At 45.6% G+C, this 54815-nt stretch carries 38 protein-coding genes, 2 tRNA genes and 1 pseudogene; 18 read left to right on the top strand and 23 right to left on the bottom strand.

All coding sequences use genetic code 11. The features are described from left to right. Window positions 1–423: 423 nt before the first annotated feature. A complete protein-coding gene (gene metK, locus ACBR23_RS11990; protein ID WP_341735164.1) occupies window positions 424–1686 on the bottom strand; it encodes a methionine adenosyltransferase in 1263 nt (420 codons plus the stop codon). Window positions 1687–1983: 297 nt separating this feature from the next. Here metK and ACBR23_RS11985 point away from each other — a divergent pair, with 297 nt between their 5' ends. Next, window positions 1984–3699 (top strand): AAA-like domain-containing protein, encoded by a 1716-nt coding sequence (locus tag ACBR23_RS11985; RefSeq protein WP_371119604.1) that lies wholly within the window; start codon window positions 1984–1986, stop codon window positions 3697–3699. 302 nt (window positions 3700–4001) lie between these two features. Here the strand turns inward: ACBR23_RS11985 and ACBR23_RS11980 are convergent, their stop codons facing one another. The 5 genes from ACBR23_RS11980 to ACBR23_RS11960 all read right to left on the bottom strand — a co-directional run bounded on the left by ACBR23_RS11980 (window position 4002) and on the right by ACBR23_RS11960 (window position 11506). Beyond that, a complete protein-coding gene (locus ACBR23_RS11980) occupies window positions 4002–4436 on the bottom strand; it encodes a hypothetical protein (protein ID WP_341735162.1) in 435 nt (144 codons plus the stop codon). 191 nt (window positions 4437–4627) lie between these two features. Then, the gene (locus tag ACBR23_RS11975) at window positions 4628–6409 is read right to left on the bottom strand and encodes an ABC transporter ATP-binding protein (RefSeq protein WP_371119605.1); all 1782 of its coding nucleotides are present in this window, start codon (window positions 6407–6409) and stop codon (window positions 4628–4630) included. A gap of 542 nt (window positions 6410–6951) precedes the next feature. Continuing rightward, window positions 6952–8415, bottom strand: a complete 1464-nt coding sequence (locus ACBR23_RS11970) for an RtcB family protein (RefSeq protein WP_371119606.1) — start codon at window positions 8413–8415, stop codon at window positions 6952–6954. Window positions 8416–8729: 314 nt separating this feature from the next. Beyond that, the gene (locus ACBR23_RS11965; RefSeq protein WP_371117217.1) at window positions 8730–10565 is read right to left on the bottom strand and encodes an APC family permease; all 1836 of its coding nucleotides are present in this window, start codon (window positions 10563–10565) and stop codon (window positions 8730–8732) included. An 89-nt stretch (window positions 10566–10654) separates the two neighbouring features. Then, window positions 10655–11506: a prephenate/arogenate dehydrogenase gene (locus tag ACBR23_RS11960; protein WP_371119607.1), complete on the bottom strand. Its 852-nt coding sequence runs from the start codon at window positions 11504–11506 to the stop codon at window positions 10655–10657. A 553-nt stretch (window positions 11507–12059) separates the two neighbouring features. Here ACBR23_RS11960 and ACBR23_RS11955 point away from each other — a divergent pair. The 4 genes from ACBR23_RS11955 (at window position 12060) to ACBR23_RS11940 (ending at window position 18416) form a co-directional block, all read left to right on the top strand. Beyond that, window positions 12060–13625 carry a pentapeptide repeat-containing protein gene (locus ACBR23_RS11955; RefSeq protein WP_341735157.1) on the top strand — a complete coding sequence of 522 codons (1566 nt, stop codon included), beginning with the start codon at window positions 12060–12062 and terminating at the stop codon, window positions 13623–13625. Window positions 13626–13702: 77 nt separating this feature from the next. Beyond that, window positions 13703–15265 carry a pentapeptide repeat-containing protein gene (locus ACBR23_RS11950; RefSeq protein WP_341735156.1) on the top strand — a complete coding sequence of 521 codons (1563 nt, stop codon included), beginning with the start codon at window positions 13703–13705 and terminating at the stop codon, window positions 15263–15265. Window positions 15266–15343: 78 nt separating this feature from the next. Continuing rightward, the gene (locus tag ACBR23_RS11945; protein WP_371119608.1) at window positions 15344–16870 is read left to right on the top strand and encodes a pentapeptide repeat-containing protein; all 1527 of its coding nucleotides are present in this window, start codon (window positions 15344–15346) and stop codon (window positions 16868–16870) included. Window positions 16871–16892: 22 nt separating this feature from the next. Beyond that, window positions 16893–18416, top strand: a complete 1524-nt coding sequence (locus tag ACBR23_RS11940) for a helicase C-terminal domain-containing protein (protein ID WP_371119609.1) — start codon at window positions 16893–16895, stop codon at window positions 18414–18416. 194 nt (window positions 18417–18610) lie between these two features. Here ACBR23_RS11940 and ACBR23_RS11935 read toward each other — a convergent pair whose 3' ends face one another. Further along, window positions 18611–19624, bottom strand: coding sequence for a PRC-barrel domain-containing protein (locus ACBR23_RS11935; RefSeq protein WP_371117214.1), 1014 nt, complete (start codon window positions 19622–19624; stop codon window positions 18611–18613). Between the two features lie 162 nt (window positions 19625–19786). After that, the gene (gene smc, locus ACBR23_RS11930; RefSeq protein WP_371119610.1) at window positions 19787–23500 is read right to left on the bottom strand and encodes a chromosome segregation protein SMC; all 3714 of its coding nucleotides are present in this window, start codon (window positions 23498–23500) and stop codon (window positions 19787–19789) included. Window positions 23501–23921: 421 nt separating this feature from the next. On the opposite strand from smc, the gene murA reads away from it, so the two are divergent. From murA to ACBR23_RS11905, 5 genes and pseudogenes are all read left to right on the top strand, one after another. After that, complete coding sequence (gene murA, locus ACBR23_RS11925) at window positions 23922–25271, top strand: UDP-N-acetylglucosamine 1-carboxyvinyltransferase (RefSeq protein WP_371117212.1); 1350 nt, start codon at window positions 23922–23924, stop codon at window positions 25269–25271. Window positions 25272–25490: 219 nt separating this feature from the next. Further along, a complete protein-coding gene (locus tag ACBR23_RS11920) occupies window positions 25491–26363 on the top strand; it encodes a M48 family metallopeptidase (protein WP_341740048.1) in 873 nt (290 codons plus the stop codon). Beyond that, window positions 26342–26423: transfer RNA gene (locus tag ACBR23_RS11915), tRNA-Leu, on the top strand. The genes ACBR23_RS11920 and ACBR23_RS11915 overlap by 22 nt, the downstream gene beginning before the upstream one ends. A gap of 5 nt (window positions 26424–26428) precedes the next feature. Next, window positions 26429–27415, top strand: a pseudogene (gene iscB, locus ACBR23_RS11910) (RNA-guided endonuclease IscB); the annotation flags it as partial. 190 nt (window positions 27416–27605) lie between these two features. Then, on the top strand, window positions 27606–28451 hold the full coding sequence (locus ACBR23_RS11905) for a Tic22 family protein (RefSeq protein WP_341740047.1): 846 nt from the start codon (window positions 27606–27608) through the stop codon (window positions 28449–28451). 3 nt (window positions 28452–28454) lie between these two features. Here the strand turns inward: ACBR23_RS11905 and ACBR23_RS11900 are convergent, their stop codons facing one another. Further along, entirely contained in the window at window positions 28455–28655 is a 201-nt protein-coding gene (locus ACBR23_RS11900) for a hypothetical protein (protein ID WP_371119611.1), read from the bottom strand. Window positions 28656–28659: 4 nt separating this feature from the next. On the opposite strand from ACBR23_RS11900, the gene prmC reads away from it, so the two are divergent. After that, the gene (gene prmC, locus ACBR23_RS11895; RefSeq protein WP_371119612.1) at window positions 28660–29547 is read left to right on the top strand and encodes a peptide chain release factor N(5)-glutamine methyltransferase; all 888 of its coding nucleotides are present in this window, start codon (window positions 28660–28662) and stop codon (window positions 29545–29547) included. A gap of 164 nt (window positions 29548–29711) precedes the next feature. After that, window positions 29712–29936, top strand: a complete 225-nt coding sequence (locus ACBR23_RS11890; RefSeq protein WP_371120934.1) for a hypothetical protein — start codon at window positions 29712–29714, stop codon at window positions 29934–29936. Here the strand turns inward: ACBR23_RS11890 and recG are convergent, their stop codons facing one another. From recG to rpsB, 4 genes are all read right to left on the bottom strand, one after another. Next, entirely contained in the window at window positions 29937–32438 is a 2502-nt protein-coding gene (gene recG, locus ACBR23_RS11885; protein WP_371117211.1) for an ATP-dependent DNA helicase RecG, read from the bottom strand. It lies immediately after the preceding gene. Window positions 32439–32636: 198 nt separating this feature from the next. Next, window positions 32637–33554, bottom strand: coding sequence for a hypothetical protein (locus tag ACBR23_RS11880; protein WP_341740153.1), 918 nt, complete (start codon window positions 33552–33554; stop codon window positions 32637–32639). A 99-nt stretch (window positions 33555–33653) separates the two neighbouring features. Next, complete coding sequence (tsf, locus tag ACBR23_RS11875) at window positions 33654–34313, bottom strand: translation elongation factor Ts (RefSeq protein WP_341740154.1); 660 nt, start codon at window positions 34311–34313, stop codon at window positions 33654–33656. Window positions 34314–34627: 314 nt separating this feature from the next. Next, a complete protein-coding gene (gene rpsB / locus ACBR23_RS11870) occupies window positions 34628–35458 on the bottom strand; it encodes a 30S ribosomal protein S2 (protein ID WP_341740155.1) in 831 nt (276 codons plus the stop codon). A gap of 421 nt (window positions 35459–35879) precedes the next feature. Between rpsB and ACBR23_RS11865 the strand changes: the two genes are divergently transcribed. The 4 genes from ACBR23_RS11865 (at window position 35880) to ACBR23_RS11850 (ending at window position 40822) form a co-directional block, all read left to right on the top strand. After that, complete coding sequence (locus ACBR23_RS11865; RefSeq protein ID WP_371117210.1) at window positions 35880–38081, top strand: cation:proton antiporter; 2202 nt, start codon at window positions 35880–35882, stop codon at window positions 38079–38081. Window positions 38082–38323: 242 nt separating this feature from the next. After that, window positions 38324–38836, top strand: coding sequence for a hypothetical protein (locus tag ACBR23_RS11860; RefSeq protein ID WP_371117209.1), 513 nt, complete (start codon window positions 38324–38326; stop codon window positions 38834–38836). Window positions 38837–39041: 205 nt separating this feature from the next. Then, window positions 39042–39647, top strand: a complete 606-nt coding sequence (locus ACBR23_RS11855) for a DUF3038 domain-containing protein (protein ID WP_371117208.1) — start codon at window positions 39042–39044, stop codon at window positions 39645–39647. Further along, window positions 39647–40822, top strand: coding sequence for a DUF4335 domain-containing protein (locus ACBR23_RS11850; protein WP_371117207.1), 1176 nt, complete (start codon window positions 39647–39649; stop codon window positions 40820–40822). Before ACBR23_RS11855 ends, ACBR23_RS11850 begins: the two co-directional genes overlap by 1 nt. Before the next feature lie 62 nt (window positions 40823–40884). Here ACBR23_RS11850 and urtE read toward each other — a convergent pair whose 3' ends face one another. The 8 genes from urtE to glmU form a co-directional block, all read right to left on the bottom strand. Then, a complete protein-coding gene (gene urtE, locus ACBR23_RS11845; RefSeq protein WP_340518013.1) occupies window positions 40885–41583 on the bottom strand; it encodes an urea ABC transporter ATP-binding subunit UrtE in 699 nt (232 codons plus the stop codon). Between the two features lie 191 nt (window positions 41584–41774). Beyond that, a complete protein-coding gene (gene urtD, locus ACBR23_RS11840; protein WP_371117206.1) occupies window positions 41775–42521 on the bottom strand; it encodes an urea ABC transporter ATP-binding protein UrtD in 747 nt (248 codons plus the stop codon). A gap of 184 nt (window positions 42522–42705) precedes the next feature. Further along, entirely contained in the window at window positions 42706–43425 is a 720-nt protein-coding gene (locus ACBR23_RS11835) for a TIGR00266 family protein (RefSeq protein WP_371117205.1), read from the bottom strand. A 35-nt stretch (window positions 43426–43460) separates the two neighbouring features. Continuing rightward, on the bottom strand, window positions 43461–44603 hold the full coding sequence (urtC, locus tag ACBR23_RS11830; protein WP_341740168.1) for an urea ABC transporter permease subunit UrtC: 1143 nt from the start codon (window positions 44601–44603) through the stop codon (window positions 43461–43463). A 29-nt stretch (window positions 44604–44632) separates the two neighbouring features. Beyond that, window positions 44633–45787, bottom strand: coding sequence for a branched-chain amino acid ABC transporter permease (locus ACBR23_RS11825; RefSeq protein ID WP_371119613.1), 1155 nt, complete (start codon window positions 45785–45787; stop codon window positions 44633–44635). A gap of 161 nt (window positions 45788–45948) precedes the next feature. After that, window positions 45949–47271 carry an urea ABC transporter substrate-binding protein gene (gene urtA, locus ACBR23_RS11820; RefSeq protein WP_371119614.1) on the bottom strand — a complete coding sequence of 441 codons (1323 nt, stop codon included), beginning with the start codon at window positions 47269–47271 and terminating at the stop codon, window positions 45949–45951. Window positions 47272–47532: 261 nt separating this feature from the next. Further along, window positions 47533–47605: transfer RNA gene (locus ACBR23_RS11815), tRNA-Ala, on the bottom strand. Window positions 47606–47962: 357 nt separating this feature from the next. Continuing rightward, the gene (gene glmU, locus ACBR23_RS11810) at window positions 47963–49342 is read right to left on the bottom strand and encodes a bifunctional UDP-N-acetylglucosamine diphosphorylase/glucosamine-1-phosphate N-acetyltransferase GlmU (protein ID WP_371118145.1); all 1380 of its coding nucleotides are present in this window, start codon (window positions 49340–49342) and stop codon (window positions 47963–47965) included. A gap of 771 nt (window positions 49343–50113) precedes the next feature. Between glmU and ACBR23_RS11805 the strand changes: the two genes are divergently transcribed. Together ACBR23_RS11805 and ACBR23_RS11800 are read left to right on the top strand one after the other, a co-directional pair. Beyond that, entirely contained in the window at window positions 50114–51112 is a 999-nt protein-coding gene (locus ACBR23_RS11805) for a hypothetical protein (protein WP_371119615.1), read from the top strand. 77 nt (window positions 51113–51189) lie between these two features. After that, entirely contained in the window at window positions 51190–52011 is an 822-nt protein-coding gene (locus ACBR23_RS11800) for a sulfurtransferase (protein WP_371118143.1), read from the top strand. 246 nt (window positions 52012–52257) lie between these two features. Here ACBR23_RS11800 and ACBR23_RS11795 read toward each other — a convergent pair whose 3' ends face one another. Continuing rightward, a complete protein-coding gene (locus ACBR23_RS11795; protein ID WP_341740290.1) occupies window positions 52258–53730 on the bottom strand; it encodes an MBOAT family protein in 1473 nt (490 codons plus the stop codon). A 46-nt stretch (window positions 53731–53776) separates the two neighbouring features. Beyond that, window positions 53777–54265 carry a D-glycero-beta-D-manno-heptose 1-phosphate adenylyltransferase gene (rfaE2, locus tag ACBR23_RS11790; RefSeq protein WP_371118146.1) on the bottom strand — a complete coding sequence of 163 codons (489 nt, stop codon included), beginning with the start codon at window positions 54263–54265 and terminating at the stop codon, window positions 53777–53779. Window positions 54266–54815 lie beyond the last annotated feature (550 nt).

Here is a 54815-nt window from a genome sequence, read left to right as displayed (position 1 = left end):
ACGCAGAGCCTGGTAACAAGCAGTATTTAACTGGTTCCCCGGCTCTGCCTGGGAACCGAGATCCAGAGGCTCTGCCTCGCCAGCTTTTGGGAAACTTGGAGGCAGAGCCTCCGGATCTGTGTTACCAGGCAGAGCCTGGTAACAAGCAGTATTAAATTTTGCCTGGGAACCAAGATCCAGAGGCTCCGCCTCGCCAGCCTTTGGGAAACTTGGAGGCAGAGCCTCCGGATCTGTGTTACCACGCAGAGCCTGGTAACAAGCAGTATTTAACTGGTTCCCCGGCTCTGCCTGGGAACCAAGATCCAGAGGCTCTGCCTCGCCAGCCTTTGGGAAACTTGGAGGCAGAGCCTCCGGATCTGTGTTACCACGCAGAGCCTGGTAACAAGCAGTATTAAATTTTAGTAGCTTGCCCCTGAAATTGTACTATCGGGTTACTGCCGACAACTGCTGAACCAAAGCTGATTTCAACAGTTCCACCTTATCAGTTTGCTCCCAAGGCAACTCTAAATCAGTGCGTCCAAAGTGACCGTAAGCAGCCACATCTTGATAGAAACGGCCGCCCCTTTCCGCAGGCAAATTCTGCAAGTTGAATGCTTGAATAATCCCCGCTGGACGCAGTTCAAACAACTGCTTCACTACTTCCAAAAGGCGATCGTCATCGACTTTTCCAGTGCCAAAAGTTTCGATCATCATGCTAACAGGCCGCGCCACGCCGATCGCATAACTCAACTGCACTTCACACTTTTCGGCCAAACCGGCCGCCACGATATTTTTAGCCACGTAGCGACAAGCATAAGCCGCGCTGCGGTCTACCTTTGTGGGGTCTTTTCCAGAAAAAGCACCGCCACCGTGACGGGAATAACCGCCGTAGGTATCCACAATAATTTTGCGCCCAGTCAAACCAGAATCTCCTTGAGGTCCGCCGATCACAAATTTGCCAGTGGGGTTGACAAGGAAGCGAGTTTCTGCATCTGGTTTGATGGCAATATCCGCAAACACCGGTTCGACCACAGCAGTCCAAAGGTCTTCTTTAATTTTGGCTTGAACTGCGGCAGTATCAGTAATATCGCCGATCGCCTCAGTGTGCTGGGTAGAAATTAAGATCGTATCTATGCCCACAGGTTTGCCGTCTTCGTAAACCACGGTAACTTGGCTTTTGCCATCGGGACGTAGATAAGATAACTGACCGGTTTTTCTGACTGCTGCGAGTTGGCGGCAAATCCGGTGGGCTAGGCTAATCGGTAGTGGCATCAATTCCGGCGTTTCGTTGCAAGCAAAGCCGAACATCAAGCCTTGGTCGCCTGCTCCAATGGCGTCCAATTGTTCTTCGCTAGATTGTTCCCGACTTTCCTGGGCTGTATTCACCCCTTGAGCAATATCGGGAGACTGAGCGTCAAGAGCCACCAATACCGAGCAGCTATTGGCGGAAAAACCGTTATCTGCGTGGATGTAGCCAATGTCGGCTATTTTTTTCCGCGCTAATTCTATGTAATTTACCTGGGCTTTGGTGGTAATTTCTCCCGTCAGCAGCATCAAGCCTGTGTTGACAACAACTTCAGCAGCGACGCGACTTTTAGGGTCTTCGGTCAATAAGGCATCTAAAATCGTATCTGAAATTTGATCGCAGATTTTATCGGGATGGCCTTCGGTAACAGATTCAGAGGTGAACAGGTAGCGGCGTGACAATGATTATTTCTCCTTGTGATGTTTTCTAGTTTAGTGGAAGCAGGGTTGGATTTTGAGCAAAGTGACACTACTATAGCAAATTCACACTCCAAGCTCGATCGCCAGATCCAAATCTTTAAAGATTTGCCATTTCTTTTTTATACTATTGAATAATTTTCCCCTCTCAAATCTCAAACCTAAAATCGGCTGACTGGTATATTTTGGAAGACAGCCCAGTAGCGAAACACAGCGCTGGCGTTGATTGGTATGAGCTTACGCATCTAACTATTTATCAGGGTCTCATCTCGCACAACAACTATGGCAGGAATCCCCAAATCACCAAATTTCATCCAGAGGGTTGCAGACTTAGAATTTCCCGGTGGCCCCATACCCCTGGACTCTCGATTTTATATCGATCGAACTCCAGCCGAAGCACGAGCTTGTGCAGAAATTGGCAAACCCGGAAGCCTGATTCGGATTAAAGCCCCCAGAAAAATGGGCAAAAGTTCTCTGATGCTACGCATAATTCAAGCGGCACTAGCGCGGGGATACCGCACTGTCACCGTAGATTTTCAGCAAGCGGATGAAGCTGCTTTTGCTAGCTTAGATAAATTTTTGCGATGGCTTTGTGTGAATGCAGCTAGACAACTCAAACTCCCACCCAACTTGGATGATTTCTGGGATGAAGATATGGGCAGCAAAGTAAGCTGTACTATGTATTTTGAAAACTATTTACTAGAAGAAATTGAAACTCCCATTGTCTTGGTACTCAATGAAGTCAATCGAGTATTTGAACGTACAAATATTGCTCAAGAATTCCTGCCACTCTTGCGTTCCTGGTACGAACAAGCCAGACTAATTGACACTTGGCAAAAACTCCGCTTGGTCGTGATTCACTCAACAGAAATTTATGTGGCTTTGAGTCTCAATCAATCTCCTTTTAATGTAGGATTACCAATTAAATTATTGGAATTCAATGTGGAGCAAGTCCAAGAATTAGCGCGACGACATGGGCTGGAATGGAGCGATAGCTATCCAGTGCAGCAATTAATGAAAATGGTAGGAGGACATCCTTATTTAGTTCATTTGGCTCTTTATAACCTAGTAAATTCCTTACAAGATAACCTGCGGGAATGGTCAGCAGAGGCAGGCAAGTATCCGGCGCAAACCGAATTAGAACAACTGCTCAAATTAGCTCCTACTCAAAGCGGAATTTATAGCGAACATATTCAAAGTCAGTCGATAATATTGCAAAAAAATCCGGCACTATCAGAAGCTTTTCAACAGGTGATAAGTTCTCAAAATAGTATTTACATAGAGCCTTTAATTGCTTATCAGCTAGACAGTATGGGCTTGGTAAAGTTAGAGGGAAATAATTGTCAGGTGTCTTGCGAATTATATCGCTTGTATTTTCAAGAAGAAAAATTGTCCGAGCCTAGGCCAAGGGTTTGTCTGGAAGATTTACAGCAAGAAAATGAAAGGCTACAAGCTTTGGTGAACGTGGACGAACTTACTCAAATTGGGAATAGACGGCATTTTGACAGTTGTTTGCGGGCGGAGTGGAAGCACATGAGTCGTGATGGTTCTCCGATATCTTTAATTTTGTGCGATATAGATTATTTTAAAGTTTATAATGATACCTATGGGCATCAAGCTGGAGATAGTTGTTTGCGATCGGTAGCTCAGGCAATTGCTCGATCGCTCAAACATCCGGCTGATGTGGCGGCTCGTTATGGCGGCGAGGAATTTGCGGTAATTTTGCCTAGCACTGATGCGTCGGCTGCGATGATTGTTGCTGAAACAATTAGAGCTAATATTAAATCTTTGAATTTGGTTTTTAAGCATTCAAAAGTTGCTAATTTGCCAAATCCTGTGGTAACAATTAGTTTGGGAATTGCGAGTGTTGTTCCTGGGCCGGAGAATGATATATCAACGCTGGTATTGGCGGCTGATGAGGCTCTTTATGATTCTAAAAGACAGGGGCGCGATCGGGCTACTCTGAGTACGCTGTTGAATTTTAGGTTTGCATCTTAATCTTAGTCTACGCAATCGATCGCCCCAAACCCCAAAAAATAAACCAGAAACAAAAAAGTTGAGTAACCGATCGCTCGATCGTCAGAAACCGGGTTTTTGCGAAGATACTTCGTTGTTACCAGAGATTCAGTAAAAAACCCGGTTATGAAGGCGGAGTGCGTAATTCATCCCAAAAATTTGATACAGTAAGCGCGATCGCAACCGGAATGAGGCTTAAATACTCCCTTCATTATCTTAGTCCGCGCAGGCGGACTTCGTTCGTGTAGAAGCGATTTCAATCGCCGAGTAATCAAGGAAATAACTTATCCTTTCATATATTCAACCATCTGCTGTTCCAGCTTCGCCAACAGCGTATCCACATCCGTCGCAGCTTCCTCAAAACAAACAGGAGGTTCCGGCTTAGGTTCAAATAGAATCAACTTAATTTGACCTTCTCCGATCGCCAAAATCGCCACTTCCTTCTCAGGCTTATGAGCGTTCAACACCCCTACAACTTCCTGAATATGACTTCTAACTTGACGGTTCAACTCCTCAACCGCCTCTTTTTTACAATACACAAAACGCGCAGTTTCTGCAATATCAATTGCCAAAATCTCCTCGCTTTCCTCACCCCTTTCCAGAAATAGCCCCCAAGCCAAAGCAGCCAATTCATGTTGATGAGCTTTCACAAACTTATCTAATTTGCGACTCCAGCTATTTTCGTTTGGTTTAGACTCAGGGTTATCAAATAGAAACATTTTCTCTTCTTGCTTATAGAAACTAATATCTTACGGTTATTTGTGATTGGTTATTGGCCGTACCCTGAGCGTAGTCGAAGGGTCGAAGGGTTATTGGTTATTGGTTATTAGAAGAGTGTGAATAACTAATTACCAATGCCCAATGCCCAATGCCCAATGCCCAATGCCCAATGCCCAAAACCGCTGCGTTCTTATTTTATACCAGATTGGACGCGCCAGAGCGACGCATAAACTCCATCATTTTCGATCAGTTGTTCGTGCTGCCCCGATTCTACCACTAGCCCCTCATCCATGACAAAAATGCAGTCAGCATTACGCACTGTGGAAAGACGGTGGGCGATCGCAATTGTAGTCCGATTCTTAGTAATTCGTTCGAGCGATCGCTGAATAGCCGCCTCCGTCTCATTATCCACCGCCGAAGTAGCCTCATCCAGAATCAAAATCGGCGGATTCTTCAAAACAGCCCTAGCAATAGCAATCCGCTGTCTTTGTCCCCCCGACAATTTTTGACCCCTTTCCCCCACAATTGTCTCATAACCATCGGGCAATTGCGCGATAAACTCGTGGGCTTCCGCAATTTTTGCAGCATCTATTATATCAGAATTAGTGGCATCAAAACTGCCATAAGCAATATTTTCTGCCACCGTACCATGAAATAAAAATATATCTTGACTCACCAATCCAATCCCTCGGCGCAAATCTTTTAAATTCAGTTGAGTTAATTCAATACCATCCAAAGTGATTTGACCATATTGTACCTCATAAAGCCGCAAAATCAACTTCACCAAGGTACTTTTTCCCGAACCAGTAGGGCCAACAATCGCCGTAGTTTTTCCCGCCATTAGCGTCAAGGAAAAATATTGTAAAATCGGTCTTCTTTGATTGTAAGAAAAAGTCACATTTTTAAATTCCAGCGCCCCCTTAATCGAACTGATGGGCAACCGAATATCTCCCGTGCGAATGGCGATCGGAGTATCCAGCAAATCCATCGCCCGATTAGTAGAAGCCATCGCCCTTTGATACTGATCCAAAGTGTCACCAAGCCTAGTCAGAGGCCACAGCAACCGCTGAGTCAAAAACACCAAAACACTGTAAGTTCCCACCGACAATCTGCCAGCCACCACCTCTAAACCACCCAGAAATAGCGTGGCGATAAAGCCCAAGAAAATGATAATCCGAATCAACGGAATAAAAGCAGCAGAAAGGACGATCGCCCTTCGGTTACTTTGGCGATAAGCTTCGCTTTGGTTGGCGATACGCTGCGTCTCATAATCCTCAGAAGTGAAACTTTTAATAGTAGTAATTCCGCTCAAATTATTCGATAATTGACCGTTCAAAAAGCTCACCTTTTCCCGCACATCCGCATAGAGAGGGGCGAGGCGGTTCTGAAAGGCGATCGAACCCCAAACAATAAACGGAATCGGCAGCATAGACAGCACAGCAACCGTCGGAGATGCTGCAAAAAAAGCCGCGCCAATAATCACTACCGTTGTAATTACCTGAATCACATCATTAGCACCACCGTCTAAAAAACGCTCTAGTTGATTAATATCATCATTCAAAATAGAAATTAAACCACCAGTGCTGCGTTCTTCAAAATAAGCTAATTCTAATTCTTGTAAATGACTGTAAGCTTCCAGCCGCAAATCATGCTGAATATTCTGAGCCAAATTCCGCCATAAGTAATCGTAAGCATATTCAAAAATAGATTCCAATCCCCAAACAATCGCGCTCAAAATAGTAATAATTGCCAGTTGCCAAAAAACATCTTTTATGCCCCACTGAGCAATAATTGAATCTTCATTTTTGACCACAACATCAACCGCAATCCCGATTAATGCCGGTGGCGCTAAGTCGAAGAGTTTATTCAGAAATGAACAGATAGTTGCTAGCCAAGCTTGAAGGCGGTAGCGGCGCCCGTATTTCAGCAACCGCTGTAAAGGATGGGTAGATTTAGGGAGATTTGGTGACAATTGAGGACTGGGGGTAATATCAATTCCGATCGCATCGGAATGATTGTTGACAGTTGACAGTTGACAGTTGACAGTTGACAGTTAACTGTGAAACCATTGCTATTATTACATTTCCCTGATTCCTGATTCCTGATTCTTGATTTCTGACCTCCGCCATCTAGGTTAAATCCGTTGCCGAATAGCCTTCTTCCTTCTGTTATATCTTGCACTACTGTCTTCCACCCGTCGAGTGGTTCCAACCCCCCGTCTAACGGACATCTCCCATAATTATTGTGGAACAGGCAGGATGCCTATTCTTGACTGTCTTTTTAGGAGATGTGTAACAGCAGATATTAGCTTAAAATCGACTAAAAAGCTGAGATCAAAAGCTTTTTACCCATCCTAGCGAAGACTTGCGCTATCAGACAGGAGTTTCCACCTCAGAGTGGTTATGGCAACTGCTACTCCGGCCCATGGTGGGGGCGGGTTTTTGAGTCTTTGCGTATCCTTTCAAGCTAAGGAGTGAACCCGCTCCTACCGATGCTGGTAACTCGTACTTAATCCTACGCTTTAAAGGTTAACACAGGCTTCATTTTAGCGACTACATCAACCATTTGCGCCTCTACTTGAGCGTCAATTATTGGTTGAATAGGCTTGTAAGCTGCCGGTGCTTCTTCTATTCTGCGCTCTTGGCGTAAGGTAATACAATCTATGCCAGTTAAACCCAAAGCCGTGTCACTTTTGTCAACACCTTCGCGACTCATATCGAAGCGCGATCTAGCCCTTCCCGCACCGTGAGAAGCCGATCGCAAAAATCGATCGTTTCCCTTACCAATTAGCAGATAAGACGGCGCACCCATCGAACCAGGTATGATTAATGGCTGTTCGAGATAGGCGGGACAAGCACCTTTGCGAGTCACCCAGCCAGCACCTTCCGCTAAAGTGAGATTGTGTGGTAAATCGTAGACTAAAGGAGCTTCGATATCACCAAAAACTTGTCGCAAACGCAGCCGCAAAAGTTCTGCTAACAACAAACGATTCACAAAACCATAGTTAGCCGCTGTTGCTTCCGCTTGGAGATAGCTGTGGACAAGTTCGGGATTTGCCGAGAGAGAGAGGGGGAAAAGCTCTGATTCCGGGTATTTGAGGTTTTTCGGCCAAGCATCGCGCGATCGATCGCGCCACATTCCACCTATATATTTACCCACATTCCGAGAACCGGAGTGAATCATGAAAGCCATTTGTCCCGATCGCACACCCCAAGTATAAGCCCTAGCTTTATCCACAACTTCATCAACCACTTGAATTTCCACAAAGTGATTGCCGCCGCCGATAGTACCTAAGCCACCATCCCTGACTAAGCCGTCGTTTGGGACTAATTCTGCGGGAGCCCATTGGATATCGCCATTCATGGAACCGCCGAGGAAAGTACGCTCGCATTCTGTCGCTAACTGCTCAGAATCGGAATTTACCACACTACCAGTTGTTTTGTCCAACATAGCATCCAGCCATCCGGGAATCCCGTGTTGGAACATAGCGCGAGCAGTTTTTGCCGTCATGCTGACATCGCGAGTACCAAAAAAGTAATCGCCTTTCATTAATTCTACAAACCGATCGCGTTTTGCTAAGAATTGGGCGATCGACAAATCAGCAACGTGTAACCGCATCCCGCAGTTAATATCCGAACCGACAGCCGCCGGAATCACCATTGCCGCTGTTTCTACAATAGAGCCGATCGCCACCCCCGAATCACCCGGATGAAAATCTGGAGTAGCGCAGGCGCGGCAAACGCAACCACCTTGAGGATGGCGAACATTAGCCAAACTTGCTAACTGTTTCAGCGCCTTTGCTTCCACCGGAAAACCCTCTGGGAGCAACACTTCTGCTGTTGTACAACTGGCATCTTGCCAGGGTTCTTTTACAGAACTATTGACAGAAATGGAGTATACTTTGTTGTCGTAACTAACATCAAGACCTTGCCGAGACAAAGCTCGCAAAAGCCGATTCAGATTTTTTGGCTGCTGCATAAGTATTCTGTTGCGGGCTGCATAGCAACCCCCACAAATTGAAGAGATGTTGTAGGTAATCAAAGACTTTGGTTCAGCAGCCGCAATCTTTTTGGATAAAAGTTGAAGGCAACTTTTATAGTTACTACAATCCTGACACATCATTTTTGATATGTCAATATAGCCTTTCTCAAAAAAGTGAGGTATTGCCCGATGCCCGATGCCCGACAGTTGATAGTTGACAGCAAAAACTCAGATCTGATTTTTACGATCAACTGCCAACTGTCAACTGCCAACTGTCAACTGTCAACTGTCAACTGTCAACTATCAACTGTTTACAGAAAATACCTAACCGTCGTCACCACCCGACTTCTTTTCGCCCGCAAAGCCGCCTTCAAAAAGAAAGCAGTTTGATTATGCAGCAATCCCTCCCACCAATTTCGCGTCACAAAAGCCGGAATAATTAGCGTTAAGAAAACTCCCGGCCGCTGTGCTTCAAACAAAGTCAAAAAGTGAGTCAAAGCCTCGCCCACAGAACGATAAGGAGATTCTAAAATTTCCAAAGGAATATCAGACTGCAAATCTTGCCAAGATGCTTCTAATTTAGCTCTATCTGTCAAACCAATATCAACATGAACTGCGACAACTTCATCAGCAATTAAACGAGCATAATCAAGAGCCTCCAAAGTTCCCCGATGCAACTGTCCTACTAATACCACCGCCGGATGTGTTGCCACCTTAACTGTAGGTCTGGGAGGATAGGACTTCGGTTCTACTCCCTGAATGCTCAAACGAGCAGCTACATACCGATAGTGCCGCCGAACAGCTAAAAATAAACTAACAACGATCGGAATAGTGACTACCACAACCCAAGCCCCCAACAGGAATTTGGTGGCGATAATTACACCCAAAACTAACAATGTTGCCAATGCACCGACACCGTTCATCGCAGCACTAGCTTGCCATCCTTTCCCCCGCTCTTTCAGCCAGTGAATTACCATCCCCGACTGAGAGAGAGTAAAAGAAGTAAAAACTCCCACTGCATAGAGGGGAATCACCGCCGTAGTCTCGCCTCGGAAGATGACAATTAAAAATGCAGCGCAGAGACTCAGCAGGGTAATTCCATTAGAATAAACCAGGCGATCGCCCAAAAGCGACAACTGTCTGGGCAAAAAACCATCTCGCGCCAAAAAATAACAAAGTCGCGGAAAATCTGCATAACTGGTATTCGCCGCCAACAGCAAAATCAACAGAGTTGCCGCCTGCAAATAATAGTAAAATACACCCAATCCAAAAATATTTTTTCCTAACACCGAAAGTAGGGTTTCATGTTCGCTAGGAATTACTTGATAAATATGAGCCAAGTAACTAATTCCCAAAAACATTACTCCCAAAATTACCCCCAAATAGGTCAAAGTCAGTCGTGCATTTTTCCATTCAGGAGGCTTAAAAGCCAACACTCCATCGGAGATAGCTTCCACTCCAGTCAGGGCAGTACAACCAGCAGCAAAGGCGCGGGCGATCAGAAATAATCCTAAAGGTTCAGAGGCGGGAATATTTTCTAATTTTGGCAAAACGTGACCTGTGGCTTGTTGATATAAACCACAGGAAATTAAGATAAAAATGCCTACGATAAACGCATAGGTAGGAACCATAAATATTTTGCCAGATTCCCGCAATCCCCTGAGATTGGCAAACATGATCAGGACAATAAAAAACAAGCACATTTCCACCGTGTAGGATTGCAATCCCGGCACTGCGGAAGTTAAGGCCGCCACCCCAGCCGAAATACTCACAGTTACAGTTAAAATGTAGTCAATCATCAGGGAAGCCGCTGCAATTAAACCTGGATAAATACCCAAGTTTTCTCGCGCTACAATGTATGCACCACCGCCGTTTGGGTAAGCTTTAATCGTCTGTCGATAGGAAAGTGCTACTATCCCCAAGAGTAAAATAATAATTGCAGAGATAGGCAAGGATAAGCTCAAACTGCTGCTGCCTGCTAGTAATAATACCAGCAAAGTTTCTTGAGTAGCGTAGGCAACAGACGAAAGTGCATCGGAAGCAAGAACAGCTAATCCAGTAGCGTTGCTCAACCGTTCGTGAACAGATGCACTGGTAGGTAGAGATTCACCCAGTAAAACTCGCTTGAGTCGAGAATAAGTATACATTGAAAGCCAATATATAGACGTTGACAATCATAATCTAGACTGCGACCTTAGCAAGTAAATTTTTACGTAGGTTTTTAATTTTTAACTTTTTAGTTGGAATTGCTTAACCCGTAACTGCTTCTGGTGTCTTGAGTCAGGTTCAGCTTGTTTTCCAGAGTTGCCCAATCTTCAGCCTCGATATCGCCAATCAATGTATCGAGACAGTCGCGGTAAATCCAGAGCGATCGCAATAATTCCACTCGATTGTACTTGGCTACCATCACTCCCAACTCAGGATTCCCACCACCAACCCTACTGGTGTCTCGAAAGCCTGAACTGGCCAAATGTTGCGCTAGCTTAATAATATCCCGATCGCTCTCGTTGGCGCAGGCCGCCAGCAGTGTCGCGCTCGCCATGATTGGCAAATGAGAAATCCAAGCCACAGCTCGATCGTGTTCTGCGGGCCCACAGCGGTAAATTTTAGCACCTAGCGATCGAGCAATCTCCTCCACCCTTTCCACCGCAGCCACCGGCGTTTGAGCAGTGGGAGTCACGACATAGGGCCGGTCCACAAATAAATCCGACACCGCCGCGTCAATTCCGCTCTCGGCAGTCCCCGCCATTGGGTGTCCCCCCACAAAATTTGGCCACAGAGATGATAGGGACTGGACTATGGGTGTTTTTACCGAACCCACATCAGTTAGAATAGTATCAGGGGAAAGATGAGGTACTAACTGTTGGGCGATCGACTCGATCGACCCCAAGGGCGTGCATATAAAAACCACATCGGCTACTGCCATGTCAGACAGATGGACACTGGCTTTATCCACAACACCGCGGGCGATCGCCCTGTGGCAAGTTTGCTCCCGGCTAGAAACCCCAAAAACCGAAAAACCGCGCGATCGTAAATCCAGCCCGATCGACCCGCCTATCAAACCCAATCCTACAATACCAATATTCATAACTATAAAATGGAGACATTTGTTTGGTGCTCGACGCACTCTTGACTATAAAACCCCGTTGCCTGTCTCTTGTCAAACTCAGGATTTTGGTAAGGCGTAGTTTCTGGGGGGATTTACCTGTAAAACCGCGTTCTTTTTAACGCTAGGGCTAGCAACTTTTGGTCTTTTGTTGATTTTAACAATTATGATTCAAACTGAATCTTCTCAAAAATGAGCGATCGCCACTCCAATTGTATTATAATCATTCAATTACTTTTTAGGCAAAAGTAAATATTTTAAATCCGACTACTTCATCGAGGCTCAAATGCGGCGAAAAACACAGACAGATGGTTGAAGAATAAATTTATTCCAGAAAGGTCAGAAATGGTGAGTTCCACCAAGATTGCCTGTGGAGCGGCTCGACAAGAGTAACAGTAATTCTTAGACCGCGATGAAGCAGGAAGTTAAAACCAAAACTAGCTTGGTCCAGTTAAGTCTAGACTTAAACAGCTTTGGATAAATTTAACAGAACGGTTCTCAGTCTTCCATCTTTTTTCTATAGGGTGCCGTCCCCATGACAGTCGAGGAACTCCTTACAAAATATGCCACCGGAGAGAGAAACTTTGCCGGTATCAACCTGACTGAGGCAAACCTCAGCGGAGTCAACTTGAGCGGAGCCAACCTCAAGGGTGCGAATCTGAGTGTCGCCAACCTCAGCGGAGCCAACCTCAGCAAAACCAACCTCACCGGGGCCAAACTCAACATCGCCAGACTCAGCGGAGCCCATCTCGGTGGAGCCAACCTCACCGACGCCGACCTCAACGTCGCCTACCTAGTGCGAGTTGACCTCAAAAGAGCCATACTCACAGGAGCCAAACTGATCAGAGCCGAACTGATTCGAGCCGAACTCAGTGGTGCCAACCTAAGTGGTGCAAACCTCAGCGGTGCCACCCTCACCGAAGCCACCCTGCGGGGAGCTAACCTCAGCCAAGCCAACCTTCGAGGTGCAAACCTCAGTGGCACATCCTTGACTGGGGCAAACCTGGAACAAGCAAACTTGCAAGGGGCCGACCTCAGCCGAGCCGACCTCAGCGGTGCAGACTTGCGAGGTACAGAACTCCGACAAGCCAACCTGACTCAAGCTATACTCAGCGGGGCCGACCTCAGCGGGGTTAACCTTCGCTGGGCTATCCTCAGCGGCTGCAATCTCCGCTGGGCGGATCTCAGCGAAGCCAAACTCAGCGGTGCTGACTTGAGCCGAGCCGACCTCTGCCACGCTAACTTGCTCAATGCCAGCTTAGTCCACGCCGACCTCTCCAATGCTTATCTGATTCGAGCCGACTGGATTGGGGCAGACTTAACCGGTGCCACTTTAACCGGAGCCAAACTCCACGCTGTTTCCCGGCTCGGTATCAAAACCGAAGGCATGACTTGCAAGTGGGTTGACCTCAGTCCCAACGGCGATCACAGCCAAATTTACTGGCTAAATCCCGGAGGCGGCACCCAGGAGTTTTTTCACTCCTCCTTGCCTACAGTTCGGATTGTGATTGATGCCCCCTTAGACCAAGGCGCTCATTTTGCACTAGCTGCAACTTATTACCAAATTACTCAACAATACCCTGGTTTAAGCGAGCCACCAACCATCGAAGTCAACTCTAGGCGCACCACACTTGCTTTTAAAATGGACAGTGATGATAAGTTATTCGCCACCGCTTACGTCGCCATAATTCCCTTTAACGACGCGGCCATCACTCAAAAAAATCTGATAGCCTTGATGAAAATGATTCAATCCCATGATGCAGGCAATCTCAATGTCAAAGAATCCAAACACGTCCAACATTCCAGCAAAGCCCTCAACCAAGCTATCAGCAAAGTAGATCAAATCAAAATATCTAATTCTTTTCCCAAAATAGGGGCCAGTATCAACTTCTTTCAGATACCTACACAAATGATATTAATTAATTCCCGCGACCAAAGGCTCAGCGTATATCACCACCAAGCTTTTGGCAAGCGCCTGATTAAAAAATATGACCCCAATAACTCAACATCAGGCAAGTTCGTGGAAAGTAGCAAATTATCTCAGACTAATCTCAGTAATGTTTTAGATTTTATCAAAGGCTTCCATAACATTGATGTCTAAGCATATTGCCTCAAATTGCCAAAATTGCTTATTCTAAAGCTTTGCGATCGCTAAAAAAATCTAGGAGATAGATCAGCATGGACGCCGCAGAACTCCAAGCCAAATATGCAGCAGGAGAAAGGGATTTTACTGCCATCCTGCTGTGCGAAGCCAATCTCAGCAGAATCGATCTGAGCGGGGCTAATTTCACCGAAGCAATCTTAAGCCTGACTAACTTGAGCGGAGCTAATCTCGGTGGCACCAATCTCAGAAAAGCCAAGCTCAATGTTGCTAGACTCAGCGGTGCTAATCTCAACAAAGCTAATCTCAGTGGTGCAATCCTCAACGTAGCTAATTTGATTCGAGCTGACCTCCGGGAGGCTCAACTGGTGGAAGCTACACTGATCAGGGCTGAACTGATTCGAGCCGACTTTAGCAATGCCAATCTCAGCGGTGCTAACCTCAGCGAAGCAGATTTGAGAGAAGCAACTCTCCGAGAAGCCAATTTAGAACAAGCAGACCTTAACGGAGCTCATCTCAGAGGTGCTTGTCTCACGGGGGCTAACTTGGAACGGGCAAATTTGCACAGGGCTGACCTCAGCAGGGCTGATCTCAGAGGAGTTAACCTCTGCAATGCCGAACTCAGACAAGCTAATCTGTCTCAGGCTAACCTCAGTGGTGCCGACTTACGAGGTGCTAATCTCCGCTGGACTGACCTCAGTGGGACTAACCTGACTGGCGCGGACCTCGGTGAAGCGAGGTTGAGCGGGGCCAATTTATACGGAGCCAATTTGAGTAATGTCAACCTGTTGAATGCTACTCTGGTACACGCGGATTTGACCCAAGCCAACTTGATTCATGCTGATTGGGTAGGTGCTGATTTGACTGGTGCTGCTTTGACGGGGGCAAAAATTTACGCTGTATCGAGATTTGGTTTGAAAGCAGATGATATTACTTGCGATTGGGTTGACCTCAGTCCCAATGGCGATCGCAGCCATATTCAGCGTTTCACTGCCGAAGAAGCTCAAAAGTATTTTAATGCTACGCCACCTACGGTGCAAATTATTGTCGATCGACCCCTAGACCCCAACGCTAACTTTATCCTGGCAGCCACCTACCGCCAAATTGCCCGCCAATACCCAGGCTTGAGCAATCCTCCTAGTATCGAAGTTAACTCCCGACGCACCATCATATCGTTTAGAATTGACCAGGACGAACAACTCTTTCCCACTGCCTTCGTTGCCATCATTCCCTTTAGCGACGCGGCATTTACTCAGAAAAATATTATCACTCTACTGAGGATGATTCAACCACAAACTGGCAATAACCTTGGGGTCAGAGTTTCCAACTTGGTAGCGCAATTGAGCGTGGCTTTGACCCAAACTATTAGAAAAATAGGAGAGATGAAAATTCAGCCTGTGCGCCTGGATAATGAAACTGTATCGACTTTTTTTCAGTCTCCGACCCAAACTATACTTTCCAATTCCAGTGCCGAAAGTTTGATGGTTCACTATCACCCAGATTTTGGCAGACATTTGATAAATTTACCAGGGGTAAATAAAACGGCAATTAATCCTACCATTAAAGCCCAAAGACTCACAACTCCACCTATAAACACGGTTGTTGAGTTTATTAAAGGCTTTTATCAACTAGGTGATTAGATATCATCAATTCAGTCTCAAGTATTTTTATTTATTTGTATATGCCAAGTAAATTCTAGCATAATTAAGGTAAAGAAAATGGAAATAGCAGCACTTCTGAATAGATTTGAACTGGTGAAAAAATACACAGAAGGCCAGAGAGATTTTACAGAAATTAACCTCAATGAAGCAAATCTGAGTCGGATCAATCTCAGTCAATCAATTTTGAGAAAAGCGACTTTATTTGTCACCAACATCGGCGGTGCTAACTTGAGCGAATGTGACTTGACAGAAGCTAATCTGAATGTGGCAAGACTCAGCAATACCAATCTGACGCGAGCAATCTTAAATGGCGCTACTATTAATGTTGCCAACATTGTGCAAGCTAACTTAACAGAAGCTCAATTAATTGGAGCATCCCTGATTAGAAGTGAATTAATCAGAGCCGAACTCAGCAAAGCTAACTTCACCGGAGCTAACCTGACTCAAGCAGATTTAAGAGAGGTACAAATTACCGGTACTAACCTCAGTGGTGCTAATCTTTCTGGTGCAAACCTCCGAGGTGCCTCTGGTTCATCAGCTAACTTTGAAGAAGCTAACTTACATGGGGCTGATTTGACTAAAGCAGAGCTTAAAGAAGTTAATTTTAGCAATGCGGATATGAGACAAGCTTCTTTACAGGAGGTAGATCTCAGTGGCGCGGATTTAAGCGGAGCCAACCTTACCTGGGCAGATTTGAGCGGTGCTAATCTCAACGGCGCTGATTTGAGCGATGCTCAATTGAGTGGTGCTAACTTGAATTTAGCAGATTTAAGCAATGCTAATTTAGCAAATGCTAGTTTGATTCACGCTGATTTGACCGAAACAAATTTGATGCACGCCGATTGGGTAGGTGCTGATTTGACGGGAGCAAATTTAACAGGGGTAAAAATTTATTTGCTGCCGCGATTTGGGGTGAAAGTAGATGACATTACGTGCGAATGGGTCGATCTCAGCCCTAGGGGCGATCGCACTCAGATTCAAAAATTTAATTCCCCCTCAGAATCGATAAAATTTTTAAATCACAAACCGGCGCTAGTACAAATTGTAGTTGATGCCCTGTTAGACCCGTCAGCAAACACCGCTTTAGCAACAGCTTACTACGAAATAGCTCGGTATTATCCGACAATGAGTTCTTCTCCCAATATTGAAATTGACTATCGTCGGACAACAATCACTTTTAGATTTGAGAGCGATGAGCATTTATTACCCTCAGCTTTTTTAGCAGTTCTTCCTTTTGACGACTCTATAGAAATTCATAAAAATATTGTAGAAATTGGCAAAAAAATTCTCAATCAAGATCTGGGTAAAAAACGGATAGTGCAGTTGTGTAAAGAATTGAATGCTGCTATAAATAATATCAGAGAGGTCAAGAAATTGGTGTTAGCAAAAAAAGCTGAATATGAAACTAAATTTTTTGATTCACCTACCAAAACTATTTTAATCAGTTCGGGAATGCAGAGTTTGATTGTACATCATAACCCGAATTTTGGTAAGCGAGGTCAAAATCATCGCAGCAGTAAGTTCAGTGTGTCTGTGGGTCAACAATTAGTTGATTTTATGGCAAGTTTTGATTATGTTGATTGAGGAATCTTAACTGCAAAATCAATTGATTGAGGTAGACGTCCACAACTCGCTGCTCCGTTTCCTGCGATCGCACTCCGAGCCACACTGGCCACATCATTTAACGATGGCGCGTCTGGTGGCGCGGGCTTTACGTTTGGGGCGCAGCGCTCTGATTCAAACAGGGCTCCCCGCAGGAGCTCACCAACAACGGTATCGAGTCAGTTATTTGATGCCGATTTTGATGTGGCCCGAACCTGTAATTTTAGTCGCTCCGCCACGGGCGATCGAGTATTTGAAAGCAGTGGAAATCCCTCGATTGCAAGAGTGGCTCGAAACCGATCGCCCTATCGCCACTAATGACCAAAATACCGATTTTTCAGGACTCATGCTAGTAGAGCCGCAATCTTGGTTAGCATCGCACTTGGGGAGTGATGCGCAACCACAGAGCCAAATTCCGACAATTATTGACGGTGTAGACGACTTGGAAGTTTGGACGCGCCAGCAATTGACGGTGTGTTTGCATCCGGGAGATTGGAATGACTTAATGTTGGCTGTACCCAGCCAAGCCGATGCTATCCTGCAACGGCGGGTGTTGTTAACACGAGCTTGCTTTCAGCATCCAGCTAAGCCGGATGAGTGCTATTTGCTAGAAATCCCAGAGCAAAATATCTTGGAGGGGCTGTACGAACAGATTAATCAAAGTTCGATCGACTCTTCCACCCACATTCCGGCTGCTTGGAGCAATTTTTGGCATCGGTGGGAAAGCAACGGAAAACTGAGGTGGGCCCAAATCAATCGTGAGGCTGGGTCATTTTCTCTGTACTGCGCGCCGGTGCAGGTGGCGGAGGTTTTGGGCAAAATTTGGCAGGATCGGCCAGTGGTGTTGATTGGTGGGGCGGTGGATTTGGAACCAAAGGCGCCGATTTTTCGGCAAATGCTGGGACTTCCAGAATTGACTAGCGTTAAATTTTCGCCCGATCGACAAAGCGAATTAATTCAACTTTACATTCCCGACGGATTGCCGCTACCAAATACGCCGGAATTTCAGGGAGTTTTAATTCAGGAAATTCGGACTTTGCTATTTATGAGTTTGTCCGTGGCGGGTTTAACGGTGCTGATTGTGGGAGATGTACCGCTGAAGGCTAGAATGGCCACGAGGCTGGCTTCTGAGTTTGGTTCGAGGGTGCGGGTAGAAACCACAGATGTGGGGGAGAATGGGATTTTGGTGACTGGCTGGGAATTTTGGCGGGAAAATCAGGGGGAATTGAGCGCCCCTCATTTACTGGCGATCGCCACTTTACCACTTCCTTCCATGGAAAATCCTGTGGTGATGGCGCGGGTGGCTTATTATAAGGAACGGCGTCAGGATTGGTTTCGGTTGTATTTGTTGCCGGCGGCGTTGAATGAGTTACAAAGGGCGATCGCACCTGTGCGAGAAAGACAGGGCGTAGTGGCGATTTTCGACAACCGAGTGATTTACCGTAGTTATGGACAGCAAATTTTAGCGGCGATGAGTCCCTTTGCGAGGATTGATTATTTGGATACTACTTGGTTAACTCAGGCGTAATAAAGCCTGCCTTAAGATGATTGATATCAATTCCGGTTGTATCGGAATGATTTAACCGCGAAGGCGCTAAGGACGCGAAGGAAGAGAAGAGAGTGTTGAATACGGGACTATGAAGAGAGGATTTTAGGTGATTAGGTAGATACTGTCTTGGCGACAGTATCTACGGGAATTATGGCGATGGATTCACAGAACTTTTAATAACCAGGTTCCTCTTCGTATTCAGGAGTCTTAGTCTTCTCAGGGATATTCACGCGAGGAGCCTTGTAAGGCTTCGGCGCTTCATCATCAGCCCAAGCATCGGCTTCCACATCATCCTCGTACTCGTATTCCACCACCGGTTCTTTTTTGGTGCTATAACTTTCAGGACGATCGTACTTTTTCTCTTCGTACTCTTCCTCATAATCGTCTTCCTCGCCGCCCCAATTATCCTCTTCATAATCATCATAATCATTCACCGGAGGTGGTTGCACCTGACGCAGGGGCTGTCGCACAGCAGGCCGATTCCACTGCGAATCCTCATCCCAAGGAACCTCCTCCACCACAGGGGCTGCTGTCTTCCGGACCATGGACGGGGCTGCTAGGGGTACTCCAGGCCCCAATTGATTTGGCGTTCCCACGGGCTTGGGATAATAGCCTTGTTCGTCCTCTTCTCGTTCCCAGGGTGCTTGTCCTAAGCCGACGCGCTCCAACAAGCCGACACTAAGTTGTCGGAGTCTTTCCTCGGAACCTTCAAATACAATTAAGCGATTGGGGCCACTGCTGACAATTTCCTCAATTCCCAAGTCATAGGTACTGAGCACTTGTTCGGGGATTTGGGGGATTCCCAGAGAAGCAATCACGATGGAAACTAACTTACCGTCTTCGGGGTCGAACCGAAAGCCTCGCACTCTCCCCAAAAGTTCGCCGGTTTCGGTGATGACTTCGCTGTTAATCAAAATACTGTAGACTTCAACATCAATATCATCTTCGATCGCGCTCTCATCTTCCACCAACAGCACGTCGCCGATTTCGCTGACACTGGTAAGGAACATATACTTAGGCATTCCAGCGACTGCAAATATATTATCTCGTAGACCGATCGCCACAACTTCCCGCCGGTCGATGTCCACCCACAGTTGACTAACTACACCCAGGCGTTTACCTCTGTCGCGGGTGATGACTTGAGTGCCGAGAATATCGGAGCGTTGGCAGATTTGTTCGGATGTCATTCTAATTTTGATCCTAATTTATTAATGAAGTACATATATCACTCAACATGGTCAGTCGATATGAGATTTGAGACTTGAGATTGGAGATTTACTCCACAGATTAACCTAAGAGCTGGAACTGTAGTCTAAAATTTTCATCTCTTTAACGACTTAAATCGGGGACTATAACTTCAGCCCCAACACTTGAGTATAAGCTCCCCGTGCTTGAGTAACACCAATTGTACGCTGAGCCGATTGAATCATAGGTCGCCGCAAACTCACAACAATAAACTGGGCTTGTTCAGACTGTCGTTTTATCATTCTAGCTAATCGCTCCACATTTGCCCCATCCAGAAACATATCCACTTCATCAAAAGCGTAGAACGTAGACGGGCGGTAGCGTTGCAGCGCAAAAATAAAACTCAGCGCCGTCAAGGATTTTTCACCTCCAGACATGGAAGCCAGACGTTGTACGGGCTTACCTTTTGGGTGAGCGACTAGATTCAAACCGCTACTGAAGGGGTCTTCTAGATCGTCTAGCTGTAGATAACCGTCACCTTCGGAAAGTTCCGCAAAGATAGTCTGGAAGTTTTCATTTACAGCATCAAAAGCTTCTTTAAAAGCACGTCGCCGTAGGGTGGTAAAGTTTTCGATTCTCAACAGCAGTTCTGTCCGTTCACCTTCCAAGGTTGTCAATTTTTGACTCAATTCTTGCAGCCGTTCTTGAGTGCGATTGTACTCAGATAATGCTAGCATATTCACTGGTTCTAGAGCTTGAATCCTTTTGGCGATCGCCTTTACTTCCTGCTGCAATTCCATCAAATTTCCCTGCTCCACATTTTCGGGAATCGACGGGACTGGATCGGGCATTTCCGCCCGCGCCGATGCCAATAAATCCCGAACTGCGGTCAATTGTTCCCGTCGTTCTTGCTGGCTTTCATTCAGTTTTTGTAACTGCCATTGTAACTGCTGTTTGGCTAAATGTTTTTCTCTGACTTGAGACTCTGCCCGATCGCGTTCTCCCTTCTGCACGCCCAATTTTTCCTCAATTTCTGCCACCGCCGCCTTAGCTGTAGCAATTTGTTGGTCGATCGCCAACTCCTGAGAAACTATCAGATTCAGGGCATCGGCGCAAGTATGTTGCTGGATTTGCCATTCCTGCAATTTCTCGCAGCCTGCTTTAATTTTCTCGTCCCAACGCCCGAATTGAGTTTCCAGGTCTAAAAGCCGCTGCTGGACCTTTCTGAGAGCCAATTCTCGCTCTTGCAGTTGGGCTTCTAGGCTACGAAGACTAGATTGCATTTGTTGCCATTCGCTATGACTGTTGGACTCTTCCAACTCGGCCAAAGTTTGGCGGTACTGCTGCAATTCGGTTTCCTTTCCTGGCAATTCTCCTACCAGCCATTGCAATCTGGACTGGGAATTGGTTAATTCTTGAGTATTTTTAGTAATTTGCGATCGCCCTTGTTCCTGTTGGGATTCTAGCTTGATAATTTCTGTCGCTAATTGTTCCAGCCGCAACTGATGTTCGCGCAAATTTTGTTTAGCTTCCATCAATTCCTGACTGCTGGTTTTGAGAGCAACAGAGCTGCGATCGATCGCTATTTTGCACCGTTCTAAAATCCGTTCAATTTCCTGAAGGCGTTCTTGCTCATAGGCGATCGTCCTTGCTTCAACTTGCGCCTCCGACGCATCTACCGTACCAAAATGCAAGGTCGATCTATTGCTAGAACTCCCCCCAGTCATCGCCCCACTCGTCTCCAAAATTTCCCCATCCAAAGTCACAATCCGGTACTGTCCCAAATAGCGGCGAGCATCACTGAGATTGCTAAACACCATCGTACTGCCAAAAACATAGGCAAAAATCTCATTGTACCGCCCATCACAGTCAATCAAATTCACCGCCGTATCCACAAAACCCGCCGCCCTACGCAAATTTTCATTCACCGAAAATCTGCCACCCCTAATTTTATTCAACGGCAAAAACGTCATCCTACCAGCCCGTTTTTGTTTCAACAATTCAATCGCCTGGGCAGCTATGCGGTCATCTTCCACCACCATATTTCCCATCCGACCACCCGCCGCAATTTCCAATGCTAATTGATAGCGTGGTTCCACCCTTCCCAGTTGAGCTACCAGCCCACAAATTCCGAATATACCACTTTGTACTATCACTTTGGCGGTAAAAGTTCCCGTGGCTTCTTGGAGTGCTTGAAACTGCATTTCCAGTTTATCTAATTTCCGCTGTCTTTCCCGTTGTTCTACTAACAAACGAGTTTGAGTTTCTTGTTGTAATTGCAATTCTTGTTCATTTCCCGCCACAATTTGAGTCAGGGATTCTACTTGCAAAGCTGCTATTCCTTGAGTTTCCATCAGCCGGGATTGTTGAATTTTTTTCCCGGCTATTTCCTGGGCTAATACTTGCATGGATTGGTTTTGTTCTTGAATTTGACTTTCTAGGCGATCGACTCTTTCTCCAATGGCTGCTTGTTCGGCGCGAGCGGGTTCCAAACTTTGTTGCACAGTTTCTATTTGGCGGTGCAGTTCCGTTTGCTGTTGTACCCAAGCTTCGGCTGTCGAGGCGATCGCATTGGCAACTTCCCGATGCTGCTCTAAAATTTGCCCCGCTTCATCCCGCTGTTGGATTAAAGTTGCTTGCTCAGACTTAACATAAGATATTTCTATCTCAATTTGCTCCAGACTTTGCCGGAATTGCCGAATTTCTTGCTCAATTTGTGCTATGTTTGCTGCCAATTGTCCCGCAGTAGTTTCCAATTCCTGCTTGCGGTTTTGCATTTGCCGTCGTTCGGCTTCTTGGGTCGCCATGGTCGATTGTAGCGCCAACAATTCCGACTCTCCCAAGGCTTTGACGCGGGCATTTAGTGCGTCAAGTTCTGTGGTTACTGTGTGAATTTCAGTGTTAATGGTTTGCAGTTGTTCGGTGAGAGCGGTACCATGGCGATCGCCAGCTTCGATTTGTTCCCGCAGTTTCCATTCTTGCTTTTGCAACTGACGGAATTTAAGGACAATTTCCCACTGGGATTTTTCTTGAAGTTCCGCCCGCAATTTTTGATATTTTTCCGCTTTTGTGCGATCGCTAGCCAGTCTATCTCGCTGAGAAATCAACTCTTTTTCCACAATGCGGCTGCGTTCTTCCACATCCTTAACTTCATCCAATTTCTGCCTAGCTAAGGAGATTTTGCGATCGAATTGAGCGACACCAGCCAACTCGTCAATTATTTCTCGTCGTTCTTTGGAATTCATTGAAATAATGCTAGTAACGTCCCCTTGCAATACGACGTTATAACCTTCGGGATAAATTCGCAATCGGTTGAGTTGTTCGTGAAGTTGAGTTAGGGTACAAGGTTGCCCATTGATATAATAAGTAGAAGTGTAAGTTCCTTGGCGAGTTACTCGCAGTTTCCGCGTGACACTCCATTCCGAGGATTTGAGATTTTCGAGTTGAGATTTGCGATTTGAGATTTTCGATTTGTCAAGATTTTGTGGAGTTTCGGGACTTTCGACTTGGGGGATTTCTACTACTTCTGCTGGTACTGCGGGCACTTCAGAGAAATCATCTGCTGCATCTGGATCTTCCTCATCTTCCTCATCACCAAACCATTCATCTCCCACGCCTTCGAGGGCGAAGGTGGCCGTAACACTAGCTTCCATCGTACCGCGTTTATTTTGGGCATTGTTCACCAAATCCGGCAAACGTTCAGCCCGCATCCCTTTAGAACTCGAAAGTCCCAGACAAAACAGCAAAGCATCGAGGATATTGGATTTCCCAGAACCGTTGGGACCCGAAACCACGGTAAAACCAGGCAGCACGGGAATGGCCGTCGTGCCACCAAAAGATTTAAAGTTAGTTAGTTCGATCCGTTTAATGTGAACCATATGCTAGGACTAGCTTTGGCTCTAAGTAATTGTTCCAAGGTAACACAAGCACCGCTGATGATGAACAAAGTTTCAACTTTCGCAGTCGCGATCGAACAGATATCTTACACCTTTGTCAAGAACACAGGATGCCTGTTGAGCAACAACTGGTTGAGAATGCCCCCACCACAGGCCAGCCCCGGCAAAAATTGTAAATTTTGATGCAGTTAATTAAACTAAAGGCGATCGGGGTTGTTGGTGCAATCTTTCCTGAAAGGCTAGGCCAGAGAGCGTTTGGGAAGTAGGAACTCCGAAATTCTTCTGATACCCCCTAGACATATGAAATCTTTCGGGTAAAATCGAAACCAAAATTAATAACGTATGAAGTAACAAATCACATATGGAGGGCAAAATCATTAAACCAGCTCTGAACTCATCCAATATGTCAGCTTCACCCGAAAGCGACCAACCAGTATTAAAAATTTGGGGTCGCCAGCCCCTCAAAGGACACGTCAAAATCAGTGGGGCCAAAAACTCTGCCTTAGTAGTCATGGCTGGTGCCATCCTCTGCCCGGAAGATTGCCGTCTCCGCAACGTTCCCTCCCTAGTCGATGTCGCCCGGATGACGCAAATTCTCTCCGCTGTAGGGGTCAAAATCAAGACTAATGGGGATATCTTAGATATCAATGCCAGCGAACTCATAGACGCTCAAGCTCCCTACGAGTTAGTCAGCCAACTGCGGGCGAGCTTTTTCATCATCGGCCCGCTGCTGGCACGTTTGGGATTTGCGAAAGTCCCCTTACCCGGTGGGTGTGCCATCGGTGCCCGACCAGTGGAACTCCACGTTCGTGGTCTGCAAGCCCTCGGCGCTGAAGTCCACATCGACCACGGCACTGTTCACGCCTACGTCAAAGGGCCAAACCGCCGTTTAAAGGGAGCTAAAATTTATTTAGATTATCCCAGCGTCGGAGCGACGGAAACCTTGATGATGGCTGCTACCTTGGCTGAAGGAGAAACCATCATTGAAAATGCGGCTCAAGAACCGGAAGTGGCAGATTTGGCGAATTTCTGTCGCGCTATGGGAGCGCAAATTCAGGGCGCTGGGACTAATACCATCGTCATTTCGGGGGTTCCCAAACTTCACTCCGTAGACTATTCAATTATTCCCGATCGCATCGAAGTCGGCACATTTTTAGTAGCCGGAGCGATTACTCACTCAGAAATCAGTTTATCGCCAGTCATTCCCGACCACATCACCGCAGTCATTGCTAAGTTGCAGGTAATGGGAGCAAAATTGATTACAGAATCTCCCGACCTGATGCGGATAGTTCCCGGTCAGATTCATAAAGCCACAGACATCGAAACTTTACCTTACCCTGGTTTCCCCACAGATATGCAGGCTCAGTTTATGGCCTTGCTAACTACGAGTGAGGGCGACAGCATCATTAAGGAAACTGTGTTTGAGAACCGCTTGCGTCACGTAGCCGAACTTAACCGTATGGGTGCGGACATTCGCGTCAAAGGCAATGTGGCAGTGGTGCGCGGAGTGCCCATGCTGTCGGGTGCGCCTGTCACAGCAACAGATTTGCGGGCTTCGGCGGCTTTGGTACTGGCGGGACTGGCTGCTGATGGTGTCACCACCATCAGCAGTTTGCAGCATTTGGACCGCGGTTACGAGCAGTTAGAGGTGAAATTGCAAAAATTGGGAGCGAAATTGGAGCGGGTGAAAGAGGGTACAGAAGTCGCTAATGCTGAGGCTCCTGTCGAACCAGTGCGATCGGGTTTAAAGTAGTCATTAGTCATTGGTCATTAGTCAGTAGTCAGTAGTCATTAGTTAGTAGCGGCGCCCTGCCCTTCGACTCCGCTCAGGAACCGCGTAGTCGAAGGGTCATTAGTTAGTAAAAAGTCCTTACTACAAACTTTAATGACCAATAACCAATGACCAATAACCAATGACCAATGACCAATGACCAATTCCCCATTCCCCATTCCCCATTCCCAACTGACTAAAATGTCGAACATACCGCTCATCGGTTTGAAAGCAGACCAGTTTCGTCACCCCCTCGATTTGGAAGCTACTAATACTCTCAAACAACTGCCGGGCTTGGATTTGATGGTGCGGCAGTTGTTAGGTCAAATTGGCGAACAGTTTTTCATGCTGGAACATCTGGCTTCCAGCGTCCAAGTGGGGGAAAATCAATTGCCCCACCTACATCATTTGTTATTGGATGCCTGCAAAACTCTGGATTTGGAAGTGCCTCAACTTTATGTCCGCCAGCATCCCATGCCCAATGCTTACACCTTTGCGATGCGGGGAAAACAGCCTTTTGTGGTGATGCACACTTCTTTGATCGATTTGCTCACAGATGAGGAAGTTAAGGCGGTAATTGGTCACGAGTTGGGGCATTTGAAGTGCGAACATGGAGTTTACTTGACTCTGGCTAATTTAATTGTGTTAGCGGCTGGTCAAATTTCCCCTTTGGGAACCGTGCTAGTCCAGGGTTTGCAGGCGCAAATGTTGGAGTGGCTCCGATGTGCTGAATTTACTTGCGATCGCGCGGCTTTGTTGGCAACTCAGGACTCAAAAGTGGTAGCATCGGTGTTGATGAAGCTGGCCGGAGGTTCTCCGACTTTGGCTCCCAAACTGAATGTTGATGCTTTTTTGGCCCAAGCGCGGGCCTACGATGACCTCAGCAGCACGGAGTTAGGGCAAATGCTCAAGCAAGCTCAGACTTCTCAGTTGTCCCATCCAGTCCCAGTATTGCGGGCAAGGGAAATCGATCGCTGGGCCAGTTCAAAAAATTATGAATCTTTGCTTGCACAAAGTCGATCGGTGTGTTATGATAGTGAAACTAAGAAAAAGGGCGGGTGGCGAAATTGGTAGACGCATCAGACTCAAAATCTGACACCGAAAGGTATGAGAGTTCGATTCTCTCCCCGCCCACTACCAATAATCAAAACAATACGGTGTGTGGCAAACAAGCGAGACTAAAGTCGCGCACTCGAAAGCCTGGATGGTTGCCACCCAGCTTAGAATCCAGAGTGAAAAACATCGTGACTTGGGTCAACCGCATCTGTCGATATGTCCCAATTACAGGCATATCCCAAGAGTTAGTTAAGTTTGACCTACTTGCAATGCAGAACCCTGAAATATCCGGCAAGGAGTATCAGCAAGGTGAACTTGCGGGCTATGAAGTCAGAGAATACTTGCTCCAGAAGTGGGGGAGAAAGTGCGCCTATTGCGGTATTGAAAACTTACCTTTTGAGGTAGAACATATCCACCCAAAATCAAAAGGGGGAAGCGATCGCATTTCCAATCTTACCCTAGCCTGCCGTGGGTGCAACCTTGCCAAAGGCAATCAAGATATTCGGGATTTCTTGTCCAAAAAACCTGACATCCTATCCCGTATTTTGAAACAGGCCTCACAACCTTTGAAAGATGCAACTGCTGTGAATTCAACCCGCTGGGCATTGTTCCAACAACTTAAACAAACAGGATTGCCAATAGAAGTTTCAACAGGAGGTAGAACACAGTACAACCGCACTCGTTTAGAACTACCTAAAACTCATTGGCTGGATGCGGCTTGTGTGGGGAACGTAGAAGTGCTGCAAGTTTTCACGGATCAACCGTTGTTAATTGCAGCTAAAGGATGGGGCAGCCGTCAAATGTGTACAACCAATAAATACGGATTTCCTGTCAAGCACAGAACGCGGTGCAAAACGTTTTTTGGGTTTGGGACTGGCGACATGGTAAGTGCAATTCTTCCCTTTGGGAAGTTTGCAGGCACTCACGTCGGCAGGCTGACCGTTAGAGAAAGCGGAGTTTTTGAAATGAGAACGCCACTTGGCAAGGTTAGCCCAGTGCGTCATAAATACTGTAAATCAATCCACCGCAACGATGGGTATATGTATGTGTTTTCTACTTTTGTCCAATGAATCAGCGATTAGAGGCGTAGCGATCGAGAAGCTGCTAGTAGAACCTCAATCAAGAGTGTTCTTCGTAATGTGATAAAATTTGCATTGTGAGTAATAAAAATAAACATCTACGCAGGCACTGTCGCTCGTGTCAATGAGCAAGTCTTTGCGTTAATGTATCTCAGGATGGCTCGCTCCTGATGGAAAAACAATGAAATCATTAGTTCGTTTAGGTGCAATTTTGGGGATTGTCGGCAGCACTCTGCTTGGCCCATCACCCCTAGGTAATATGTCTGCAATGGCACTGCCGGAACCGCAAATTTTGGAAAAGTTGCGATCGGTTCCAGTGTTTACCATTACAGATGCTCAGGGTGCACCTCTGATCGCTTCTGTACCGAAGCAAGGTCAGGGTCAAACTGGTAATGCTTCTGTGGCTGGAATTTTCATCAGCCAGAAGGACGCTCAAGCTTTTGTCGATAAACTGAAAACCAGCAATCCTCAGTTGGCGGCATCGGTGCGCGTAACGCCCGTGTCCCTCGGAGAAATTTATCAAATCACTCAGGCAAATAAAGGTAAGCCGGATGAAGTATTGTTTGCCTACGTTCCGACTCCCCAGCAAGTCCAGTTAGCTAAAACTGTACTTCAGCAGACAGGGCAACAAGTCAACGAGTTCAATGGTGTGCCTCTGTTTTTGGCTAGAGGTGGCCCGGAAAATGGTTATTTGACCATTCAGCGCGGTCAGGAAGAGGTGATTCCTCTGTTTTTTAACAAGGAAGAATTGCAAGGAATGGTGGAGCGTTTTAAACAGCAGCAGCCAAGCGTAACGACGGCAATTAAGATTGAGGTCGTTAATTTGGAAAGCGTTTTGGAAGCTTTGCGTACTGAGAACGACAAATTTTTAACACAACTGATTTTGATTCCTTCACGGGAGTCACTGGAATTTGTGCGATCGCTCCAACCCGCGGGCGCAGGGAACCAAAGTCAACCCCCGGCATCCAACCAAACCAGACCGGCACCTCAAGCTCCAATTCCCAGCCAACCCCGACCAACTCGTTAATAATTAGTCAGTTGACAGTTGGCAGTTGACAGTTGGCAGTTGGCAGTTGACAGTTGGCAGTTGACTGTTGACGGTTGACTGTTGACGGTTGACGGTTGACTGTTGACTGTTTTCATTAGTTACCAATGCCCGATGCCCAATGCCCGATGCCCGATGCCCAATTCCCAATTCCCAATTCCCAATTCCCAATTCCCAATTCCCCATTCCCATGTTTGTTTCTGGTTTAGAGCTTTGGCAGTGGATAAATCGAGCTAAGGTAGAGGCGATCGATTCTGATGTTTCCTTAGCCGAACTAGAATGGTTGCTGCAAGAGTTGACAAGTTTGGATAAATTGGCTCTGCGTTTGGAGTCATTTAAAGATTTACTCCAAATTAAATCGAATTTATCCTTAGCTGAACTTGACCAATTGTGGAAGCGACGGTTGCAGGAACGAGTGCCTGTGCAGTATTTAACTGGCACTACCTATTGGCGAGATTTTTCCCTCAAGGTAACGCCGGCGGTGCTGATTCCTCGTCCTGAGACAGAATTGCTGATTGATTTGGCTGTGGAAGCGCTGAAGCCCGATCGCCTTCATACTAAATCTAATTGGGTGGATTTGGGAACTGGTAGTGGGGCGATCGCGATCGGACTAGCTTCGGTATTGACAAATTCCACAATTTATGCTGTAGATTTTTCGACCGCAGCCTTGGCAGTTGCTCAACAGAATGCGGAGAATTTAGGTTTTGGCGATCGCATTAAATTCGATCGAGGTGCGTGGTGGGAACCGCTAGAATTCCTGAAAGGGCAAGTTAGTGGCATGATATCTAACCCACCTTACATACCCAGCAGCACAGTATTGACTCTGCAACCTGAAGTTACCAAACACGAACCTCATCTAGCCTTAGACGGCGGTTTAGATGGATTAGATTGCATCCGGCATTTAGCCGAAACAGCTCCCGATTATTTAGAATCCGGGGGAGTCTGGTTGGTTGAAATGATGGCTGGACAAGCTGAGGCGGTAGTTGAAATACTGGAAAGTCAGGGGAGTTATTGCGATGTTCAGATATTTGCTGATTTAGCGGGAATCGATCGCTTTGCTTTGGCGTATCGGCGTTAGAAAGGATTACTCAATTTTAAATTTTGGATTTTGGATTTTGGATTGAAAAGCTACCCCTTCCCACTTAAAGAATATGGAATTATTGAACCGCGAAGACGCGAAGGACACGAAGGAAGAAAATAAATAGAGTTGAATAATTTCGATGAAGAGTTGATTTGATATCAATGATTGTTGATAATTACGCCGCCTTAAAAAAGAAGGATTACCTATTGACAGGCATGGATTTTTCGTGGTATTATTTAGATAATGGGAGTGGTCACAAAAACACATTTTTGTCACCACTCCCATTATTAGATTATAGGTCATCAGGCGGGGAAAGTCAAGCATTTAACCCTGAAAAAAAAGGCGATTTTTTTTATTTGCATCAAAAAAATATTTATTATTTCTAGCTAAGTCAAAATCGACCCACTCATCATGCGCTGATATCTGCGTTCCAACTCATCCCGCACCACCGGCCAATTGTTCAAACTTTCATCATCTTCAATTACCATTTGAGCAGCTTGGCGCGCCAACTCCAAAACTTCCTGATCCTCTACCAAACTCGCCAAGGCAAAATCTGGTAAGCCTGATTGACGAGTTCCCAAAACTTGACCAGGCCCGCGCAATCTCATGTCCATTTCAGCAATAAAAAAGCCGTCTTGGGACTGTTCTAAAACTTTCATTCTCTGTATGGCATCAGTGGTTTTAGAACCAGGCATTAGCAAGCAGTAAGAACGGTTGCTGCCCCGACCAACTCTACCCCGCAACTGGTGCAATTGTGACAGTCCAAAACGCTCGGAATTTTCGATTAACATGACTGTTGCATTGGGGACATCGACGCCAACTTCTACCACCGTAGTAGATACTAAAATATCAGTTTCTTTGTCTCTAAACTTAGTAATTGCTGCATCTTTGTCAGCACTACTCATTCTACCGTGGAGCAAACCAACCTTAAAGTCAGGAAAAATACTTGTTTCAAGTTTTTCTTTTTCTTCAATAGCCGATCGCACATCCAGCTTTTCCGACTCTTCCACCAAGGGTAACACAACATAAACTTGACGTCCGCTAGCCACTTCCCGCCGAATCAGATCGTAAGCTTGACTCCGTTCCTTTGAAGACAACACAGTAGTTTGAATCGCCTGTCTTCCCGGTGGCAATTCATCAATTTGACTGACATCTAAATCACCATGCAATGTCAGCGCCAACGTCCGAGGGATGGGAGTTGCAGTCATGGTCAAAACGTGGGGAGATTCCCCTTTTTGTTGCAACTTAGCCCGTTGTTGTACACCAAATCGGTGCTGTTCGTCAATGACTACCAACCCTAATTTATGAAAATTTACAGTATCTTGAATGAGGGCGTGAGTTCCGACTAAAACAGGCAATTGTCCGGTTTCTAACTGACTGTGAATTTCTCGTCGCTTGGCGATTTTTGTGGAACCAGTTAACAATTCCACAGACAAGTGCATCAAGTTGAACCAGCCTACTAATTTGCGGTAATGCTGTTCTGCTAAAACTTCCGTCGGTGCCATTAAAGCTGCTTGATAGCCGGATTGAATGGCGGCTAACATTGCTACGACGGCTACTACGGTTTTGCCAGCACCCACATCGCCTTGGACTAATCGGTTCATCGGTGAAGGCGATGCTAAATCGTTGAGAATGTCGTTAATTACTCTTTGTTGTGCGTTGGTTAATGCGAAGGGCAATATTTGGTAAAAATGTTCGATTAACTGGCCACTAGGAAGGATGATGGCGCTAGCTTGAGCTTTTCTTTGGGTTTGACGACGGTTTAAAAGTCCTAGTTGCAGATAGAAAAATTCGTCAAATACTAAGCGGCGACGGGCGGCGGCTAAACAATCGCGATCGAGGGGAAAGTGAATATTGGTCACAGCATCGGCTAAACCCATTAAACCATAGCGATCGCGCAAATCGGCTGGCAACGATTCTGACAACTGTTTCGTCGCCGGCATCACAGCCAAAATCCCTCGCCTGACGACACCGGCATCCACTCCATCTGTCAGGGGATAAACGGGGATCAATCGGCCAACTTTCATGGATTCGATCGCACTTCCTGAGTCATCTAATACTTCTAATTCAGGATTTTCTAAAGTAATTCCATATTTGCCCTGCTTGACTAATCCCGAAGCTGCTAGCACTGCACCGGTACAATACTCGCGCTTTTTATGTTCTTGCCAGCCGCGATTGCTGTAACGTGGACCTGCAAAAAAGCGACTGAGTTTAATTTCGCCACTGCGGTCTTTTAAAATTAATTCTAATATCGTTAACTTCTTATTTTTGGGACTAGAAAAGCAATTACAGCGCTTGACTTGGGCAATCAAAGTGACTGTTTCTCCTGCTACTAATTCCCTAATTTGTACTTGCTTGGCATAGTCAATGTGGTTGCGGGGATAGTAGTAAAGCAAGTCGTATACAGTGTATAAACCCAATTTAGCCAAGCGGTTGCCGTTTCCGGGTCCAATTCCGGTAACGCGGGTCAATTCTTGTGTCAGAGTCAAACTCACTGCTGTTGATGTTGAACTCAGAGGTGCAGTGCGAGTGGAAATTGGTGGATTTTTTATTTCCTGTGTTTCCTGTGTTTCCTGTCTTTCTGGTTCCGCTTGTTGGCTGCTTTCTTGTTCCCAAACTCGCTGGGTTTGTGTCAGAAAACTGCTAGTAATGGCGAGCAAATGCTGACGTGCTTCGATATCCTTCTGTGGATAGATGTCAAATTCGGCGGCTAGTTGACGGGTGCGATCGCGCAAATTGGCAGTAACCACACCAGCGAGTTGTCTCAAGCTGACACTGAGAAACTCGCTGAAACGGTATTGACTGCCTTGTAAGTCGTTAAATCCGCGATCGGCTTCTACTGCAAGAGCTTTCTGCCACCGCTGCCATTCTGGTTGGTTATTAGTCATCACTCATTAGTCATTAGTTATTTGTTATTGGTTATTTGTTATTGGTTATTGGTTATTTGTTATTTGTGTTAATTCCAATGTCCTATTCCCAATTCCCAATTCCCTCCCCCTTTGGGGGGTAGCCCAATTCCCAATTCCCAATTCTCCAGTCATTAGTTACTAATCATAGCTCAATCATTCCAGAGAACTGACAAATCACTAATCTTCCAACCAACTCGATCGCCAAGCTGACTCAGCCTCCACCACCGCTAATTCGCGTCGCTTTTTCTGGTAATCGCGTCCCAGAGTATTTAACCGCACAGATAAGTTGCGAATTTGCTGACGGTAAGTTGAGGTTGCTACATCGGCAAACTCTATTTCCGACAATCGCAGTTTAATCGCTGTAATTTGGATGCTGGTAGTACCTCTGGTTTCTCTCAAGCTTTTCGATTCTGAGGAACTACCTGTTTCAATGATGATGTTTAATAAATGAGGAGGTCCGGCGACGCTTTCCCCGGATGATTCTGCTTGATAAGCAGCTTCTAAAACCTGTTCTGGCAATTGATTGGATAATATTCCCGATTGTTGCAGTAAGCGATTTATGTCGCGAGAAAGCTGTTTGATAATGTTAAATATTGCCTTTTCAATATTCCGTTGCCAGCGCGCCAAAGTTTCCGGGGAATTGGCAGGCAACTCTGGCTGTCTGGCGGGATATTGATAATTAATGATAGAATCTTCTTGTTCTTCTATATCCCGATCGTCATCTATATTATCATCTTCTTCTCTGTTTTCATATTCGGCTAGTTCATCATATTCTTCTAGGTCTTCATCTTCTTCTATGTCTGCGCTTGGATCTTCTTTATTTGCTAGCGATCGCAATTTTTCTTGAGATATTGCAGCTAAAAGCCTTACCGAATGCTGCATTTTCTGCCGTTCTTTGAATGACAACTTGAGAAACGCATCAGGGGTTACTTGAGTGCAAAGGTGATAGCAAGCCAAAATCAACTGCTTTCGCACTGCTTGTCCCAAAGCAGTTAGATAATCTTCGTAGGTACTGCGAAACTCCAAATTCAAGCCTGTTAAAGTTTCTTCTAGTGCTGCCAAATCTTGCTCTATTCGCTCTCTCGATCCCACCATATCTCCCCGCTCAAATTTAAAAAAATTGAGAGTTAAAAACTAAAAATGTAAGCATGGCGATCGCATTTTTGGCTTTTAATTCTCAATTTTAATGGTTAATTACTGAATACCCATTTGGGCAGCCACTTCATCGGCAAAATTAGCTTCTACCTTTTCAATACCTTCGCCCAACACAAAGCGCACGAATCGGCGAACTTGGATATTTTCTCCAATCAGGGCGATCGTTTGTTTCACCAATTCTTCCACCGAGATGTTTTGATCGCGAATAAAAGGCTGATCCATCAAAGACAACTCTTTCAAACGCTTTTCAATTCGCCCTTGAACAATCTTTTCTTTGATATTTTCTGGCTTGTTACCCAAGTCATCCTTGCCTATTTCAATTGCCTTTTCTCTTTCGATAATTTCGGCGGGGATGTCTTCAACTTTCACGTATTCGACGTTGGGACAAGCTGCAATTTGCATGGCAATATTCCGCACCAAAGCTTGGAAATCTTCGCGGCGGGCGACAAAATCGGTTTCGCAGTTTACTTCGACCAACACGCCGACGCGGCCGCCTGTGTGAATGTAGCTACCGACAATACCTTCTGAGGCAACTCGTCCGCCTTTTTTACCGGCAGAAGCTAGACCTTTTTTCCGCAGCCATTCAACGGCTTTTTCTAGGTCGCCTTCATTTTCAACGAGGGCTTTTTTACAGTCCATCATGCCAGCGCTGGTTTTGTCGCGCAGTTCTTTAACAAGTTTTGCAGATATTTCCGCCATCTTCTTTAATTTCCCAATCAAAATAAATTATTAGTCATTAGTCATTAGTCATTAGTCATTAGTCATTAGTCATTAGTCATTAGTCATTAGTTCTTAGTCCTTAGTCACTAATTTTAATGTTAATGATTCTATGTTAATGATTAGACTTTTTGACAAAATACTCAGTTCACCCAGGGACACTTTGTATTTCTAGCGCCATAATTAATTATGGCGCTAACTTTCGGCTGTTGCCAGCACTCTACTCACACGCCTTTCATCCCACACTAACCGAGGCGGTATAGTGTGGGGATTCCCGTCTGTCTAGCTAAGGAACCCTAGGACTCGTCTGCTTCGCCGTCGTCGGTTTCATCATCTGGATCTACATAATTGGGGTCATCCAATTCTTCGATTTCGACATCATATTCCCCGCCTTCGTAAGCACCTTCGTAGTCGTAGTCTTCATCGATGTCGTTACCTTCGAGTTGACCGTGACGACCTTCATAGATGGCATCAGCCAACTTGCCAACAATCAGCTTAATCGATCGAATAGCATCGTCGTTAGCCGGAATCGCAATGTCCACCAAATCGGGGTCACAGTTAGTATCCAGTAAAGATACGATGGGAATTCCCAATTTTTGGCATTCCAACACCGCATTATACTCCCGGCGTTGGTCTACCAGAACCACTCCGTCGGGAATCTTCCGCATAGACTTAATTCCGCCCAGATATTTCTGGAGTTTGACCATTTCACGGCGCAACACCGAAGCTTCTTTTTTCGGTAACAAATCCAGAGCACCTGTTTCCTCGCGGCGCTCCAAATCCTTGAGGCGTTCTACGCGGGACTTAATTGTCGTCCAGTTGGTGAGCATTCCACCCAGCCAGCGCTGGTTGACATAATAAGCACCACAGCGTTGGGCTTCTTGTGCTACAATCCCGGCAGCTTGGCGCTTCGTACCGACGAATAGAAACTTTTTGCCTTTTTCGGAGGCTACTCTCATGTACTCATAAGCATCTTCCATGAGCTGAGCGGTTTGCACGAGGTCGATGATGTGAACCCCGTTGCGCTCTGTAAAAATGTAGGGAGACATTTTCGGGTTCCACCGGCGGGTTTGGTGTCCGAAGTGAACTCCTGACTCTAGCATTTGAGCCAAACTGACTACTGGCATGGTTTTTAACTCCTAATTCGGGTTAATCCTCCACCCGGTCGTATTTCTGAAGGTTTGCGCCTTAGAAACACCCGAAAACCCGGATGTGCGAATTTAAACAACTTTTCTAGTTTATCACAGTCTGTGCTAATTTGTTCGACAATTTTAGACATTTATTTAGATATCTTGTGAGAAAATTGCCCTGTTGCCACTGTCTGGCGCCTTCTACCTGAAATCTTGCACCATTTTTGAGAACAGGGGCGACGGCCCGCACCACCAAGAGAGCTGCGTTTTATCTGACATTTTGCATTATTGTTCAAAACAGGCTTTCCTATCTGTGGCACAAAAAAAGAGAGCCCATCTGCATTGAGCTCGATCGCTAATTTTGCCCCTGGCACTTGTCCCTCTTAATATAAGCAAAAATCCCTAATCTAAAAACACCATGCCGATCGCCATTCTAGTTCTAGTGGAAGTTTTAATTGTCATCGCACTATCCAGACTTGTCGGTTTGGGATTCCGGTGGATCAAGCAACCTCAAGTCATTGGAGAAATCGTAGCAGGAATTATGCTCGGTCCGTCTCTGTTTGGTTTGGTTGCGCCAGATTTAGCAGTAGCAGTTTTTCCAGCCGAAGCCGTCCCGTTCCTGAACGTGCTATCAGAAATTGGGCTAATATTTTTCATGTTTTTGATTGGTTTGGAACTGAATCCGAAGTACCTCAAAAACAACTTAGACACAGCTATTTTGACTTCCCACGTCAGTATTTTAGTGCCATTTTCCCTGGGAAGTTTGCTAGCACTGCTACTGTATCCGATTATCTCAAATAACAGCGTTTCATTTACTGCTTTTGCGCTGTTTTTGGGGGCGGCAATGTCAATTACAGCATTTCCGGTACTGGCCAGAATCATTACCGAACACAACTTGCAGAATACGAAATTGGGGACTCTGGCCCTGACTTGTGCAGCCGTGGACGATGTGACAGCTTGGTGCTTGTTAGCAGTGGCGATCGCGGTTACTCGCACTAACTCAATGGTTGGCGCTTTGCCGACAATTTTTGAAGCCTTAATTTATATCACTTTCATGCTCACAGTAGTCCGCTGGTTCTTGCAGCGGCTTTCCAAGCACTACAATCGTACAGGCAGACTAACTCAGTTAGTATTGGCCGGAATTTATATGGGAGTTGTAGCATCAGCCCTAATTACTGAATGGATTGGCATTCACTTAATTTTCGGTGCATTTTTGCTGGGCGCAGCTATGCCAAAAAATGCGGGATTAACCAGAGAATTAGCTCAAAAAACCGAAGATTTTGTCCTGATATTTCTGCTGCCAGTATTTTTTGCTTACAGCGGTTTACGCACAGAAATTGGTTTGCTCAATAGTCCAGAATTATGGTTGCTGTGCGCCGCAGTATTAGGAGTAGCAATTATTGGTAAATATGTCGGAACCTACGTGGCAGCTAGAGTGTGTGGCATCAATAACCGCGAAGCTTCTGCCCTGGGATGGATGATGAATACTAGGGGTTTGACTGAACTAATTGTGCTGAATATCGGTCTTTCTCTGGGGGTAATTTCGCCCATCTTATTTACGATGTTAGTGATTATGGCTTTAGTGACAACTTTTATGACTTCGCCACTATTGGAGTGGACTTATCCCAAACGGCTGATTCGGTTAGATATTTCAGAATTTAGTTCTGATGATTCAGAATTAGAAAATTCAGCAAGTGTGGCTAACAGCGAAGAAACTGATAAAAAATTGCTACCAACTTATCGAATTTTAGTACCAGTTGCTAATCCCAGCACCCAGAAAGGTTTGCTGCAACTAGCCGTAGCACTGGCGCAGTCGGCGGGTAGGGGTGGTAGCGATTTACAGTCGGCGGCGGTTCATCCTCTGAGTTTGATAGAATTAAGTGAGGATTATGCTTTTGGAAGTACCCCTGCGGAAGCCGATCGCATTATTCAAGAGCGACACTTGAAACTAGGAGAATTAATTGAGAGTTTGCAGCCTCCAGAAGCTCGACAATTGGTGCATCCGATCGTTCGTGTGACTAAGGATGTGGCGCGGGAAACTGCACAAATTGCCGAAATAGACCGGGCGGATTTAATCTTAGTAGGATGGCACAGACCTACTTTTAGTAGTAACCGTTTGGGAGGGCGTGTCGGTCAAATCCTCAGCACTGCTAAAGTCGATGTAGCAATTTTTGTAGATAGAGGGCGGGAACGGTTGAATAATTTGTTAGTGCCTTACGCGGCGAATATTCACGATGATTTGGGATTAGAATTGGCGCTGAGACTGTTAGTTAATAGTGAAGATCGGCGTTTGACGGTATTGCGGGTGGCTACTGATGGTGAATCGGAAAATGAGCTTAGTTATGAGTTTAGGCGAGTAATTGAGCAGTTGCCGCTGGAGGTACAGTCACGGGTTGAAACTCCGATTGTGGAGGCTGCGGAGCCAATTCAAGCGGTGATTGCGGCTTCGGCTCAGGCTGATTTGACAATTGCGGGTACGAGTCGGGAGTGGGGAATTGAGCGTCAAACTTTGGGGCAGTATACTGATGAATTGGCTGTTCAGTGTCATTCTTCGTTGCTGATTGCGCGGTGTTACGTTAAAGTGCGATCGCATTTGGCTTCGGTACTTCCTCAAAGGTAGTTAGTTGACAGTTGACAGTTGACAGTTGACAGTTGGCTGTTGACTGTTAACTGCGTCGCCCTGAGCCCTTCGGCTACGCTCAGGATAAACGCAGTCGTTGGGTTGACTGTTAACTGTTCCGAAAGCAGTTGTTACGTTACCTATTACCTATTACCAATGCCCAATGCCCGATGCCCAATGCCCAATGCCCGATGTCCAATTCCCCATACCCAATTCCTAATTCCCAATTCCCCAAATAAATTATGAGTCATTTCAACATCAAAACATTGACATTTTACGGGATTGCGATCGCCTCTGTCACATTGCTATTTAAAGTAGTAACTGCCTACGGAGAAACTAATTTGAAAGCGGCTCCTGCTATTGCGGGGAGTTATAGCTTTGATGCAAAAAATTTGCCCGAATGTCTCAAATCAGATGATTTGGTATTGACAATTGAGCAATCTGGTGTTTATCTAAGTGGTAATTTGAAGTCAAATAACAATTCTGTCGATCGCCAAAAAACTAATCCTGAGAAACCAACTCTAGCTGGCAAGTGGGAAAATCAAGGATTGAGTTTGTCCGGTGCGGTTCCCAATTTAACCGGTTGTGGCAAGTCCACAGGCGACGGTAGTCAAAACAGTTTGGTGAAACTGCGAGGAGTTGTGGAGGGAGAAAGCCTGAAAGGAAAAATTAGTCTGGTTGAAAATGCAGTGGCTACTGATTTTATGGCCCAAAAGGTGAAAAAAAGAGAGCAGCAACCAGAACAAGGACATTGATTTGAGTGCCTGTTGCCCCATTTTCCTAGTCCCTAATCCTGGGAGCATGGAAGTCTGGGAGTCGATCGCCGTGACCAGTTGCTGCTAGATTGAAAACATTGATAAAAATAAAGTATCTCATAGGAGTCCTGAGTTGAGAATTTCTCATGCCAGAGACCCCGCGTCCCCGTATAGTTTGTTTGGAATAGATGTTGCCGTGATCGTAATGCCGTCAGAAACTTCGCTTGCCGAGTCAAACCCGTTGATTTTAGACAGTTTGCCAGATTTGTCGCCCTCCGATGGCGGATGTCCACGCCGCGCCAGATTGCAAATTGACCTGATGTTATTGGCGATCGAAGCCTTGTATCTCGGAGGTGCGGAAGAAATGCTGGCAGTCTCAAGAGAACTGGAATTGGCAGGAATTATCAAAAATCGGGTTGCCCTGTGGCTGCTGCGTAATACTAACCCCCTGCGTCGCTATACCCAACGTCGCGCCCTCACGGTGCTCGAAGCAAAAGCGCTGGTGGCGATCGCCTGCAATTTGGCGCGCAAGCTAACAGCCACAATTCGCCAGTTGCTGCTAGACTCCCAACAGTTGCGCTCCAGAAATATCCCCTTCAACCAGCACTTACCGTTGGCGGAGTATTTAGAACGGTTTCGAGCTCACTTTCGATCGCGCATGAACCCCAAGCGATCGGTAGTGGCAGCTTACGACTCCGACGAAAAGCTGGACGAACTAGCTTTGAACTTGTTGAGCAAACTGCTATTTTGTACTGGTACAGCCGGAATGCAGAGGTTTTGGGTGAGTCTGTTTGATGGAGAAGTTGAGTAATGACTATTAGGCGTCAGTACAGTTTGCCAAATTGCACCCTAGTTCTAGAAGGGTTGAGCGATGGATCGGTGGCAAGCCAGTTAGAAATACGGCCGGTGCTTTCGATACTAATGAGCGCTGAATGCTATTTGAGCGGTCTCACCGAGCCCCTAGCGGGGGGACGGGATTTTTTTGAAAGCTTGGTGAGGGTTGTCAGTGGCTACGCTCAAGAATTTATGAGCGGAGTCCATTATCCCGATCGCTATGACCCTGATTCAGCCCTGGTGCAGTTGCACAGAATTGACGGCAATTTGCATAGATTGACCATTCTAGCAGGCGCATCGGACAGCGGAACCCAAATCGATCAAAAAACACAACCCTCTGCTGAAATCGATTTAACCACGGTGCAGCTATTTGATTTGGTAGAGGCGATCGACCAATTTTTTGCCGACACCCAGACACTGCCAGAGTTATCGCTGCAATTAACCCCTGTTTCCAAGCGCTATATCAAATCAGCAGCACCGGTAGCGCAGCGGGTGTTACCTGCGGCGGTAGGGGTGTCAAGTTTGGCTTTAGCTGCGATGGCATTTTTCTTGGTACCACTGCCAGAAGTCCAACGCCCCAGAGAGCCCGTGCGTCAATCCAATGCTACGGGCCAGAATATCGGCACGCCAAATCCGGGTGCGGGGACACCCAATCCCAATCCCACACCCGCAGCAGAGGGTTTGCTACCAGACGATCGTACTCAGTCAGCTATATCGCCGTCCCCAAGTCCGAGTCAAACTCCGGGTGAAACACCAAGCCCAACTGCCAGTCCCATTTCTGCTGCTAATGCTTCGCCATCCGTTACTCCCACGCCTGTTGCTGAAGGTTTGCAGGAGGCGGCGGTGGGAGTTCCGATTACCGATCGGGCAAAAATTGAGCTGTTGAATGGCAAACTGAGGGAGGAAATTGACGGAGTTTTGAAAACGAAGGCACCTGTGGAACGGGAGTTGGTTTATCGCGTGAGTGTGGCTACCGACGGTGCGATTGTCGGTTACAAATTACAGAATTCTCAAACAGTGGATGGAATGGGCGAAGCGTTATTTTCTGAGTTGCTTTACAAGCCTGTCGGCACCAGGCCACCTGCGGAACCCCTGGCTGATTTCCGGGTAGTTTTGGTACCGGGTAGCAGCGTGCAAGTCAGTCCTTGGTAGGCTGGGCGGTGTCAATCTCGGTAGGGGCCGTGCCAAAAGCGCCGGCCCAGAGGACCATAAACTCAAACAGCCAAAAACCTTTGAACTACTTCATCGCTAAGTTCGCTAGTATTTCCCGATGCCACAATACCACCTTTTTGCATTGCATAATACCAGTCAGCTTGCCTCACAAAATGCAAATGCTGTTCCACCAGCAAAACTGAAATGCCCCTAGCAGCCACCACGCGACGTACCGCAGCTTCTATGTCTAAAATAATAGATGGTTGAATTCCTTCTGTTGGTTCATCTAAAACCAGCAACTGTGGCTCTCCCATCAGAGCTCTAGCAATAGCTAACTGTTGTTGCTGTCCTCCACTCAAATCACCACCTAGGCGATCGAGCATAGTTTTCAGCACTGGAAATAAATCAAATATTTCATCAGGAACTTCAGGATTTTTAGTCCTAGTTGATTTCGCTTCTAAACCTAACAAGAGATTTTCCTTGACAGTTAAGCGGGGAATAATTTCTCGTCCTTGAGGTACATAACCAATACCCATTTTCGCCCGCTGGTGAGTCAACTTAGAAACAATAGATTGGCCACCAAAGTTAATAGTGCCACTGCGAGGTTGCAGCAAACCCATTAAAGTTTTTAGCATAGTAGTTTTGCCCACACCATTACGACCGATTAAGCACACCATTTGCCCAGCTTTGACACTTAAATCGACATCGCGGAGGATGTGACTTTCGCCATAGTAAACATTTAAATTAGAAACTTGTAGCATAGGGTTATTTGTTATTTGTGATTTGTTAGTTGCTGCACCCTGAGCGTAGTCGAAGGGTTATATCGTTTCCGGCTGCATCGGAATGATTTAACCACAGAGAACGCAGAGAACACAGAGGGAGATAAGAGAGATGAATAATTCCGATGTTACCGGATTTGATATTATTTGTTAGCTGAAGCGGTGACAACTGACTATTCTTCTGGTTTGCCTAAATATACCTCAATTACGCGATCGTCATTTTGCACCTCATCCATAGTTCCTTCACACAAAACTGCGCCCTGATGCAGCACTGTTACCTTTTGAGCAATTTGCCGCACAAATTCCATATCATGTTCAATCACCAAAACGGAGTGACTTTGGGCCAGAGAAATTAGCAAATCTCCCGTTAAAGCTGTTTCCTCATCAGTCAAACCCGCCACAGGTTCATCTACCAACAACAAATCCGGAGATTGCGCCACTAACATTCCAATTTCTAACCACTGCTTTTCGCCATGAGAAAGCAAACCAGCAGAAAGATCCGCTTTATTCACTAAACCAATAGTTTCTAACAAACCAGCCACCGTGCGTTTTTCCGCGGCAGGAGCTGGCTTGAACAGCGTGGGAAAGACATTTTTATTACTGTTACAAGACAACTCTAAATTTTCGCGAGGCGTTAAATTCAGGAAAACTCGCGGTGTCTGAAACTTGCGACCAATTCCCAAACGCGAAATGCTATCTTCCGACAAGCCACGCAAATTCCGACCTTTAAACAGTACCCGTCCTTCCGTCGGCTGCACTTTCCCGGTAATCGCGTCGAGAAAAGTTGTTTTTCCCGCGCCATTGGGCCCAATTACTACCCGTAATTCCCCCGCATCCATGCTAAAAGTTAAACCGTTAATCGCCTTGAAGCCATCAAAACTAACCGTCAAGTTTTCTATTTCTAATACTTTTCCATTCATCGTATATTTTCCTCGTAGAGTGCCTCAGTTAACAGTCTGTAGGTAAGCCGGAAAATCTGCGGGATGACGCACCTGACATCGCCGATTTTCTCTGAGAATGTGCGTCAATTAACAGTCTGTAGGTAAGCCGGAAAATCTGCGGGATGACGCACCCTACACAACCAAATAAAAAGTTGTTGTTCTCTCAAGTAAAATTGCTAGAACTGCTCGAAATAGGAGTAGGAGCTGCGGCCAAAATTCGCTCAGCTAACTTGGAGAGTGGCAGACTTTGAATGTAAACTTTACCAGGCCCAGTCATCTTAGCCAAAAACAAGCCTTCACCTCCAAATAAAGCATTTTTAAACCCACCGATAAATTGAATATCGTAGTCCACGGTGGCAGCAAAAGCTACTAAACAGCCGGTATCTACCCGCAACACTTCGCCCACTCCCAAATTTTTCTCAACAATGGTTCCTCCGGCGTGGACAAAAGCTAGGCCGTCACCCTGTAATTTTTGTAAAATAAAGCCTTCTCCGCCAAAGAAACCGGCTCCGAGTCGTTTGGTAAATGCCACCTCAATTTCAATGCCGTTGGCTGCGCACAGAAACGAGTCTTTTTGACACAGAAACTTGCCACCTAGTTTTCCTAAATCAAGGGGAATTACTTTACCAGGATAGGGGGCAGCAAAAGCTACTCGCGCTTTGCTTCTGCCATTGTTTACAAAGGTGGTGATGAAGAAACCCGCTCCGGTAAACATCCGTTTAAATCCTTGAAATAAGCCACCTGTAGAAGTTTGCATTTCGATGCCGCCTTCCATGTATGTCATGGTTCCAGCTTCAGCCCGAACACCTTCTTGGGGGTCAAGTTCTATTTCAATTAGTTGCAAGTCGTCGCCGTAGATTTTGTAATCAATAATATCTGCCATACTTTGCCTCTAAATTTGCCTAAACTTTACCATAATCATTGTTCCAGTTCTTCTTTTTCATGGAGGATTTCGGGGTCTTGTTCCAGGCTGGGGTAGGTAGATACATACCTGGGTTTTCTGAATATGTTGCGGATTAGGTCAAAGCCTTGCTGTTGGAGCCATCCGACTAAGCCATCGGGGAGGACGGTGACTACTATTAAGAATAGTGCCCCTTGGAAAAACAGCCAGACTTCAGGGAATTGTTCGCTCAAGAAACTTTTGCCAAAGTTGACTAGGAGGGTGCCTAGTAGGGCTCCCGATAATGTGGCGCGACCTCCTACTGCTACCCAAATTACCATTTCAATTGAAAAGGCAATATCCATGGCTTTGGGAGAAATAATTCCGGTTTGTACAGTATATAATGCACCGGCAATTCCTGCCATAGCTGCTGAAATTGCAAATACTAAGACTTTAAATCCTGTGGGATTGTAACCAGAGAAACGGAGACGAATTTCGTCGTCGCGAATGGCGATTAGCAGCCGACCAAAACGCCCGGTTGTCAACCAGCGGCATAGGGCGTAAGTTGCTCCTAGAAATAGTATGGTAAGAAGGTAGAAAATATATTGGGTATCTCGGTCATTGACTATGGCTCCGAATATGGTTTTAAAGTCTGTTAAACCGTTGGTGCCGTTAATCAGTTTTTGTTGACCGTTGAAAAAGTTGAAAAATACGATGGTTGCTGCTTGGGTGAGAATGGAAAAGTAAACGCCTCGAATCCGATTTCGGAATACTAAGTAACCCAAGATTGCACCCAGTAAGCCTGGGATGAGAATTACTGCTAGTGCTGAGAAGGGAAAGGAATAAAATGGTTGCCAAAACCAGGGCAGTTCGGTCACGCCATATAGGTTCATAAATTCTGGCAATTGACTGCTGGCTGTTGGGGGAATTTGCAGTTTTAGGTACATGGCAAATGCGTAGCCGCCGATCGCAAAAAATACGCCATGCCCTAAACTAAGTAAACCTGTGTATCCCCAGATTAAATCAATACCGAGTGCTGCAATTGCTAGGGCTAAAAATCGTCCCAATTGGTTGAGGCGAACATCGGGAAGTATGCCTGGGATCAGTAATATGAGTATAAGTGCGATCGCCCCAACAATCATTGCTTCTTGTAGCCATGCCTTTCTAGTTAAATTATTCATGGTTAATCAACTTTAAGATTGGGAAATTTTCAATTTTCCACCGTGCGTCCTTTTTGTGGGAAAATCCCTCCTGGCCGCACTTGTAGAAAAGCCATAATTAAGGCAAATACCATTACTTTTGCCATGCTGGTAGTGGCGAAAAAAGTGAAGAAATCCGCTAAAGGCTTGATAGGAGTCAAGATTGTTGCTATGGTTCCTGAACCGATCAGGTAATTTGCAGTGCCGATCGCGATCGCAGCAACCACAGTCCCCACAATCTTACCAACACCGCCCACAACCACAACCATAAAAGTATCAACCACATAATTCTGCCCCGTATTTGGTCCGACAGAACCCAGCAAACTAATCGCGCAGCCAGCAACACCAGCCAAACCAGAACCCAAAGCAAAAGTCAGGGCGTCTACTTGCTCCGTAGGAATCCCCAAACAAGCGCTCATGCTGCGATTTTGAGTAACAGAGCGAATCCGAAGCCCCCACACAGATTTTTGCAAAAATAAGTAAATTCCCGCCAAACAAACCGCCGTTAACACAATAATAAAAAGTCGCGCATAGGGCAACTGAAAATTGCCCAGAGGTATGCCACCCCGCAGCCATCCAGGTGCTGTCACATCCACATTTTGAGCACCAAACCAAGGTTTAGTGACAGCCAGTTTGTAAGTTTCACCTAAAAATGCACTCACCGCCCAAGAAATACCCAAAGAAAGAGGCAAAAGAATCGCTATAATTCCGTTACGAGCTCTCTCGAAATCTGGGCGACGTTTTAGTACCTGCAAACCGCCAAAAAACAGTAAACAAAACACCCCAATCCCAGCTACCAGCACCCCACTGACGCTGCGGACAAACTGCTGTAAAATTAAACTTACACCCCAAGTTGCTAGTAAAGTTTCTAGCGGCCGCCCATACAAATAGCGAATCACACCGCGTTCCAGAATTAATCCTACCAGTGCCGCCACTAAAAAAGCTAAGGGTATGGCAAATAAAATATAGGTTTCAAAAGCAAATCCTCCGATACCTTTGAATACATTTTGCACTACAAAAGTTGTGTAAGCGCCCAGCATCATTAACTCACCGTGAGCCATATTAATCACGCCCATCAGGCCGAAAATAATGGCTAATCCCAAGGCTGAAATCAGCAAAACAGCACCGATGCTAATCCCGTTAAATAAACCGTCTAATATCTCCACTTTTTTGCCTCTTATTTGTTCCCATAAAATCTTGGCTTTAGAGGTAATTTGTAATTAATGTCACCTATTTCACTAGGTTTACTTAATTCAACCTAAAATTATCTGCTGCGATTTCCCAGACTTATGGGATAAGTCTGGGATCTGGGTTAGGATTTCCCTACTTAGGTCGCTTTAAATTTGCCTCCTTTGGCGGGGTCAGACCAATCGCAGGAAAAGCCTTTAGTTTCTGCTACAAATTGATTCCAAGGAATCGGTTTAACTGCTTCTGGGGTAGCAAAAGCTATCTTAAACAAACCGTCTTCTCTCACTTCGCCTAACCGCACAAACTTCGATAGGTGATGGTTTGTCTCCAGGGTTACTTTACCTCCCGGTGCGTCAAAAGTTTGACCCAAAGCTGCCGCCCGCACTTTGTCTAAATCGTCGGCTGTCCCTGCTTTTTCCACTGCTTGCTTCCAGAGGTAAACCATGATGTAAGCGGCTTCCATCGGGTCATTGGTTACTCTATCTTTGCCGTATTTTGCCTTGAAAGCTTCCACAAATTTTGTATTTGCGGGAGATTCCACAGTCATGAAGTAATTCCAGGCTGCATAGTGACCTTTGAGATATTCTACACCGATCGCCTTTACTTCTTCTTCAGCAATACTGACCGACATCGACGGATACTTATCCGGTCCCAAACCTGCACCCTGTAGGCCTTTGAAAAATGCCACGTTGCTGTCGCCGTTTAGGGAATTAAAAATGACACCACCGTCAGGTAAAGCAGCCTTGATTTTGGTAATAATTGGGGTTACTTCTGTGCCACCCAAGGGAATGTAATCTTCCCCAACTACTTCGCCACCTTTGGCAGCTAGCTGTGCTTTGATAATCGTATTTGCAGTGCGCGGAAAAACGTAGTCAGACCCGACTAAAAAGAATTTTTTGCCTTTATTTTCTAGCAGCCAGTCAACTGCTGGTTCGATTTGCTGGTTGGGCGCTGCCCCAGTATAAAAAATATTCTTGGAACACTCTTGGCCCTCGTATTGTACGGGATACCACAGCATATGATTTTTTTCTTCAAAGACTGGCAATACTGCTTTGCGACTGGCGGAAGTCCAGCAGCCGAAGACAGTGACAACTTTGTCTTGGTCGATCAATTTTTTGGCTTTTTCTGCAAAAGTTGGCCAGTCTGAATTGCCGTCTTCTACTACTGCTTCTATTTGTTTTCCGAGAACACCACCAGCTTTATTGATTTCTTCAATTGCTAATTTTTCAGCATCGACCACACTATTTTCACTAATTGACATGGTGCCGCTTAATGAGTGCAAAATACCTACTTTGATGGTGTTGCCACTGCTGGCTGGCGAACCGGGTGTGGTAGTGGGAGAAGCTGAAGCTTGGGGAGTTGCTGTTGGGCTTGGTGTTCTACAAGCTTTTAGAAATAAACTTGATGTGAGAGTTGCAGAACTGTATAAAAGAAACTTCCGCCGATCGAATCGCTTAGTCATTTTTTTGGTTACTCCTGAATATTTGACACTTCCGGGTGACGCTAGGGCGGGGATTTTTGACAATTTTCACCCTTAATCTCCCTATTTCTAGGGTTTTGGGGCGAAATTTTTATAAGTTAGACGAGTAAAAATCCTATCACATCGCGGCTCTATATTAATCCTGGGTTCCCAGGGATGTTGTATGTTGCGATACAAAATGTCTAGTACCTGGAATCACCCACAAGTCAGAAGCAACAATGTGAAATCTTGAAGGTAAATTTATGGAGAATAGCGGACTTGAACCGCTGGCCTCTGCGGTGCGATCGCAGCGCTCTACCAACTGAGCTAATTCCCCCGATCGATCTTGAATTAAGGATTTGAGATTTGGGATTGTCCAATCTAAAAGCCTTAGAGCTTGCGATCGCTCTCACTTTCGCACACAGTTAATTATACTAACACGTAAGTGCCAATTATGTAAAGCCTAATTTACTTTCGGTTCTTTTGAAATACAAGAGCAACGATGGCATAAACCCAGTCGAAGGGCCCTTCGACGCAACGATCGCGCCTACCACCACGTAGTCGAAGGGTAAAATGGTCCGGCACCGCGAAACTGAGCCGGACTAATGAACAAAGCGTCAAAGTGAGTGTTAGATGTTGAAAATCTGGATAATTTGTCGAGAACTGGGTAGAATTTTAGTAACAGTTTCTCAGCCTATTCTTTGAGCTTCCAACCAGGTTTGACAACTTGTCGGGAACGGGCAACTACTAAACAATCATTGGGCACATCTTCCGTCACCACAGAACCCGCCGCCACGGTAACATCTTCCCCCACAGTAATTGGTGCGACCAGGACAGTATTAGAACCTGTTTTGGTCCGATCGCCTATCTGAGTTTTGTGCTTCTTCACTCCGTCATAATTGGCGGTAATTGTCCCCGCACCGATATTGACTTTCTCTCCCAAAGTCGCGTCGCCTAAATAAGATAAGTGAGCAACATTAGTGCGATCGCCTATTTGAGTATTTTTCAATTCTACAAAATTTCCCACCCGACAATTCGCGCCAACTTCTACATGACCACGCAAATGTGCGTAGGGTCCAATCCGTGAATTATCAGATACAATACTATCAGAAACTACGGCATAAAGTACATTTACATTTTTACCAATTTGACTGTTTTCAATCAAACTGCCTGGACCGATGCGACTACCACTAGCAATGGAACTTTTACCTCGTAAATGGGTTTGTGGTTCCAGGATCACATCCGGTTGCAACTCTACGGTATCATCGATGGTAATGCTATTCGGGTCGATCAGGGTTACTCCCGCAGCCATCCACTTGTCCTTGATGCGCATTTGCAAAATATCTGCCAGTGTGGCTAAGTGTTTGCGATCGTTAATGCCCAATATTTCCCGCTCGTCTGCTACATCCATCGCCATCACCGGTGCCATGTATTTCACCGTATCAGTAAGGTAATATTCTTGTTGGTTATTGTCTGCCTTCAATTGAGGCAAGACTTTTTCCAAATGAGGCCAGTGAAAACAATAAACACCTGCATTAATCCGGCAATTTTGTTTTTGAGCGGTTGTGCAATCGCGGTCTTCTATAATTTCTGTGACCAAGTTGTGACTATCTGTAAACACTCGACCATATCCTTGAGGATTCGCCAAATTAGCTGTTAACAAAGTAGCCGAATTTTGGTTTTTTTGGTGAGTTTCTACTAATTCTTTGAGGGTTTGCGATCGCAACAAAGGCACATCCCCATTTAAAACCAGTAAATCTCCCGTAAATCCCTCTAAATGAGGCAGTAGTTGTTGAATGGCGTGACCGGTTCCCAATTGTTCAGTTTGTTCGACAAATTCTAAGGGTGGCAATTCAGCATTTTCCGGTTCTAATTCTTGATTTTCCAGGAGTGCTTTTTTAACCAGTTCGCTGCGATAACCGACGATGACCAGTCGCCGGGAAATTTCAATTTCTTGACAACTGTTGAGGACTCGTTCAACTAGAGTTCGACCGCCCAATTCTTGTAAAACTTTGGGCAAGTCGGATTTCATGCGCGTGCCACGTCCAGCCGCTAAGATTGCTATTGCTATCATTTTGCGATCGATTAATCTAGTATGTGTTAAACATTTTGGCTGATGATAGGTAGGTCGCTCTAATTAGACATCAAATCCGATCGCCCTCTCCTGTCTCCGACTTGTTTCAGAATTAGGGATTCTGGATATGTTGTTTTTTTAGCCGTTGCTCACCGATCGCCAGCCATCGGTCAATTGTACTGCGAGGGCACAATTTTTTAATCTCCAATCTGAAAGGGAAAATTCCTTCGGGCGATATTTTTGATCGACGGATGTCAGCGACTACTCAGCCTAGGTGGGTGAAGCAGCTTGACCGCGCACAACCATACTCCTGTTGAGTTCCATAGGAGGGGAGCATCCCAATGTTATATGGGTGAAGCATTCCGGCCGACAATTTATTAGTGATAACCAGAGATTTACAGCGGGAATGCTTCACCCCTACGAATATATTTGCAAAACACAGATGCACCCCATAGGAGAGGGAAAAATCTACCGGGATAGGGAAATATCGGAAAGCCACCGCATCGATCCTTAGACTCGCTAGCTTCAAAACTCCCATCCCCAATCCTTGACTCCTAAATTCTCAATCGAGCTCCCTAGTTTCGACACTTGTGGATTATACTGTTTGTGAAATTTCAATTATTGTGCTTTAACATCAACAAAAATTTTCACCTATAGGAAGGGGAAGTCCCGAAGTCTATCCGTTTACGGGATGAGTGGCGGGATGAAAGTAATCCCGAAAATAAATTGAGTGATAGCGAATCAATTATCCAAAAATTCAGGTGTTCAGCTATGACAGAGCTTAATTTTCAGGAACTTGCAAAAGAGGGAAATCCGGAGGCGATCGCCTCTTGGCTCCAGAGTCAGTTACAATCTGAAGACATCACAGTGACAGTTAATCTCAACGGCGATTATTTGGAAGTATTTCTGGATGCTTCGCCCGTACCTGCACCAGATAAATCAGTAGAGTTGGTCCGCAAGCAATTAACCGATTTGCAGCCAAAATCGATTCGCTTGGTGAAAGTTGAGGGTCGAGAAATTGGTCAGGCTGTGTCTGATTGGAGTCAAGAATTTATTTTAGAACACCCAAGTATTGCTCAAGAAAATAATCCTGAAAAATCCTTGACAAATACAATAGTTGCTAATCAGGAAAAACTCATGGAAACTGCGAAAAATATGGAGGCTACACAGCCGGAAATGAAAGAATTAGAGAATAGACTGCGATCGACTTTCATGGTAGTTGGGATGGTGACAGGTATATTGGCGATCGCCGTCGTAGCCTTTGTTGGTAAACTTTTAAACGAGCCAGCAGCAACTGCGGGCAAAAATCTAGAGGAAACACCGACTGTAGCAACAGTACCAGATTCTTTTCGAGAGGCAGTTAACAGTGCAGTAAAAGCAGCAGAATTAGGACGAGGTGCCAAAACCAAAGAGGAATGGAATTTAGTTGCCAATAACTGGCAAGAAGCCATCTCTTTGATGAGAAGAGTACCCCCATCAAGTCCTCATCATGAACTAGCTCAGACAAAAGTAGCTGAGTATCAGAAATATCTGATTTATGCTCAAGAATCAGCAGTAACTCTGCCTTCCCCAAGTCCAACAACAGCCACGGGTGAAAAAGAATCAGCCGAAAAATCAACTAAAAAATCCAATTCCGAAAAGGAAGCCACTGAAAAATCAACTAAAAAATCCAATTCCGAAAAAGAAGCCACTGAAAAATCAACTAAAAAATCCAATTCCGAAAAAGAATCTAATGAAAAAGCAAATAGGAAATCTAATCCTGAAAAATAAGGTGATGAAAAAAGCAGCTTATTTTCTAGAGATTTTCAAGTTTATCGCCGTTCAAACACAGTAATTTTTAAATCAATATGACAGACACCAATTTGATAGTTAATCCCGAATGGTTAGCCGGCAATACCGAAAATCAGCAAGTTGTAATTATTGACTGTCGGTTTTCTCTAGCCGATCCAGAATTGGGACAAAAACAATATCAAGAAAGTCACATTGCCGGAGCTTTTTATTTAGATTTAAACCAAGACCTCGCTAGTCCCGTTGAAAAACATGGTGGCAGACATCCGCTGCCAAATATTACAGAATTAGCGGAAAAATTGAGTGAAATTGGCATTAATTCCCCAGAAACTTTAGTTGTAGCCTATGACGATTCGCGGTTGGCTTTTGCGGCTCGGTTGTGGTGGCTGCTGCGATATATGGGACACAGTAAAGTAGCATTGTTAGATGGGGGTTTCAGTGGCTGGAACGCGGCTGGATATCCGGTGACAAATGTTTTGCCAAAACCTCGTGAGGGTAAATTTGTCCCCGAATTGCGATCGCACCTGATTGTGGATATTGAGGCCGTAAAAGCACTAAAAGACTTGCCGGGAAAGGTTTTGGTTGATTCGCGGGAGAACGAGCGATATCTTGGCATCCGGGAGCCGATCGACCCCATTGCAGGTCACATTCCCGGTGCTGTCAACTATCCTTGGCAACAGGTGACAGATGAGACAGGAAAAGTGCGATCGACTTCCGCACAAAAGCAACTTTGGACAGAATTAGCCACCGCCGAAGAAATTATGGTTTATTGCGGTTCCGGGGTAACAGCTTGCGTGAATTTATTGTCTTTAGAAATAGCCGGAATTCCCAACGCTAAACTTTATCCAGGTAGCTGGAGTGACTGGTGTTCCTATCAATAAGCGACACCAAAAAACTGGGTGCACCTCAGTTTTGCAAATATATTAGTAGGGGCGAAGCATTCCGGCTGTAAATCTCTGGTTATCATTAATAAATTGTCTGCCGGAATGGTATAGCCCTTACAAAATTGGGATGCTCCCAAAAAACTTGTTTGTGTAATAAATCATGATTTGTTAACAGAAATATTGAGGCAGAAACCAGGTTTTTTACACCCTTGCATAAATTCGAGCCTTATTCCTTCCCATCCTCTAAAAATCAAAATAAATGTAAGGTAAACCACCCTCCGGTGCCAACACCCAAACCGCATACAAACAAAGCGGTACTAACATCAACTTCACAGGCCAATTCAACTCCACCTTCAAACCCCGAATTAACGTATAATTCATCAGCATCGCCACCGCCAAGCCCCCCAAAATCCAACTTAACTGCACTCTTTCCAAACCCAGGGCTTCCACATAAACCTTATGTGCAAACTGGACATCAGCAGGATGTCCCCACAAATGGGAAATCACCCATCCAGAGTCTTTCAAATTGGGAAGACGGAAAAATATCCAACTACCAAAAACCATAGCTTGAGTTAACAGCCAACCGATGAAAAAGCCGATCGCATTGTCCCACAAAAAATCTATTCGCAACCGCTTAAACACCACATCCGTCAGCCTATGAACCACCAAAGCCAAACCGTGTAACCCCCCCCACACAATAAATCCCCAAGCCGCACCATGCCAAATTCCAGCCACTAACATGACGATTAACAAATTCAGACAAGTACGCCACAAACTAACCCGCGAACCCCCCAAAGGAAAATACAAATAATTCCGCAGCCAATCTCCCAAAGTCATGTGCCAGCGCCGCCAAAAATCGCCTATGCTAGCACTAAAATAAGGAAAATCAAAATTGGGTGGCAAGTACCAACCCAGCAGCAAAGCAGTACCGCGCGCGATGTCAACATAAGCGCTAAAGTCGAGATAAAGTTGCAACCCGTAAGCAAAAATTGTCAGCCACAAATCTTCGCTTCCCGCCCGCTGCAAGTTAGTAAAACTTAAATCTACATAAATTCCCAAATTATCCGCCACAAGCCCTTTTTTTACTGCACCGGAGGCGATCGCCCACAGTCCCTCTGCAATGCCATCTGCTGTGGGAAATTTCTGGGATTTTAGTTGATAAATTAAGTTATGATACCGAGTAATTGGTCCCGAAATTAATTTGGGAAAAAACAACTTGTAAGCAGCAAAGTGCAGCAGTGAATTTGTCGCAGGTGCACCTCGATACACGTCAATCAAATAAGCAATGCACTCAAAGCAAAAAAAACTCAATCCTAAAGGTGCAATTACGTGGGTTTTTACCCAGTCCGCACTGTCTAAAGCCACGGGTAAATTCAACAAAGTGCCGAGGGAACTTAAGAAAAAAGGCACATACTTAAAACCTAGAAGCAGCAATACATTCAGGGTAATTCCTATGCACAGCAGCAACCAGCGGCGACGGTTCCAAGATTCGTTAGCAATCCGCCAATCCAGAGGTTCCCCGATCGCCATTGCCAAGAAATAATTAAACAGAGTACCTACTAACAGCAGAGGAATGTACCATCTTTGCAGCGAACCATAAAAAATCAGACTCCCAATCACCATAATTGAAAGTCGCCACCATCGCAGTGGCACTAACCAATAAACAACTAACAAACTTAGCAAAAATTGGGCGTATTGAAGGGAGATGAAAGTCATGTTCTACAAATAAAACAAATAAGTGTTTGCATATTATTGCTGTATTCTATAACTGCAAAATGCGTTTGACGATCGCACTGGTAGAACTCGGAACTTCTATTTTAACCAAGGAAATTTTGCCACCACAGGCTAAAACCGCAGGTGCTTCCGGTAGTGTTTCGATTTGATAGTCGCCTCCTTTAACGTAGATATCTGGCTTCAGAGTCGCGATCAGTTCAATGGCGGTAGTTTCGGGAAAAATTACTACGGCGTCTACGGCTTTGAGTGCCGCTAAAACTTCGGCTCGCTGTTCTTCTGGTACGATGGGGCGCGTTGGTAATCCCGGCTGCTGGGGTTTGAGGGCTTGTACGCTAGCATCGCTATTCAATCCCACCACGAGGGAGCGCCCCAAGGATGAAGCCTGCTGCAAATAGCGGACGTGCCCTGCGTGTAAGATATCAAAGCAGCCGTTGGTAAACACGAGGGGACGCCACTGAGCCGGATTTGAGGCGATCGCACGAGCAAGTTCTTTCAACCCATAAACACCAGAAATCATTGTTTCCACCAACAGCGAGTTTGAACAGCGATGAACCATCCTACCAGCAAAAGTGAGAAATTGCACTTGCTAAATTGAAAAATTAATTTTTCAATTGCCTAATAATTACTAAGATAATTTGCAGGCAAGAGCTAAAATGAAATTAAAAAACAGACAGAATTTTTGTTGATAAAAAAGCAAGTTAAGTCGGAGAATGTGCAATTATTAAGCCCATCAGTGTAGGTTAAAACTCAAGTAGACATCCGCCTGTTTGACGCAATTAACCAACTAAAATGCCATCTTGATTACCGAGTTTTATGCGATCGAGCCGCTCCACAGACTTGTGGTGCTCTCAGCAAGTCGGTGGGGAGTATCAAAGGTTGCGTCTTTTTTTTCGATCAAAATCACCAACGCTAATTAGTCTGTCGAGCAATTTACCAAGAATTTAGCTAGACAGACGGGAATCCCCACACTATACCGCCTCGGTTAGTGTGGGATGAAAGGCGTGTGAGGTGAGGATTCCATCTGTTCACAATCTCAAAGCATAGCTTTGAGTAGTGGGCGGATGGAT

Origin of the sequence: Microcoleus sp. (genome assembly GCF_041354475.1) — a bacterium.
In the GTDB taxonomy this organism is placed as follows: Bacteria; Cyanobacteriota; Cyanobacteriia; order Cyanobacteriales; family Microcoleaceae; genus Microcoleus.
This window is presented reverse-complemented; position numbering and strand designations above follow the sequence as displayed.

Excerpts from the sequence above, each read along its gene's own strand:
- ACBR23_RS11955 (WP_341735157.1), top strand. The coding sequence starts at position 12,060 with ATGACAGTCGAGGAACTCCTTACAAAATATGCCACCGGAGAGAGAAAC.
- ACBR23_RS11855 (WP_371117208.1), top strand. The coding sequence starts at position 39,042 with ATGCCGTCAGAAACTTCGCTTGCCGAGTCAAACCCGTTGATTTTAGAC.
- ACBR23_RS11860 (WP_371117209.1), top strand. The coding sequence starts at position 38,324 with ATGAGTCATTTCAACATCAAAACATTGACATTTTACGGGATTGCGATC.
- ACBR23_RS11800 (WP_371118143.1), top strand. The coding sequence starts at position 51,190 with ATGACAGACACCAATTTGATAGTTAATCCCGAATGGTTAGCCGGCAAT.
- prmC (WP_371119612.1), top strand. The coding sequence starts at position 28,660 with ATGTTTGTTTCTGGTTTAGAGCTTTGGCAGTGGATAAATCGAGCTAAG.
- rfaE2 (WP_371118146.1), bottom strand. The coding sequence starts at position 54,265 with ATGATTTCTGGTGTTTATGGGTTGAAAGAACTTGCTCGTGCGATCGCC.
- ACBR23_RS11965 (WP_371117217.1), bottom strand. The coding sequence starts at position 10,565 with ATGTATACTTATTCTCGACTCAAGCGAGTTTTACTGGGTGAATCTCTA.
- ACBR23_RS11795 (WP_341740290.1), bottom strand. The coding sequence starts at position 53,730 with ATGACTTTCATCTCCCTTCAATACGCCCAATTTTTGCTAAGTTTGTTA.
- urtA (WP_371119614.1), bottom strand. The coding sequence starts at position 47,271 with ATGACTAAGCGATTCGATCGGCGGAAGTTTCTTTTATACAGTTCTGCA.
- smc (WP_371119610.1), bottom strand. The coding sequence starts at position 23,500 with ATGGTTCACATTAAACGGATCGAACTAACTAACTTTAAATCTTTTGGT.
- glmU (WP_371118145.1), bottom strand. The coding sequence starts at position 49,342 with ATGATAGCAATAGCAATCTTAGCGGCTGGACGTGGCACGCGCATGAAA.
- ACBR23_RS11945 (WP_371119608.1), top strand. The coding sequence starts at position 15,344 with ATGGAAATAGCAGCACTTCTGAATAGATTTGAACTGGTGAAAAAATAC.
- ACBR23_RS11905 (WP_341740047.1), top strand. The coding sequence starts at position 27,606 with ATGAAATCATTAGTTCGTTTAGGTGCAATTTTGGGGATTGTCGGCAGC.
- ACBR23_RS11980 (WP_341735162.1), bottom strand. The coding sequence starts at position 4,436 with ATGTTTCTATTTGATAACCCTGAGTCTAAACCAAACGAAAATAGCTGG.
- ACBR23_RS11880 (WP_341740153.1), bottom strand. The coding sequence starts at position 33,554 with ATGGTGGGATCGAGAGAGCGAATAGAGCAAGATTTGGCAGCACTAGAA.
- ACBR23_RS11935 (WP_371117214.1), bottom strand. The coding sequence starts at position 19,624 with ATGACATCCGAACAAATCTGCCAACGCTCCGATATTCTCGGCACTCAA.
- ACBR23_RS11985 (WP_371119604.1), top strand. The coding sequence starts at position 1,984 with ATGGCAGGAATCCCCAAATCACCAAATTTCATCCAGAGGGTTGCAGAC.
- ACBR23_RS11950 (WP_341735156.1), top strand. The coding sequence starts at position 13,703 with ATGGACGCCGCAGAACTCCAAGCCAAATATGCAGCAGGAGAAAGGGAT.
- rpsB (WP_341740155.1), bottom strand. The coding sequence starts at position 35,458 with ATGCCAGTAGTCAGTTTGGCTCAAATGCTAGAGTCAGGAGTTCACTTC.
- recG (WP_371117211.1), bottom strand. The coding sequence starts at position 32,438 with ATGACTAATAACCAACCAGAATGGCAGCGGTGGCAGAAAGCTCTTGCA.
- ACBR23_RS11865 (WP_371117210.1), top strand. The coding sequence starts at position 35,880 with ATGCCGATCGCCATTCTAGTTCTAGTGGAAGTTTTAATTGTCATCGCA.
- urtD (WP_371117206.1), bottom strand. The coding sequence starts at position 42,521 with ATGAATGGAAAAGTATTAGAAATAGAAAACTTGACGGTTAGTTTTGAT.
- ACBR23_RS11960 (WP_371119607.1), bottom strand. The coding sequence starts at position 11,506 with ATGAATATTGGTATTGTAGGATTGGGTTTGATAGGCGGGTCGATCGGG.
- ACBR23_RS11920 (WP_341740048.1), top strand. The coding sequence starts at position 25,491 with ATGTCGAACATACCGCTCATCGGTTTGAAAGCAGACCAGTTTCGTCAC.
- tsf (WP_341740154.1), bottom strand. The coding sequence starts at position 34,313 with ATGGCGGAAATATCTGCAAAACTTGTTAAAGAACTGCGCGACAAAACC.
- ACBR23_RS11970 (WP_371119606.1), bottom strand. The coding sequence starts at position 8,415 with ATGCAGCAGCCAAAAAATCTGAATCGGCTTTTGCGAGCTTTGTCTCGG.
- ACBR23_RS11900 (WP_371119611.1), bottom strand. The coding sequence starts at position 28,655 with ATGGGGAATTGGGAATTGGGAATTGGGAATTGGGAATTGGGAATTGGG.
- murA (WP_371117212.1), top strand. The coding sequence starts at position 23,922 with ATGTCAGCTTCACCCGAAAGCGACCAACCAGTATTAAAAATTTGGGGT.
- urtC (WP_341740168.1), bottom strand. The coding sequence starts at position 44,603 with ATGAATAATTTAACTAGAAAGGCATGGCTACAAGAAGCAATGATTGTT.
- ACBR23_RS11850 (WP_371117207.1), top strand. The coding sequence starts at position 39,647 with ATGACTATTAGGCGTCAGTACAGTTTGCCAAATTGCACCCTAGTTCTA.
- ACBR23_RS11805 (WP_371119615.1), top strand. The coding sequence starts at position 50,114 with ATGACAGAGCTTAATTTTCAGGAACTTGCAAAAGAGGGAAATCCGGAG.
- urtE (WP_340518013.1), bottom strand. The coding sequence starts at position 41,583 with ATGCTACAAGTTTCTAATTTAAATGTTTACTATGGCGAAAGTCACATC.
- ACBR23_RS11890 (WP_371120934.1), top strand. The coding sequence starts at position 29,712 with ATGATTGTTGATAATTACGCCGCCTTAAAAAAGAAGGATTACCTATTG.
- ACBR23_RS11835 (WP_371117205.1), bottom strand. The coding sequence starts at position 43,425 with ATGGCAGATATTATTGATTACAAAATCTACGGCGACGACTTGCAACTA.